This window comes from Actinomadura sp. 7K534, assembly GCF_004348575.1.
Lineage (GTDB): Bacteria > Actinomycetota > Actinomycetes > Streptosporangiales > Streptosporangiaceae > Spirillospora > Spirillospora livida.
The window spans coordinates 1-44,563 of sequence record NZ_SMKB01000035.1; the positions used below are offsets into that span (position 1 = coordinate 1).

Below are 44,563 nucleotides of genomic sequence, written 5' to 3' on the forward strand. Positions count from 1 at the left end.
GTTCCACCCGACCCCGAACCCCGCCACCACGAGCCCGCCGAGCGCGGGCGAGACCATCGACCCGAGCCGCACGGTCAGCGCGTTGAGCGCCCCCGCCGCGACGAGCTTGTCCGGCGCGACCAGCGCCGGCGTCGCGGCCAGCAGCGCGGTGACGCTGACCCCGGTGGCGAGCCCGTCCCACGCCGCGAGCACGTAGACGGCGGCGACGGACGGGGCCGGCAGGAACGCGTTGAGCGCCAGCAGCGCGAAGCCGATCCCCGCGGCGGTCCGCGCCCGCAGCATCAGGCGCCGCCGGTCGTGCCGGTCGGCCAGCACCCCGCCCCACAGGAACCCGGCGAGCAGCGCGAACCCCTCGGCCCCGGCGACGGCGCCGACGTGCACCGTCGACCCGGTCAGCGCGTAGACCTGGAGGGGGACCGCCACCGCCAGCATGCCGATCCCGAAGACCGAAACCGTGCGCGCCACGAACACGTCCCGGAACGCCTTGCTGTCCCGCAGGGGGCTGACGTCCATGGCCACACGCCGCAGCATTGCCGGGGTTCTCCTCTGCCGATGATCGATCGAGGGGAGCCTAGCCCCGGCTGATCTGCGGTGAGAGGGCGGCCCGGCGCGGCGGACGGGGCCGGGGCCCGTGAGCCGGGTCATACGATCAGGATCTTGATGATTTAGGTGAGGCTAACCTAAGATCACGCCGACCATAATCATGATTCTGGAAGGCCCGGTCCTCTTATGCGCACCATGATGCGGCGTGCCGCCATTGCCGCGGCGCTCGTCCTCAGCCTGGGCACGGCCGCCGCGTGCGGCGACGACGAACCGGCGGGGGAGGGCGCCGGCGGGGCGGGCGGCGGCGCCTTCCCCGTGACGGTCGCGCACAAGCTCGGCACCGCCACGATCGAGTCCGAGCCGAAGCGGATCGTCGCGCTCGGGGAGATCGACCAGGACGTGCTGCTCGCGCTCGGCGTCACGCCCGTCGGCATGGCGGAGCTGACCGGGGTGCAGGACGACGGGCTCGCCCCCTGGAACGCTCCGAAGATCACCGGTGCGCGGCCCAAGCTGCTGAAGGCGGGCGAGGCCGGGCACAATCTGGAGGAGGTCGCGGCGCTGCGGCCCGACCTGATCCTGGCCGCCGGCGACTTCTACATCGACAAGGAGTACGAGAAGCTCTCCAAGCTCGCGCCGACCGTCGCGTACGAGACCGGGCCCGCCGAGGACGCCTGGCAGCAGATCACCCTCCAGGTCGCCAAGGCCATCGGCCGGCCCGACGACGGCAGGGAGCTGGTCGGCGAGGTGGACGGCCGGATCGCCCAGGTCAAGGAGGAGCACCCCGAGCTGAAGGGCCGGACGTTCGCGTTCACCAGCGTCTTCCCGAACGGGAACATCGCCGTGATGAAGTCCCGCGAGGACACCAGCGTCAAGCTGCTCGGCCAGTTCGGGATGGAGCTGCCCGAGTCGCTGGAGAAGCTCCCCGGTGCCGGTTTCGCCGCCGAGCTCAGCATGGAGAAGATCTCGGTGCTCGACGTGGACGTGCTGATCAGCCACCACAACGACGACCCGGCCACGAAGAAGCGGATCGAGGAGAGCAAGCTTTTCGCCGACCTCGCGGTCGTCGAGCGCGGTTCCTACGTGCCGGTCAGCCTGCAGGAGTTCTGGCCGCTGCGCACGCCGACCCCGCTGTCGGTTCCCTACCTGATCGAGCAGGTCGTGCCGAAGATCGCCGCGGCCGCGGCCAAGGCCGAGTCCGCCTGAACCCGGTTGAGCGCGCCTGAGCACGGCGGGGTCCGGCCGGGCCCCGCCGTGCTCCGCTCAGGCGGCCTTCGGGAGCGACGGGCGGGCGGTGAAGAAGTCGAGCATCAGGCCGCTGGCGTAACCGGGCCATTCGTGGCCGCCCTGCTGCTCCGTGCAGAGCGCGACGACGAGCGGTCCGGGGCCGGTGCCGACGCAGCCGTCCGGGCCGCCGGGCACCGGCCACGACAGCGCGGGCAGCCGGTTCAGCCACCGCCAGTACTCCATGGTGACCTGGACGGAGAAGAACGGGAACTCCACGCCCGCGTCCATGTTCCCGCCGCCGTGGTAGGGGACGGACGGATCCCAGGTCCCGTGGAACGCCAGCACCGACGTGGGGTGGGCGGGCGTGCAGCCGATGGCGAGGGCGCCCGACACCACCGCGATCCCGGCGACCCTCGCCGAGCGCTCGCACGCGTAGCGGTAGGCCATGCCGCCGCCGTTGGAGAACCCGGTCACGAAGACCCGGCGCGGGTCGGCCACGCCCTGCTCCACCAGGGTGTCGATCAGCTTGTCGAGGAAGGCGACGTCGTCGACCCCGGCCCAGCGGGCGAACCAGCAGCACGCCCCCGCGTTCCAGGTGCCGAGGAGGCCCTCGGGGTAGGCGACGGCGTAGCCGGCCGCGTCGGCGGCCTCGTCCAGGCCGCTCTGCCTGCGGACGTACTCCGGATCGTTCAGGCCGCCGTGGAGCGCCACGACGAGCGGCACCGGCTCGCGCGGCCTCCGTTCCGGCGGGAGGTGCAGGAGGTAGGGGCGGTTCCAGTCGCCCATGGCGATCGTGTGCTCGGACGTTCCTGGAGCGTCGTCGGACGCCCCGGCGGGCAGGGGGTGGGCGCCGAGCGTCGCGAGTAGGGTCGCGACGATCGTCGCCGCCCGCGCGGCGATCTTCATAGCGCAGATCTAACGCGCGCGGCGCCGCCGTCGCTACGTACGCGCGCGTACAAAAGTCGAACTCGTTTTGTGGCCTGATGTACAGCTTGCCCACGTTCCGGCACGTCGCTGCGATTTCGCCGTCCGTGGCCCGTATCGCCCCCGTCCGAGGGGCGCGGCTGGGACACTGGTCCCCGGAACCGGTGCCGGGACGCGCGCCCTTGCGGGCCATGCGCGGCACCGGCCGAACGGCGGCGTGCGTGACACCTCACGGCACGCGGGCGCTGTGCATGGTGAGCCGGAGGCGTGGCGGTGCCGGCGGGCCGTGTGCAGGAGGGGGGTCCGCGCGTCAGCCGCACGCGCCGGCGACCTGCCGGCGGGCCGGAGGGCCTCGCGGCGCCGGGGCGGACGCCGCGGGGCCGTCCCGCCCGCCGGCCGGGGGCGGTCCGCGCGCTGCGGGCCGTCCATCCCGGACGTTGCATACCAACCGGTCGGTATGTTGAGATCTGAGGAGTCACGGCAGGTGTCTTTCACGGAGGTCGCGGGATGCGGACGTTCAGCGGAGTGGACGAGCTGGAGAAGGCCGTCGGCGGTCACCTGGGCCGCAGCGAGTGGCACACGATCACGCAGGAGCGGGTCGACCTGTTCGCCGACGCGACCGGCGACCACCAGTGGATCCACGTCGACGCCGAGCGGGCGGCGCGGGGCCCCTTCGGCGGGACGATCGCGCACGGCTACCTGACGCTGTCGCTGCTCCCCATGCTGGCGTCCGAGATCTACCGGGTCGAGGGCCTGTCGATGGGCGTCAACTACGGCTCGGACAAGGTCCGCTTCCCCGCGCCGGTGCCGGTCGGCTCGCGCGTCCGCGCGGGCGCCGAGCTGCTGTCGCTGGAGCGGGGGCCGTCCGGGGCGCGGGCCAAGGTCCGCGTGACGATCGAGCGCGAGGGGGGCGACAAGCCCGTCTGCGTCGCCGAGATCCTCTCCCTGCTGGTCGAGTGACCCGCCCGGTCAGCTCCTGAGGCCGTTCAGGAAGAGGTCGACGTAGTGCTCGCTGATGGCGGCCGTGTCGAGGGGGCCGTCCTGGCGGTACCAGCTGCCGATCTGGTGGACGGTGCCGAAGAAGAAGTGCACCGCGATGTCGGCGGGCGTGCGGTCGCGGAACGCGCCCTCGCGCTGGCCCTCCTGGACGAGGGCGCGGAAGCGCTCGTGGTAGCGGCGGCGCTCGGCGCGGACGGCCTCGCGGTGGTCGCGGGACAGCAGGTGGGTGGAGCGGAAGAAGACGGTGAAGTCGTCCAGGTGCCGGAACGAGGTGTCGAGGACGTCGACGGCCGCCGCGCGGAGCCGCTCACCCGCGCTGCCGGGGCCGTCCGCGATGCGCTCCAGGCGTGACATCTGCAGCCGCAGGAGCCGGTGGTAGATCTCGTAGAGGAGGTCGTCCTTCGAGCCGAAGTAGTGGTACATCGCGCCCTTGGTGACGCCCGCCGCGTCCACGATCTCCTGGACCGAGGTGTTCTCGAAGCCCTTCTCGGCGAACATGCGCGTCGCGACGGCGAGCAGCCTGCCGGGGAGGGGCAGGTCGCCGGTGGCCTCGTGCGCGGGCGCCCGCGTCATGCTTCCCCTCCGTCCGGGATCGGCCGGAGTGTCCCTCCGACCCCGGCGCGGCGCCGACAGCCTACCGGCAGGCGGGACGGCCCGCCGCCGCGGCCGGCCCGGCGGCCCGCCCGGTCGCGGGTCACGCCCGGATGATCTCCGGGCCCGCGGCGGCGAGGTCGGCGGCCAGGTCGGTGTCCAGCCCGGTGTCGGTGATCAGCACGTCGATGTCGGCCAGCCCGGCGAACCGCACCAGGTGGTCGTGGCCGATCTTGGTGCGGTCCGCCAGCAGCACCCGGCGCCGCGACGAGGCGATCATCGCCCGCTTCACCGCGGCCTCGGCCTGGTCGGAGGTGGTCAGCCCGCGCTCGGCCGAGCAGCCGTTGGTCGCCATGAACGCGACGTCCACCCACAGGTCGGCCAGCGGGCGCAGCACCCAGTCGTCCACGGTGGCGAGCGTCCGGGCGCGCACCCGCCCGCCGAGGATGATCACGGTGAGGTTGGGGCGGGCGGCCAGCACCGAGGCGTGCGGCGGCGAGTTCACGATCACGGTCAGCTCGCGGTCGGCCGGCAGCAGCTGGACGAACCGCGCGGTGGTCGTGCCGGCGTCCACGATGATCGAGCCCTCGTCGGGCAGTTCCGCCAGCGCGGCCTTGGCGATGCGCTGCTTCTCCTCGGTCATCACGGCGTCCCGCGCCGCGAGCTCGGGCTCGAAGCCGAGCCGCTCGACCGGCATCGCGCCGCCGTGCACGCGCCGGACCGTCCCGGCCCGCTCCAGGACGGTCAGGTCGCGGCGGATCGTCTCGGTGGTGACCGAGAACTCCTCGGCCAGCGCGACCACGTCCACCCGGCCTTTGGAGCGCGCCAGCGCGAGGATCGCCTGCTGTCGTTCTTCGGCGTACATGACCGTCGTCCCACCCGTCCCGTCGCGCTCCTAACCGCCTCCATTGTGGTGGGCCAGGGCCAGTCCGCGCGCCTCGGCCGGGCCGTCGGCGGCCAGCGCCCGCTCGGCCAGGTCCGCGCACTCGCCGAACGTGCGCCGCAGCAGCGCGGCGCGCACCGTGGGCAGCGCGCGCGGCGCCATCGACAGCCGGGTCACGCCGAGCCCGGCCAGCACGGGGGCGAGGAGCGGGTCGGCGGCCGCCTCGCCGCAGACCCCGACGGACTTGCCCGCGGCGCCGCCCGCCTCCGCGCAGCGGGCGACCAGGTCGAGGACGGCGGGCTGCCACGGGTCGAGCAGCTCCGGGACGTCGCTGCTCTGCCGGTCGGCCGCGAGGGTGTACTGGCTGAGGTCGTTCGTGCCGATGCTGAGGAAGTCCGCCTCGCGCAGGATCCGCGCGGCCCGCAGCGCGGCGGACGGCACCTCGATCATGACGCCGGCCACGGGCAGTCCGCGGTCGCGGGCGAGTGCGACGAACTCGTCCGCCTCGGCCGGTGTGGACACCATCGGCGCCATGACGGCGACCCGGGCGCGGGTCCCGGCGGCGGCGCGGGCGATGGCCTCCAGCTGGGTGGTGAGGACGTCCGGGCGCCGCCGGGCGACGCGGAGGCCGCGGACGCCGAGCGCCGGGTTCGGCTCCTCCGGCATGCGCAGGAACGGCAGCGGCTTGTCGGCGCCCGCGTCCAGCGTCCGGACGACGACCGTCCGGTCGCCGGCGGCCGCGAACACCTCCGCGTACGCGGCGGCCTGCTCGTCCGGCCCGGGCTCCTCCCGGCGGCCGAGGAAGAGGAACTCGGTGCGGAACAGCCCGACGCCTGCGACGCCGGTGAGGTCGACGCCGCCGAGGTCGGCGGCGGAGCCGATGTTGACCATCAGGTCGACCGGGCGGCCGTCGGCGGTGCGGCCCGGCCCGGCGGGGACCGCGGCCTCCCGGGCGGCCGCCGCCCCCCGCGCGTTGATCCCGGCCGCCTCCCGCTCGGTGACGCCCGTCCGGACGGTGCCGGTCGTCCCGTCCACCGAGACCGGCTCGCCGGGGACGGCCGCGCCGAGGATCCCGGCGCAGCCGACGACGGCGGGCAGGCCGAGCGAGCGGGCCAGGATCGCGGTGTGCCCGGTGGGCCCGCCGCGCTCGGTGACCAGCGCGAGGACGGCGCCGGTGTCGAGCGCGGCGGTGTCGGCCGGCGACAGGTCGTCGGCGACGAGGACGAACGGGTGCCCGGGGGACGGGACGCCCGGCACCGGGCGGCCGAGCACCGCGGCGACGGCGCGGCCGGACAGGTCGGCGAGGTCCGCGGCCCGCTCCGCGAAGTGGCCGCCCGCCGCCAGCAGCGCCTGCGCCGCCTCGGCGAACGCGCCGTGCAGGGCGTGGGCCGCGTCCGCGCCCCGCTCGACGCGGCTCCGGACACCGGCGGCCAGCATCGGGTCCGCGGCCATCGCCGACTGCGCCGCGAGGATCTCCCGGGCCTCCGGCGTCGGCGCGGCCGCGGCCCGCCGGTCCAGCTCGGCCTCGACCGCCGCCAGCGCGCGCACGGCCCGGCCGGTCTCCGCCTCCGGGTCGGTGACGGCCCGGGGCGGCGGAAGCTCGGGGGCGGGCCCCATCACCTCCGCCGGCCCCGCCGCCGTGCCCGGGCTGACGCCGAGGCCGCGCAGCTCCGCCGCGGGCCGCCGCGGCGCCGCAGCCGCGGACGGTGCCGCTTCAGACGGTGCCGCTTCAGACATGGTCCGGCTCCTCGGCGTCCAGGTCGCCGGCGAGCAGCTCGGCCAGCTCGTCCAGGACGGCGTCCGCGCCGTCGCCGTCGGCGGACAGGACCACCTCCGTCCCCTGGGCGGCGCCGAGCGACAGCACGCCGAGGATGCTGCTCGCCGGGACCGGCGCGCGGTCCCCGGCGCGGATGGACACCGGGACGGGCTGCTGCGCGGCCCGGTGCACGAAGATCTTCGCGGGGCGGGCGTGCAGGCCCTGCGCCGAGCCGATGATGACGGTGCGTTCGGGCACGGCTGCCTCCTTCGGGTCAGGGTTCGATCGTCACCTTGATCGCGGCGCCCCGCGTGACGAGGTCGAGGGCGTCGTGCAGGGCGTCCAGGGGAAGGCGGTGGGTGATGAGGTCCTCGACCGGGACCCGCCCGGAGCCGATCAGGTCCAGCGCGCGGGCGTTGTGCGCGGGGCTCGACCCGTTCGCGCCGACCAGGGACAGCTCCCGGTAGTGGACGCGGTTGGCGTCGACGGAGATGACCGGGGCGTCCTTGGGCAGCCCGCCGAACAGGCTGACCCGGCCGCCGGGCGCGACGAGCCGCTGCGCCTGCTCCTGCGCCGCGCCCGATGCCGCCGCGGTGATCGCGACGTCCGCGCCGCGGCCGCCGGTGAGCCCGCGGACCTCCGCGACGACGTCGGCGGCGCTCCCGTCGATCGCGGCGTCGGGCTTCACGATCGCCGCGGCCTGGGCGAGCCGCTCGGCGTTGACCTCGACGAGGAACACGCGGGCGGCGCCGCGCGCGCGGGCGACCCGCACGTGCAGGCAGCCGACGGGCCCGGACCCGAACACCACGACGTCGTCGCCCTCGCCGACGCCCGCCAGCTCCTGGCCGTTGAGGACGCAGGCGAGCGGCTCGGCCACCGACGCCTCGGCGAACGAGACGCCGTCCGGGATGCGGTTCACCCCGTCCACCGCCAGCACCTTCGCCGGGACGATCATGTACTCGGCAAACCCGCCGTCGTAGTGGTACCCCATCGACTCCTGCGCGTCGCAGACGGTCATCCGGCCGCGGCGGCACTCCGGGCACGCGCCGTCGGGGATGGCGGCGATGACCTGGACGCGGTCGCCCGCCGCCCAGCCGGCGACGCCCGGGCCGGCCTCGGCGACCTCGCCGGCGATCTCGTGCCCCATCACCCGCGGCGGGTCGATGTGGTGGTGCCCGAACCGGGAGATCTTGACGTCGGTGCCGCACGTCGAGCAGTTGCGGACGCGGATCTTCAGCTCACCCGGGCCCGGCGTCGGCTCCGGCGCGTCCTCCAGGCGGATGTCGCCGGGTGCGTAGAAACGGGCGACCTTCATACGGCGTGTCCCTGTCCAGTCTGTAGCGGGTCTGTCGTCTGCTCTTCTTCGGCGCGCGGGTCGAGGAGGGCGAGGATCCGGCCGGGATCGTCCGCCTCGCGCAGTTCGCGCGCCTTGTCGGGGTCCATTAGCACCTGTGCCAGCTCGGTGAGGATCTCCATGTGGCCGTCGCCGCGCGCCGCGATCGCGATGCACACGGTGACGGGCTCGCCGTTCCAGTCCGCCCCCTCGGGGAACCGGACGAAGGCCAGCGCGTCCCGGCGGATGAGGTCGCGGCCCTCGTTCGTGCCGTGCGGGATGGCCACGCCCTCGCCGAGGTAGGTGGAGATCGACCGCTCCCGGTCGAGCATCGCGTCGATGTAGCCGGGCTCGGCCGCGCCGACGTCCACCAGGACCTGCCCGCACACGCGGACCGCGTCGTCGCGGCCGGCGGCGCGGGCGTCCAGCCGGATCGCCTCGGGGGCGAGGAGGCCGGCCGCCCGGTCAGCCACCGACCTCACCGCCGTCCTTGATCGCCTTGACCAGCCGGTCGACGGCGGGGTCGCCGAGGTAGACCTCGAACGTGACCACGGGCGCGCCGCCCGCGCCGCGCCGGGCGCGGTCGGCGAGCCCGGTGTGCGTGACGACCACGTCGGCGTCGGCCGGGATGGAGTCGACGGGGGTGTGCTCGACCGTCACGTCGCTCTTCTTCAGCGCCTTGCGGAGCTGGCCGGCGAGCATGACGCTGCTGCCCATGCCGGCGTCGCAGGCGATGACGAGCTTGCGGACGTCCTTGCCGTTCATCGTGATGTGCCTTTCGGGAAGGGGCCCGGGTGCCCGGGTCAGCGGGTGCTGGTCTCCTTGGCGGTGTCGCCGGCGCCCTCGGCGGCGGCGTTCTCATCCTCGGCCGGGGCGTCCGTGCCCTCGGCGGCGGCGTTCCCGTCCGTGTCCTCGCCCTCGCCGCGGGCCTCGGCGAGCTTGCCGAAGCCGAGCAGGGCGGCGCCGACGACGAAGGAGACCGCGGTGGAGGCGAGCATGCCGGTGTAGACGCCGATCCAGTTGCCCGCGCCGCGCGGCGTCTGCGCGAGGTAGGCGAAGATGCTGCCCGGCGACGGGGTGGCGACCAGGCCGGTGTCGCTGATCATGAAGATCGCCACGCCGGTCATGCCGCCCGCGATCGCGGCGAGGATCATCCGCGGCTTCATGAGGATGTACGGGAAGTAGATCTCGTGGATGCCGCCGAAGAAGTGGATGATCGCGGCGGCCGGGACGGTCGGGCGCAGCCGCCGCGGCCCGAAGAACCAGTACGCGAGCAGGACGCCGAGGCCGGGCCCGGGGTTGGACTCCAGCATGAACAGGATCGACTTGCCGGTCTCGGCGGCCTGGTCCACGCCGATCGGGCCGAGGACGCCGTGGTTGATGGCGTTGTTGAGGAACAGCACCTTCGCGGGCTCGATGAGCACGGACGTGAGCGGCAGGACGTCGTGGTCGACCAGCCAGCTGACGCCGTCCCCGGCCCAGTTGGTGAAGGTGTTCATCACCGGGCCGATCGTCAGGTTGCCGACGACCGCCATGGCGCCGCCGATGATCCCGGCGGAGAAGTTGTCGACGAGCATCTCGAACCCGGTCCGGACGCGCTCCTGGACGAGGCCGTCGAAGAGCTTCAGCAGGTACGCGGTGAGCGGGCCCATGACCATCGCGCCGAGGAACATCGGCACGTCGGCGCCGACGATGATGCCGACGGTGGCGACCGCGCCGACGACCGCGCCGCGCTGGCCGTGCACCATCCGGCCGCCGGTGTAGCCGATGAGCAGCGGCAGCAGGAACTTGATCATCGGGTCGACCATCTCGGCGAGGCCCTCGTTGGGCAGCCAGCCGGTGGGGATGAACAGCGCGGTGATCAGACCCCACGCGATGAACGCGCCGATGTTCGGCATGACCATCCCGGCCAGCTTGCCGCCGAACCGCTGGACCTGAGCGCGGAGCCCCGTACCCGTGGGCTCTGGGGTGTAGTCGGTGGCCATTTCGGGCCTCCTGTCGATCGGGGGTGGGTTCTCTCGGATGTCGGTGACCGGAGCTCGTACGGCGGGGGGCTCTCGCGGGCGGTCAGGTGACGAGGGGCCGGGCGAGGTCCGGCCGCGGATGGATGCGGACGATGTCGCGCCGGATGTCGTCCCCGGCCGGCATCCGGCTGGCGGGCAGCCGGACGGCGGCCGCGCCCCAGGCGAGCGCTTCGGCGAGGGCGGCGGGCCCCCGCGCACCGCCGGCGAGGAACCCGGCGAGCAGCGCGTCGCCGGCGCCGACCGTGCTGCTGGGCCTGGAGACCGGCGCGTCGCCGGTGAGGACGCCGTCGTCGTCGACGAGCACCGCCCCCTCGGCGCCGAGGCTGACCAGCACCGCGCGGGCCCCGCGCGCCCGGAGCTCCCCGGCGGCCTCGACGACGTCGGCGATCGTGCCGACGGGCCGGCCGACGGCCTCGGCGAGCTCCTCCCGGTTCGGCTTGATGAGGTCGGGTCCGGCGGGGACGGCTTCGCGCAGCGCCGCGCCGCTGGAGTCGACCGCGACCCGGATGCCGTCCGGCGCGAACCTGCGGCACAGCGCGGCGTAGGTGCCGTCCGGGACGCCGGGCGGCAGGCTTCCGCAGCCGACCACCCAGCTCGCGGCGGCGGCCTCGGCCTCGACCGCGGCGGCCAGCTCCTCCAGCTCCCCGGCCGCGACCGGGCCGCCGGGCTCGTTCAGCTTCGTCGTGACGCCGCCCGGCTCGACGATCGTCACGTTGGACCGTGTCCGGCCCGCGACGCGCACGGCGCGGACCCGCATGCCCTCGGCCTCCAGCAGCCCGCGCAGCCGGTCGCCGTCGGCGCCGCCGACCGCGACCACGGCGACGGAGCCGACGCCGTTGGCCAGCAGGGCGCGGGAGACGTTGACGCCCTTCCCGCCCGGGTCGACCCGCGCCGACCGCGCCCGGATGACCTCGCCGCGCGTCAGCACGTCCACCTCGATCGTGCGGTCGAGGCTCGGATTGAGCGTGACCGTGACGATCATGCGGGTGCCGTTCCCCGAGGCATGTGGTTTCCTTCCCGTTTGATTTTGTTTCCCTTGTATTTATGCCCGTTTGCGGCCGGGGTCAAGAGCTACCCGGGAGTTTTCCCAGGAAAAAGCTGTGCCCGGGTCCGGGCGGCGCTGGGAAGCGTGTGGGAACGCAGGCCCGCAGCGGTCCGCCGAGGCCGTGCCGGCGGGCACGGGCTGCCGGGCCGGGCGGCCGTCTTGCGGGCTACCGGCCGATCATGGGAAGGATGTCCGGAGGGCGGCGGGCGGACGAGGACGGGGGAGAGGCGTGGGGAGCCGGTCCGGAGCGGACGCGGCCGGGGTCGAGCGGCCCCGGACGCCCTGATGGCGTGGTCGGTCTGCCTCAGCCTCGCCGCCGCGTTCCTGTTCGCCGCGGCCGCCACGCTCCAGTACCGCGCCGCGAGGCGCGCGGTGGGCGGCGGCATGGACGCGGCGGCCGCGCACGGGCTGATCCGCAGGCTGGTGCGGGACCCGGTGTGGCTCACCGGCTGGGTCGTGAACCTGGGCGGGTTCTTCGCCCAGGCGGCCGCGCTGCACTTCGGGTCGACCGCCGTCGTCCAGCCCCTGCTGGTCACCCAGCTGGTCTTCACCATCCTGCTCGGCGCGGCCGGTGCGGAGCGCGGCCTCCTCCGCACGGACCTGCTCGGCGCCGTCGCCGTGTCGGCGGGCCTCGCCGTCCTGTTCACGGTCCCGGGCGCGGTCCCGCCCGCGGGCGAGCCGTCGCGGCCCCGGCTGTACGTCGCGGCGCTGATCGCCGTGCCGCTCGTCGCCGTGCTGTCCCGGGCGGCGTGGCTGCGGAAGGGGCCGGTGCGCGCCGCGCTGCTCGGCGTCTGCGCGGGGCTGTGCTTCGCGGCGAGCGCGGTGCTGATCAAGCTCACCACCGCGAGCCTCCTCGACGACGGCGTCGCCGCCACCGCCGCCGACTGGCCGGGCTACGCGCTGGCGGGCAGCACGCTCTGCGGGCTCCTGATCGAGCAGCGGGCCTTCGCGGCGGGGTCGCTGCCGGCCGCGATGACCGCGATGACGATGACCAACCCCATCGCCTCCTACCTGGTGGCCGTCCTCGCCTTCGACACGATGCCGCCGCGGACCGCGGCGGCGTTCGCCGCCCTCACCGGCAGCGTCGTGCTCCTCACCGCCGGGGTCTCGCTGCTGTCGCGCTCCGCGGCCGCCGCCCGGCACGGCGGCGGCCCGCCCGGCCGCTGACCCGCCCGGGGCCGGCGACCCGGCGGCACGGGACGCGCGTTCGGCGCGCCGGAGGTCAGATGACGCCTGCCTCGGTGAGCCAGCGCCACAGCCGGTCCTGCTCCACGACCGCGACCCCGAGCTTCTCGGCCTTGCCGGTCTTGGCGGCGCCGACGTTGTCGCCGGTGAGCAGGTAGTCGGTGCCGGCCGAGACCGAGGAGGCGGTCGTCGCCGCGGCCTGCTCCACCAGGCGGGTGACGTCCGGCCGGCTGATCTTCGCGCCCGAGCGCGGGTCGGTGAACGCGCCGGTGATCACCACCGACGCGCCCTTGAGCGGCGAGTCGCCCGCGGCCGCGGCGTCGACCGGCCGGTCCTCGGGCAGCACGTCGAGGTGGACGCCGCGCTCGCGCAGCGCCACGAGCTCCCGCCGCACCTCCGGGCGGGCGAAGAAGGCCACGATGCTCTCGGCGGCCTTGGGCCCGATGTCGCGGATGGCCACGAGGTCCTCGGCCGTGGCCGCCGCGACGTCCTCGATGCGCTCGTAGCCGGCCAGGCACAGCCGCTTGGCGGTGCCCTCGGAGGCCATCGGGATCGCCAGCCCGATCAGCGCGCGCCGCAGCCCCAGCCCCTTGGAGGCCGCGATCGAGTCGACCATGTTCCGCGCGCTGACCTCGCCCATCCGCTCGTAGCCGAGCAGCTGCTCGGCGGTCAGGTCGTAGAAGTCGCTGCGGTCGCGGAGCACGCCGTCCTCGGCGAGCTTCTCGATCCACGTGTCGCCGACGCCCTCCATGTCGGCCGCCTGGCGCGAGGCCCAGTGCATGAGCCGGCGCGTCGCCTGCGCCGGGCACTGCGGGTTCAGGCACCACCGCTCCTCGCCGGTGCCGCGGACCTCCAGCTCGGAGCCGCACGACGGGCAGTGCGCGGGCGGGACGATCTCGGTCTCGGTCCCGTCGCGCCGCTCGGGCAGCGAGCGCCCCGCGAACGGGATCACGTCGCCGCGCCGCACGACCGCGACCGTGTCGCCGATCCGCAGGTCCCGCTCGCGGATCAGGCGCGGGTTGTGCAGGGTGATGTTCTCCACCGTCACGCCGCCGACGAACACCGGCGCGACCTTCGCGCGCGGCGGGACGCGGCCGATCTTGCCGACCGGCCACTCGACCGACAGCAGCGTCGTCAGCTTCTCCTCCGGCGGGTACTTGAACGCGATCGCTCCGCGCGGCTCGGCGCTGTTGAACCCCGCCGCGTCGAACGCGGCCGGCTCGTGCAGCCGCACGACCGCGCCGTCGATGTCGTAGTCCAGCCCGTCGCGGCGGGCGCCGATGGCGTGGACGGCGTCCATCACCCCGGCGGCGTCGGCGCACACGTACTGGGCGACCGTCTCGAAACCCGCCGGGACCTCGACCGCGGCGCCGTCGCGGTCGGCGCCGAAGGCGAAGAACCGCAGCAGCCGCTTCGCCTTCGCGGCCGCCTCCGGGTCCTTGAGCACCAGCGTCCCCGCGGCGCCGGACCGCGGGTTGGTCAGCGTCCGCTCGGGATGCGCCTCGTTGTAGGCGGACCACACCGACCGCAGCATCACCGCTTCGCCGCGGACCTCGACGCGCCCGGGCGCATCGATCTCGGCCGGCAGCCCCGGGATCACGTGGCGCACCTTCGCGGTGACCAGCTCGCCGACCGCGCCGGTGCCGCGCGTGGCGACGTAGTCGAGCCGCCCGTCGGTGTAGACGACGCTGAGCGAGAGCCCGTCGAGCTTCTCCGACACCCGGAAGACCTGGCCCCCGAACCGCTCGCAGAACGTGCGGATCTGCTCCTCGCTGGTCGCCTTGGCCAGCGAGAGCATCGGGCGCGCGTGCCGGACGGTCGGGCCGGTCAGTTCCGCCGGCGCGTTGACCCTGCCGAGCGGGCTGCCGGCCGGCTCGAGCTCCGGATGCTCGGCGACCAGCGCCGCCAGCTCGTCCTTCAGGGCGTCGTAGTCGGCGTCGGGCAGGGGGCTGTCGCCGGCGCCGTAGTACAGGTCGTTCAGCCGCGTGACCTCGGCGGTCAGCTCGTTGATGCGCTTCGCAACGTCCACACCCCGATTAAACGGCACCGCACCGACAACCGGGCCGGGCGGACGACCGGCCTGGCGGACGACGGGGCTAGGCGGACTTCTCGGCGCGGGCGGTGCGGACCAGCCAGCTCAGCATGAGCATCAGGTCGAGCCTGCCCTCCGGCTCGGTGAACCGGCCGTCGGTCAGCTCGGTGATGCGGCGCAGGCGGTAGCGGACGGTCTGCTCGTGGATGTGCAGCCGCTCCGCCGCGACGACCGCGTTGTCCCCGCACTGCAGGTAGGTCAGCAGAGTCTCGGCCAGCGGCAGCCGGCGGGCCGGCGCCAGGTCGAGCAGCGGTCCGAGGACGGCGCCCGCGGTCGCGCCGACCAGCTCCTCCGCGGCGAGCGTCGCCAGCGGCGCGATGTGGTCGACGCACCGGACCGGGGCGCCGCCGGGCAGCAGCCCCCGCTCCGCGAGCGAGAGCGCGTGCCGGGCCCAGCGCAGCGACACCGCGCCCTGCCCGACCGGGACGGTCGGCCCGAGCGCCGCCGTGCCGAGCCTGCGCAGCGCGGGCCACAGCCGGTCCTGGCCGGGGCCCTCCGGATCGGGCACCACGAGGTACGGGACCGGGGCCTCCCAGTCGGCCAGCACGGCGGGCGGCAGGATCCGCGCCCCGGCGGGCGCCCCCTGCGGCAGCGCGACCAGGCCGATGCTCTTCGGCAGGTCCCAGCGGGCCGCCACCGCCACCTCGGCGATGGTCTCCGGGCCGGGCGACGGCTCGGCGACCAGCAGGTCCCGCAGCCGGTCCCGGCGCCGCTCGCGCTCGGTCGCGAGCTGCCCCTGCTCCCGCGCGTACCCCTGCGCGGCGGCGTCGGCGACCCGCGCCAGCAGCATGAACAGCGAGTCGGTCAGCCGGCCCAGCGTCTCCCGCGACCAGCCGAGGCGGTAGGCGTCCATGATGAAGCGGCGGCACGCGACCTGGCTGCTCACCCGCATCGCGTTCTGCAGGGCGTCCAGGCTGCGGCCCTGCCTGGCCTCCTGCTCCCCGAGCTGCATGTACAGCTCGGTCAGCTTCCGCGCGTCGGCGTTCGGGTGGTCGACGGAGTCGACGAAGAACGCGACGGTGTCGCTGACCGTCCGCTCGACCCGCTTGGCGTACTCGCCGCCGTCGTCGCCCGCGTACTCGGGCACCTGGTCGCGGATCTCCCGCTCCATCTCCGCGACGGCGGACTGGAGGTGCTGGCGCAGCAGGTCGGGCAGCTCGGCGGGCATGGGCCCCTGTGTCATCGGCTATCCGTTTCCGCCGGGGGTGGGGGTGGAACGGCCTCACCCTAGGCAATAAAGGGAAAAGCTGTCACCACACCCGTCCGTCCCCCGGGACCGGGCCCTGGTCACGACCGGGCGGGCCGCGGCGCGCCGCGCGGCGGGGCGGCCCGCCGCCCGGTCAGCCGGCGGCCGAGGCGCTGAGCGGGGAGTTCGACGTAGCGGTACGCCATCGCGGCGGCGAGCAGGACGACCGTGGCCAGCACGACCCCCCAGCCGAGCCGGACGACGCCGGGCAGCTTCTGCGGATCGCCGCCCGCGGCGTACCAGACGCCCTGGATCACGAGCGGGTGCAGCAGGTAGACCGAGTAGCTGACCGTCCCGGACCACACCAGGAACCGGGGCATGGGCTTGGCGCGCAGGGCGAGCCCGGCCAGGAACGTCAGCCAGGCGGCGCCCACGGCGATCGACCAGTCGGCGCCGAGGGGGTTCGGGTTGGCGTGCAGCGCCCAGCTCGTCGGGGCGCGCAGGCCCGCCGCGAGCGTGAAGACGGGGACGACCGCGACCATCGCGACGGCGGGCCAGGTGCGCAGCCGCCCGTCCTGGATGCCGCGGACGGCGGTCCCCGCGAACATCGTGGCGATGATGCACAGGCTCTCGATGGCGCCGATCCGGCTGTTGAGGACGAGCAGCGTGAGCGCGAGCGTCGCCACGACCGCGACCCCGGCCCGGCGCAGCGGCCGCGGCCCGCCGAACATCGCGGCAAGCCCGCCGGCCATGAGCAGCACGGTCACGAGGATCGTCCCGTCCGGCCACCGGGAGGCCAGCAGCCCGGACGGCAGCGCCACGCCCATGATCGCCGCGCCGACGCCGAACCCCAGCGCCACCCGGGCGCTGGACCGGTGGACGCCCGCCACGAACATCGCCGTCACCAGCAGGTAGAAGACCATCTCGTAGGACAGCGTCCAGAAGACGTTGAGGACGTTCGGCACGCCCAGCAGGTCCTGGAGCATCGTCAGGTGCGCGACGGCGGACGCCCACGGCCGCTCGCCGAGCCCGCCGGGCAGCCCGTAGGAGACGCCGGCCGCGCCGAGCGCCAGCGCCAGCAGCACCGCCACGCCCCAGAGGGGGTACAGCCGGAAGAACCGCCCGGCCCAGAAGTGCCGGACGCTTCCGCGCCGCTCCAGGGAGAACGGCACGACGTAGCCGCTGACGAGGAAGAACACGAACACGCCGTACCGGCCGAAGTCGAACCAGGGGCTGGCCGTCCGGCGGACCTCGGGCAGCAGCACGTCGAGGGAGTGCTCGAAGACCACCACCATGGCGGCCAGGCCGCGCAGGGCGTCGAGCCAGTCCATCCGGGGCGCTGTCTCCGTGCGGGAGCCGGTCTTTCCTTGCGGTGGAGTCAGGGTGTTCGCCGCCATCCGGGCCACCCTAGGGGCCGACCGTTCCGGGTTTCGAACGGGCGGAGGTGGCCGGCCCTGACGCGGGCGCACCGGCGGCTGACTCAGCGTGACCGGCGCGGGGCGGCCGAAGGGCGCCGGGAGCAGGGCTCCCGGGAGCTCGGCGCCGGCGCGTCCCGGCGGCCGCGGCGGCGACGGACTGTGATCAAGCCCACACTCGCCGGGCGCCGGGCGGGGACGGTCAGCGGACGCCCACCGCGCCGTACATGACCGCCTCGGGGGCCGCCGTCCGGACCGCGCCGCCCGGATGCCCGCCGCCGAGCGGGACGAGGCCGGGCGACAGCGGGCGGAATGGTCCGAGCAGCCGCGCGATCTCCCCGGCGCCGCGGGGGAACAGCGGGGCGGCGCCCGCCTCCCGGTGGAGCCGCGCCGCCGCGGCGACCGCGGCCGGCGCGAAGTCCGCGGTGGCGTGCGAGACGACCACGGCGCTGCCCGGCGCGGCCGTGCCCGCCAGCGCGGCGACGAGGCCCCCGGCCGCGGGCAGGTGGTGCAGGACGGAGGAGAAGACGAACGCGACCGGCTCGGCCGGGTCGAGGAGGCGGCGCACCTCCGGGCTGCCGAGGATCGCGGCGGCGTCGCGGACGTCGGCCCGCAGCGCGGCGATGTTGCCGCCGTCGATCAGCAGCGCGCGGGCGTGCGCGATGACGAGCGGGTCGTCGTCGACGTAGACCACGCGGCTGCCCCCGGTGTGCCGGGCGGCCATCTGGTGCAGGTTGTCGTCCCTGGGCAGCCCGCAGCCGAGGTCGAGGAACTGGCGGACGCCGCGGCCGGCCAGCAGCCGCACGGCGCGGCCGAGGAAGCCGCGGGCGGCGCGCGCCGCGTCCGCGGCCTGCGGCAGGGCGGCCAGGATCCGCTGGGCGAGCTCGCGGTCGGCGGCGTAGTGGTCCTTGCCGCCGAGGAGGTAGTCCTGGACGCGGGCCGACGCGGGTCTGTGCAGGGCGAGGACCGTCTCCGGTGCCCGCGCGGCGGCCGTCGTCATGTCGCTTTCACCTGATGCCTTCACAGAGGGGAGCGGTGTGCCGGCTCCTTCGACGGTAAGCGGCCGGGGCGGGGCCGGGGTCGCCGCCTGCGGCCGTCCGTCCGCACCGCCCCCGCGGCGTGGCCGCATGGGGTCAGGCGCGTTTGGCGGTCTCGTACCTGTCCAGAGGCGGACGGCGGCGGGCATCAGGCACGGGGCCCGGACGCGGCGCGGGCGGGCCGCCGTGCGGCGTCCGCCGCCCGTGGCCGCATTCGGCCGCCCGGCCGTGCCGGAGCGCGCGGCCGTGCTCAGTCGCGGCCCCGGCGCTTGGCGCGGGCCCGGCCGAGTTCCTCCAGCAGGAGCGCCGTGCCGATGCCGATGAGCCAGGTGTCCTTGGCGAGCCCGATGCCCTGCGTGGTGGGTCGCAGCCCGCCGGGCTCCCGCATGCCGGGTATCCGCAGGTACAGGCCCGTCAGCCCGCCCGCGAACGCGGTGAGCGCGGCGCCGGCGACCGCCGACGGCACCACCGGCAGGATCAGGGCGGTCCCGAGTGCGACCTCGGCCCTGGCGAGGTTGCGCGTGAACTCCTGCGGGCTCTGCGACTTCAGGACCGGGTAGGCGGTCTGGGCCATGCCGTGGGTCTGCTCGGCCGCCTCTTCGTCGCCCTTGAGCTTCGACAGTCCGGAGTTCAGGACGAACGCGCCGACGATCAAGCGGACGGGCATCTGGTGAGCGCGAGCGAGAAAACGCATCGTTCCCCATAAGGATCGGGTGGTTCAGGCAGCCCGGATGATTCCCGTGGTGCGTCCGCTACACCCGGAAACGGGTCAATTCTCGACATTCCGCCGTCTACGCCGCGGGGCGCAGGCGGCGGGCACCGGACTGCGCCGCGGGGAGCAGCGCGAGTGCATCCGGACGTCCGACGACCGCCCCGGTGACGCCCCTGGACGATCGGGACGTCGGCACAGAGAACCAGGGAGCGTTGAGATGTCCGCTGTCCAGACCCGGCCGCCCGCCACCGCCGCCGCCCCGGCGGCGCAGCGGTGGCGGCCCCGCCCGGCCACCCGCAAGCTGCTCATGGTCGTGCACGTCGTCTCGTCCGTCGCGCTGCTGGGGGAGGTGTGGGGCCTGGTGCTCCTCAACCTCACCGCGACGCTGACCGCCGACGGGACGCTCGCGAACTCCGCCTACCGGCTCATGTCCGTGCTGGTGTTCGGCGGTGGCATCCCGCTCAGCCTCACCGCGCTGGCCAGCGGCATCGCGCTCGCGCTCGGCTCCAAGTGGGGCCTCGCGCGCCACTACTGGGTGTTCGCGAAGCTGCTGCTGCTGATCGGGGTGGTACTCGCCGGGATGCTGCTGTTCACTCCGGAGGCCATGGCCGACGCCACCGCCGGCGGCGTTGCGCCACCCGCCGGGCGGGGCGGGCAGCAGGTCGCGGTCGTGTCCGCCCAGCTCGCGATGCTCCTCACCGCCACGGTCCTGTCGGTGTTCAAGCCGCGGCGCCGCATCGCCTGGCGGCGCCCCCGGGCCGCGGCGGACCGGCCCTGACGCGGTGCCGTCACCTGCGCATGTAGACGCGGATCGCGGTGCCGGCCGGGCCCGTGTGGACGCGGACGAGGTCGGCCAGGTGGTGGACCATCAGGATCCCCCGGCCGCCGTTGGGGCTCATGTCGGCGGGACGGCGGCCGGCGAGCGGGTCGGTGATCGTCCCGGCGTCGCGGACCTCGCAGAGGACGTGGCCGTTCTCCGCCCACAGCCGCGCCGTGCCCGAGCCGCCGCCGTGCAGGCACGAGTTGGCGGCCAGTTCGTTCACGGCGAGCTCCAGGTCGCCCACCGTGTCCGGGCGGAGGCCGAAGCGGGCGCCCCAGTGGCAGGCGAACTCGCGGACGAGGGGCAGCGCGTCCAGGTCGAACCTCATCGAGACCGCGTCCCGCGGTTCCGGGAACGGCCGGTTGTAGGCGCGGACGACGCGCTCGGGCGCGTAGTCGCCGCTCGCCCGCTCGCCGCCGCGGTCGATCACGACGGGGTGGGTGGCGCGGGCGTCCGCGATCACGGCCGGATCCAGGCCGGCGACGTCGTAGGGGCAGAGGATCGACACCCGGCGTCCCTCGAACGCCATGTTGATCAGCGCCTCGTGCTGGGCGCAGGCCGGGTACTCGTCGGCCGTCCGGCCGGGCCAGATCGGCTCGCCGATGATCCGGACGCGCCCGGCGGTGTGCCGGTCGGCGAACTGGCGCAGCACGCCCGGGATGATACGGCCCGGGTTGCGCCCCGCCCGGGTCATGTCCAGCCAGGTCACCCCGGCGGCCGCCGGGCCGAGCGCGTCGCGCAGCAGCGCGAGGCGGGCCGGCGGCACCGCGACCGCGACGGGCTCCCCGGCTTCGCGGCCCGCGCGCACGAACGGCACGGTGCCGGCGAGGTACTCGTCGTCGCCGCGGTAGAAGAGGGCGGGGTGGACGAAGGCGCTACGGTTCATGCCCGGCCCCCGGGCGCGGGACTCATAGCGCGGTCACTCCGATCGGGACCTGTTCTCTGACCATGTCTTCCAAGCGAGCGTACGCGGAGGACACCATCGCGCGAGACCGGCCCACACGCGCATCCCCCGAGGCCAAGCTGATCTGTCGAGCTGATCTTTCCGTGGACGACGAACACCTCACGACTACCCGGAGATGACCGTCGAAAAACGGACGATACCCGGGAAATCACGTTCGGCGATCATCGAATCGCTTCCGCGGGCCGTCGAATCGCTTCCGGGCGCCGGCGGGCCGCCTCAAGATCATCGGTGTGGACCGCCGGTCCGGTTCACCGGTCGCGCAGGATCGCGGCGTCGACCACGTCGGTCAGCCGGCCGCGCCTGCGGTAGGCGCCGCGCTGCCGCTCGGCGCCGGTGCCGCCCGTCAGCAGCCGGCGGACGCCGCCGGCGACGGTGCCGAGGTCGCCGCTGTCGCGCAGCGCGGGCAGCACGTGCGCCAGCAGGTCGCCGGCCAGTTCCCGGTGGCCGGCGGGCCGGCCGGTGCGCACGTCCATGCCCGTCCCGGCGAGGCCGTCCCGGGCGGCCAGCCAGTACGCCGCGCGCAGCATCTCCTGGGACGGGTCGGGCGCCCGCTCGCCGGCGTCCACCGCGGCGGCCGAGACCTGCACCAGCGCCCGGATCAGCGCGGCGAACGCGGCGGCGTCCCCGGCGGTCGGGGCGACGTCGGCGAGCCGGATCTCCACGGTGGGCAGCCGCGCCGACGGCCGCACGTCCCAGAAGATCGTGCCGGTGTCCATCAGGGCGCCGCAGCCGAGCAGCGTCCCGACGAGGTCGTCGTAGTGCGCCGCCGACTCGAAGTACGGCGGCGGGCCCGCGACCGGCCACCGCGCCCACGCCATCACCCGCCAGCAGGCGTGGCCGGTGTCGCGGCCGGACCAGTACGGCGAGTTCGCCGTCAGGGCCAGCAGGGTCGGCAGCCAGGGGCGCAGGTGGTTGCTCACCTGGACCGCGCGCTCGCGGTCGGGCATCTCGACGTGGACGTGGCACGAGCAGATGCTCTGCTCGTCGTCCAGGCCGCGGTAGACCGCGCGGCTCTCGGCGTAGCGCGCACCGGCGGCGATCGGCGCGGGGATCACCTCGCCCAGGACGGGCGTTCCGGTCGCGGCGAGCCGGACGCCCTCGGCCGCGGCGGCGGCCGCCATCGCCGACCGCATCGACCGGATCTGCTCGTCGAGCTTGCCGAGGTCGTCGCACGGCGGCGTCTTGGCCTCGGCGAGGAAGTCGACCAGCTCGGTGGAGGCGCGCTCGCCGAGCGCCGCGGACGCCCGCCGCACGACGGCGGCGGCCCGGGGGACGACCTCCCGGGAGACGGGATCGACGACGAAGTACTCTTCCTCGATACCGAGTCGCAGGGGCATCCCACCACCTCGGGCTCGGGGCGACGCAGGCGGCCACTTCCCTTCGACCGTACGTCGCCGCCGCCCCGTTCGCACCCGCCGACCGGCCGCCGGGAAGGTCCCGGGGATCCTCTTTACCCCCTTTTGATCCGCCGTTCAGCGGGCATGATCCGGGGAGGCGCCGTGCTAGGCAAGGAAGGTGATTCCCGTGTCCGGGTCGGCTCTGTTCGGCGTGCTGGCCATCCTGGCCGCCGTCGCGATCTTCGTCCTGGTGGGGCTGTTCTACCTGGGCGACCGGAGGGAGGGCCCGCCGAACGGCTCGGACCGCGGCCGCTGAGCCGGGTCAGGGGCCGGAGTCGACGAAGAGCAGCCCGAGCGCGATCAGGTGGGTGACCACCACGACCCCCATGCTGACGAAGAACAGCATCTTGGCGGGGGCGTGCGGGAACACCCGGCCCGCCTTGAGCGGCCCGCGCTCGCGCTGCCGCGCGGCGATGCGCTCTTCGATGGGAGGGCGGCCGAACAACGCTACTGCCGGGGCTCGTCGACGACGACGTCCGTCATGATGTCGACGGCCATGGCGATGATGCCGCCGATGACGGCCACCGCGGTGCCGATCCCGAAGACGATCCAGTCGGGGCCCATGACGATGCCGACGCCGCCGATGACGAACCCGATGAAGATGATGCTCACGGCGACCCAGGACTTGGGGCGCCCGGCGTGGCTGCCAGTCGACATGCGTCTCGTCTTCCTCACACGGTTCCGTTGGGGCCTACGGCGCCGAACTCTAGCAACGCCCCTTGCCAGAGGGCCCTCCGGGGTGGGCCGTAGGCCCCCTCGGGCGTGCGGCGCGCCGGGGGGCGGGCGCGTCAGACGAAGGCGCCCATCCCGGTGGCGGCGCGCCCGACGATCAGCGTGTTGATCTCCCTGGTGCCCTCGTAGGAGTAGAGCGCCTCGGCGTCGGCGACGAACCGGCCGATGCCGTAGTCGAGGACGATGCCGTTGCCGGCCATCAGCTCGCGGGCCCACCCGACCGCCTCCCGCATGCGGGTGGTGCAGTGGGCCTTCGCGAGCGCCGAGTGCTCGTCGCGGTAGAGGCCCTCGTCCTGCAGCTGGGCGAGGCGCACCACCATCCCGAGCGAGGACGTGACGTTCCCGAGGATGTTGACCAGCAGGTCCTGGACGAGCTGGAACTTGGCGATCGGCCGGCCGAACTGCTCGCGCTCCACCGCGTAGTCGCGGGCGATCTCGTAGGCGGCGAGCATGACCCCGACGGCCTGCCACGCGACGCCGCTGCGCGTGCGGCGCAGGATCGCGGCGGTGTCCTTGAAACCGTTCGCGCCCGCGAGCCGGTCGGCCTCCGGCACCCGGCAGTCGGTCAGGACGATGTCGGCGTTCTGCACCGTCCGCAGCGCGATCTTGTGCTCGATCCGGGTGGCGGTGAACCCGGGCGCGTCCTTGCCGACGACGAAGCCCTTCACCTGGTCGTCCGACTCGTCCCGGGCCCAGACGACGGTGTAGTCCGCGAAGGTTCCGTTGCCGATCCAGCGCTTGGCCCCGTTCAGCACCCACGTGTCGCCCTCGCGGCGCGCGGTCGTGCGGAGCCCGAGCGCCACGTCGGACCCGCCTTCCGGCTCGGTGAGCGCGAACGCGCCGATCTTCTCCATCCGCCCCATCGCCGGCAGCCACCGCTCGCGCTGCTCGGGCGAGCCGCACCGGCCGATGCTGCCCATGGCCAGGCCGGTGTGGACGCCGAAGAACGTGGACATGGACGGGTCCACGCGGGCCATGTCCATCGCCAGGAACCCGGTGAGCAGGCTGCTCGGCTTCTCGCCCGGGCACTCGTCGTGGGCGAGCCCGGCGACGCCGAGCTCCCCGAACTGGGGGATCAGGTCGAACGGGAACTCCGCCCGCGCCCAGCAGTCGTTCGCGATCGGCGCGACCTTCGACTCCAGGAAGGCGCGCACCCGCCCGACGATCTCCTTCTCTCGGTCGTCGAGGAGTTCCTGCATGTGGTAGAGGTCACCGGGGAGGGAATCCAAGGTCATGCCACCCCCCTTCCCGGACGCCGCACCGCTAACCTGCGGCTCCGGGCCCCCTCACCGGGACCCGCGTTAGAGCGGCATTCGGTCGCTCGCCTACGATCCAGGGCATGACGGTGCCGCCTGAGGAACTGGAACTGGCCGCCGCCTTCCCCCCGGCCGAACGGGACCGGTGGCGGGAGATGGTGAAGGGTGTGCTGCGCAGGTCGGGCGCGGCGACCGAGGACACCCCCCTCGACGAGATCGAGGGCCTGCTGGCCCGCGAGTCGTACGACGGGGTGCCGATCGCCGCCCTGTACACCCGCGACGACGCCCCGCCCGGACGCCCCGGCCTGGCCCCGTACGTCCGCGAGGTGCGGCCGGACGGCGAGGGCATCGCCGGATGGGACGTGCGGCAGCCGCACGCGCACCCCGACCCGGCGGTCACCCGCGCCGCGGTCCTCGCCGACCTGGAGAACGGCGCCACGTCCGTCTGGCTGCGGCTGGGCGGCGGGGGCATGCCGGCCGCCGGGCTCGCCGAGGCGCTGCGGGACGTCCTGCTCGACCTCGCGCCGGTCGTCCTGGACGCGGGGGAGGGCACCGGCGAGGCCGCCGAGGCGTTCCTGTCCCTGGCCACCGAGCGGGGGAACGCGGCGGAGGTGTCGGGCAACCTCGGCGCCGACCCGCTCGGCCTGGCCGCGCGCACCGGCGCGCCCGGGTCGCTCGACGAGGCCGCCGCGCTGGCCGTCCGCTGCGCCCGCGGGTTCCCGCGGCTGCGCGCCGTCGTCGCCGACGGCACCCCTTACCACGACGCCGGCGGGAGCGACGCCGAGGAGCTCGGCGCGGCCGCCGCCGCCGGCGTCGCCTACCTGCGCGCGCTGACCGCGGCGGGGCTGAGCGTGGACGAGGCGTTCGGGCAGATCGAGTTCCGCCTCGCCGTCAACGCCGACCAGTTCTCCTCCATCGCCAAGCTCCGCGCCGTCCGGCGCCTGTGGGCCCGGATCGCCGAGGTCAGCGGGGCGTCCGACGGGACGGCGGCCCGCGTCCACGCGGTCACGTCCTCGGCGATGATGACGCGGCGCGACCCCTGGGTGAACATGCTCCGCACCACGATCGCGGCGTTCGCCGCCGGGGCCGGCGGCGCCGACGCGGTCACCGTCCAGCCGTTCGACGCCCGGCTCGGGCTGCCGGACGACTTCGCCCGGCGCATCGCCCGCAACACCCAGACGCTGCTGCTGGAGGAGTCGAGCCTCGCCCGCGTCGTCGACCCGGCCGGCGGCTCCTGGTACGCCGAGAGCCTCACCGAGGACCTCGCCCAGGCCGCCTGGAGCTGGTTCACCGAGATCGAGAAGGCCGGGGGCCTCGCCGCCGCGCTCGACTCGGGCCTCGTCGCCGGCCGGCTCGCGGCGACGTGGGAGAAGCGCCGCAAGGACATCGCCAGGCGCAAGGCCCCGCTGACCGGCGTCAGCGAGTACCCCAACCTCGCCGAGGCCCTCCCGGAGCGGGAACCGGCGCCGTCCTCACCCGGCGGGGAATCGCGCGGCGGCCTGCCCGTCGTGACCTACGCGCAGGACTTCGAGGCCCTGCGCGACCGCTCCGACGCCCACGCCGAGGCGGCCGGCGCCCGCCCCAGGGTCTTCCTCGCCACGCTCGGCCCGATCGCCGTCCACACCGCCCGCGCCTCGTTCGCCGCCAACCTCTTCCAGGCGGGCGGGATCGAGACGGTCACCGGCGCGCCCGAGGAGTTCGGGGCGTCCGGGACGACCGTCGCGTGCCTCTGCTCCAGCGACAAGGTGTACGCGGAGCAGGCGGCGGACGCCGTGCGGATCCTGCGGGACGCGGGCGCGGTGAAGGTCTGGCTGGCGGGTAGGGGAACCTACGAGGGAGTCCCCGGGGACGTCGCCGGCGTGTACGCGGGATGCGACGCGATCGAGGTGCTGGAGACCACCCTCGACGATCTGGGAGTGAGCGAATGATCCCCGACTTCACCGAGATCGAGCTCGGGACGGCGCCCCCCGCCGACGAGACGGCCAAGCGCTGGCGCGCCGCGGTGGCCGAGGCGGGCACGGACCCCGGCGCCCAGACCTGGGAGACCCCGGAGGGCATCGGCGTCAAACCCCTCTACACCGGGGACGACCTCGCCGGGCTCGACTTCCTGGACACCTACCCCGGCATCGCGCCGTACCTGCGCGGCCCCTACCCGGCGATGTACGCGACCCAGCCGTGGACGATCCGCCAGTACGCGGGGTTCTCCACCGCCGAGGAGTCCAACGCCTTCTACCGCCGCAACCTCGCCGCCGGGCAGAAGGGGTTGTCGGTCGCGTTCGACCTGGCCACCCACCGCGGCTACGACTCCGACCATCCGCGCGTCTCCGGCGACGTCGGCATGGCCGGGGTGGCGATCGACTCGATCTACGACATGCGGCAGCTCTTCGACGGCATCCCGCTGGACAGGATGAGCGTGTCGATGACCATGAACGGCGCCGTGCTGCCCGTCCTCGCGCTCTACATCGCGACCGCGCAGGAGCAGGGGGTGGAGCCGGAGGCGCTCGCGGGGACCATCCAGAACGACATCCTCAAGGAGTTCATGGTCCGCAACACCTACATCTACCCGCCGCAGCCGTCGATGCGGATCATCTCCGACATCTTCGCGTTCACCTCGCAGCGGATGCCGAAGTACAACTCCATCTCGATCTCCGGCTACCACATCCAGGAGGCTGGCGCCACCGCCGACCTGGAGCTGGCCTACACCCTCGCCGACGGCGTCGAGTACATCCGCGCCGGCCGCGACGCCGGCCTGGACATCGACGCGTTCGCGCCCCGCCTGTCGTTCTTCTGGGCGATCGGGATGAACTTCTTCATGGAGGTCGCCAAGCTCCGCGCCGCCCGCCTGCTGTGGGCGAAGCTCGTGAAGGAGTTCGGCCCGGAGAACCCCAAGTCGCTGTCGCTGCGGACCCACTGCCAGACGTCCGGCTGGTCGCTCACGGCGCAGGACGTCTACAACAACGTCGCGCGCACCTGTATCGAGGCCATGGCGGCCACGCAGGGGCACACCCAGTCGCTGCACACCAACGCGCTGGACGAGGCCCTCGCCCTCCCGACCGACTTCTCGGCCCGGATCGCCCGCAACACCCAGATCGTCCTGCAGCAGGAGTCGGGGACGACCCGCACCATCGACCCGTGGGGCGGCAGCGCCTACGTCGAGCGCCTCACCTACGACCTCGCGCGCCGCGCCTGGGGCCACATCACCGAGGTCGAGCGGGCCGGCGGGATGGCCAAGGCGATCGACGAGGGCCTGCCCAAGATGCGCATCGAGGAGGCCGCCGCCCGCACCCAGGCCCGCATCGACTCCGGGCGGCAGCCCGTCATCGGCGTCAACAAGTACCGCCCCGACACCGAGCAGGAGATCGAGGTCCTCAAGGTCGACAACGCGGCCGTCCGCGCGCAGCAGATCGACAAGCTGCGCCAGCTGCGCGAGGAGCGCGACGAGGCCGCGACCGGGGCCGCGCTGGAGGCGCTGACCCGCGCCGCCGAGGCCGCGGAGAACGGGACCCGCGCGCCGGGACTGGAGCAGAACCTGCTCGCCCTCGCGATCGGGGCCGCCCGCGCCAAGGCGACCGTCGGCGAGATCTCGGACGCGCTGGAGAAGGCCTACGGGCGGCACGCCGCGCAGATCCGTACGATCTCCGGGGTGTACCGGGAGGAGGCGGGACGGGTGTCCTCGATCGAGAAGGCCCGCGCGGCGACCGCCGCGTTCGAGGAGGCCGAGGGGCGCCGCCCCCGGATCCTCGTCGCCAAGATGGGGCAGGACGGCCACGACCGCGGCCAGAAGGTCATCGCGACCGGGTTCGCCGACCTCGGCTTCGACGTCGACGTGGGCCCGCTGTTCCAGACCCCGGCCGAGGTCGCCCGGCAGGCCGTCGAGGCGGACGTGCACATCGTCGGCGTGAACTCCCTCGCCGCCGGCCACCTCACGCTGGTGCCCGCGCTGCGCGAGGAGCTGGCCGCGCTCGGCCGCGACGACATCATGATCGTCGTCGGCGGGGTCATCCCGCCCGGCGACTTCGACGAACTGCGCGCCGCCGGCGCCGCGGCGATCTTCCCGCCCGGCACCGTCCTGGCCGACGCGGCGACCGGCCTCCTGGAGAAGCTCACCGCCGCCCTCGGGCACCCCGCGCAGTGACCAGGGATGTCGGCGAGTACGCGGCCGGGGTGCTGGACGGGTCGCGGGCGTGGATCGCGCGGGCGATCACGCTGGTCGAGTCGACCCGTCCGGACCACCGGGAGCTGGCGCAGCGGCTGCTGGTCGAGCTGACCCCGCACGCCGGCGGCGCCCGGCGCGTCGGGATCACCGGGGTGCCGGGCGTCGGCAAGTCCACGTTCATCGACGCGCTCGGCACCCGGCTGACGGACGCGGGGCACCGGGTCGCGGTGCTCGCCGTCGACCCGTCCTCGACCCGGACGGGCGGCAGCATCCTCGGCGACAAGACCCGCATGCAGCGCCTCGCGACCGACCCGAACGCGTTCATCCGGCCCTCGCCCACGGCGGGGACGCTCGGCGGCGTCGCCAAGGCGACCCGCGAGGCGATGGTCGTCATGGAGGCCGCGGGGTACGACGTCGTCCTGGTCGAGACGGTCGGCGTCGGCCAGTCCGAGACCACCGTCGCCGAGATGGTCGACTCGTTCCTGTTCCTCACCCTCGCCCGCACCGGCGACCAGCTCCAGGGCATCAAGAAGGGGGTGCTGGAGCTGGCCGACGTCATCGCCGTCAACAAGGCCGACGGCGAGCACAAGATGGAGGCCAAGCGCGCCGCGCGGGAGCTGTCGGGGGCGCTGCGGCTGCTGCGCAGCGACGAGCGGGTCCGCGACATCCCCGTCCTGACCTGCAGCGCCAGGGAGGGGAGAGGGCTGCGGGAGGTCTGGGACAGGATCGTCGAGCACCAGGAGGAGCTGCGCGAGTCGGGCGAGCTGGAGGCCCGGCGCAGGCGGCAGCAGGTGGGCTGGACGTGGGCGATGGTGCGCGAGCGGCTGCTCGCCGAGCTGCACGCGCACCCCGGCGTCCGCGAGCTGGCGCCCGGCCTGGAGAAGGAGGTCGCCGACGGCTCGCTCACGCCCGCCCTGGCCGCCGAGCGCATCCTGGAGGCGTTCTCGCGCGGCTGCTGAGTTCGGTTCCCGCAGACCGAAACCACCGGTTGCCGGGGGACGCGGCCACGCCGGGTGACGATCAGGTACAACAGTCGGATGGACGTCATCGCGCTCGATGATCCGACGGACGCGCAGCTCCGGCAGTGGCACGACGTGCTCGCCGCCGTGCACGCCGCCGACCCGGCCGCGGGGCCCGAGCCCGATCCGGAGCGCCCGGCGCGGCGGCTGCTCGGCGCCGAGCCGGGGGCGCGGCGGCGGCTGTGGGCGGCCGCCGACGACGCGCGGCTGGCCGCGGTCGCGGCGCTGCGGCTGCCCGGTGAGCCGGGCGCCGGCCGTCCCGGCGAGATCGACATCCAGGTGCGTCCCGGCGACCGGCGCCGCGGGCTCGGCGGCCGGCTGCTCGCCGCCGCGGCCGGCGGGCTGCGCGCCGACGGGCGCACCAGCGTGATCGCGCAGGTGCTCGCGGGCACCCCGGCCGTCCCGTTCCTGGAGTCGCACGGGTTCGAGTGCGTGCTGACGCTGCGCGGCCTGCTGCTGCGGCTGGACGACGTCCCGGCGCAGCGCGTGGCCCGGCTGCTGGCCGAGGCCCCCGCCGGGTACCGGCTCGTCCGGTGGCGGGGCGTGGTCCCGGCCGAGCACGCCGCCGCGTTCGCCCGCGCCAAGTACGCCATGGCCGACTTCGCCGAGTACGAGGGCACGCCGTGGGACGCGCACCGCGTCCGGGAGATGGCCGAGGTCGTCGCCAAGCGCGGCGACGACCTCTACACCGTCGCGGCCCTGTCCGGCGGCGCCGTCGCGGGGTTCACCGAAGTCGTCGTCCCGGACGGCTGCACCGGACGCGCCGCGCAGTACGACACCGCCGTCGTCCCCGAGCACCGCGGCCGGCGCATCGGCATCTGGGTGAAGGCAGCCATGCTCGAATGGCTCGCCGCGACGCGCCCCGGCGTCCGCGAGATCGAGACCGACAACGCCGGCGACAACGCCCACATGCTCGCCGTCAACGAGGAACTCGGCTTCCGCGTGGAACGCGAGTCGATGGAATACCAGGCCGCGGTCGCGTCGCTGCCCGCTTCCCCCTGACCGCCTGAGCCGCGGCCCCGGGAGACCGCCGGGGGCGAAAACACGTTGCCTCCCCACCGCCGTATCGGCACTCTTAAGGAGGCTTCCGGGAATGCCCGGAATCCTGCAGAATTGCCGAAGTATTCCCCTGTAGTTCAACGGCGGAACGCCGCGCCGTTAATGCGGAATATCCAGGTTCGAATCCTGGCGGGGGAGCGGCGGGAAGGTGGGGAGGTGACCCGGTGAACGTGCTCGTCCTGAACGCGTCGTACGAACCCTTACAACGGGTGGACCTGCGGCACGCCATCCGCATGCTGGTGCGCGAGGTGGCGGTCGTCGAGGAGGCGGTCGAGGGCCGGACCTTCGGCAGTTTCCCGGTGCCGCGGGTCCTGCGGCTCGTCCGGTACGTCGCGATGCGCTGGCGGCACGGGAGGCGCCCGCCGTGGAGCAAGCGGGGCGTGTACCTGCGCGACCGCGGCCGCTGCTGCTACTGCGGCAGGCGGGGCGACACGATCGACCACGTGCACCCGCGCTCCCGCGGCGGCGGTGACACCTGGGAGAACACCGTCCTCGCGTGCGGCAGGTGCAACAACCGCAAGGGCGACCGGACGGTCGCCGAGGCGGGCCTGCGGCTGCTGTCCCGGCCGCGGGTCCCGCGCTGGGAGGAGCTCGTCGCAACGTGACGGGGGGCGTGTGACGGGGAGTGTGGCAGGGGCGTCGCGGACGGGGGGCCGCGGCGCCGCCGGCGAAGGGGCCGGGCCGTTGAACCGCGGCCCGGCCCCGGCCGTATGGTTCATCGGTAGCCGGCGGTCACGGTATGTGGTTCTTTGGCGCTTGTGAGGCTAAAGGGGCTGTTGTGGTAATGTGCCGCCAATCTTGAGCTTTGTTATCTAGGAGAGATCTGTGGCGGCCCTCGACCCCCTCGGCAGGACGGCCCGCGCATCGGGCGGGCGCGGCACCGCGCGGCGCCTGGCGGCGCTCGCCCTCGCGGCGGGCGTCGCGGTGGCGCTGCCCCCGGCGTCCGGGAGCGCCGCGGCCCTCCCGCAGGCGCCCGAGGACATCAAGAAGAAGTACGCCAAGCTCAAGGCGCAGTCGGAGAAGCTGTCCAAGGAGTACCGCGGCGAGCTCGTCACCCTGGAGGAGGCGAAGAAGGCCGCCGAGCGGGCGGGGGCGGACGCCGCCCGCGCCGACCGCGAGTACGACGCCGCCCGCGCCGACGTCGCCCGCCTCGCCTCCACCTCCTACATGACCGGCCGCCTCGACGTGGTCCCGATCATCTCCTCGGCCGAGCCGGGCGCCGCCGTCCGCGACGCCGCCGTCATCGAGCACATCAGCCGCAACAACGGCCGCCGCCTGGAGAACCTGAAGACGCTCACCGCCCAGGCGGAGAAGTCGGACGAGACCGCCCGCAAGAAGCTGGACGCGGTCGAGAAGGAGATCAAGGACCTCACCAGCCAGCGCACCCGCGTGAAGAAGCTGCTGGCCAAGTACGAGCCCCAGGTGGCCCGGACGCAGGCCCCCTCCGGCGGGGGCGGCGCGGGACGGCCCGACGGCGCGAGCGGCACCAAGTCCCCGATCGTCGGGAACTCCATGACCGCGCGGATGCGGACCGTCCTGGTGGAGGTCGACGGCAGGTTCGGCCCGTTCCCCTCGATCGGCTGCGCGCGGCCCGGCGACCCGCAGGACCACGGGTCCGGCACCGCCTGCGACTTCATGGAGAGCACCGGCGGCGCGATGCCGAGCGCCTCCGCCCTGGCGCACGGCGACAACGTCTCCCAGTACCTGATCAACAACGCGTCGCGGCTCGGCCTGAAGTACATCATCTGGAAGCAGCGCATCTACGACTTCCGCAGCAGCGGCGGCTGGCGCCAGATGGAGGACCGCGGCAGCATCACGCAGAACCACTTCGACCATGTCCACGTCTCGGTCCTCTGATCCCCGGCCCGCCGCCTGGCGGTCCGCGGCGCGCGCTGGAACGCTCGCGCCATGGCCTATGACATCGAGCAGCCGTACGGCCCGCTGATCGAGACGACGGTCCGGGTCGCCACCTGGAACGTCTGGCACCGCTACGGCCCCTGGCGCGCCCGCGAGCAGGCGATCACCGCGACCCTCCGGGACGCCGAGCCCGACTTCGTCGTCCTGGTCGAGGCGTGGGAGGACGACGACGAGGCCCAGGCCGCCCGGCTCGCGGAGGCGCTCGGCCTGCCGCACACCGTGTTCCGCGGATTCCCGTCCGCCGGGGGCCGGGACAGGTCGGGGATCGCCCTGCTGTCCCGCTGGCCGCTCGGCCAGGTGGGGCGGCAGTGGCTCGCCCACGAGGAGCACCCCGCCACGGCCACCGACCCCGGCCTCGCCGTGCACGCCAGGGTGGACGGGCCGCGCGGCCCCCTGCACGTGTTCGGCGCCGCGCTCGGGTGGCGGCTCGGCCACAGCGCGCAGCGCCAGGAGCAGGTCCGCACCCTCGGCGCGTTCGTCCGCCAGGTCGCGGGCGACGACGCGCCGGTCGCGGTGTGCGGCGACTTCAACGCGGCGCCCGACTCCGACGAGATCCGCATGCTGACCGGCCGCGCCGCCGTCACCGCGCCGGGCGTGGTCTTCTACGACGCCTGGGAGACGGCCGGTGACGGGACCGCCGGGTACACCTGGAGCAGGGCCAACCACTGGACCAGGCCCGTGCTGTGGCCCGACCGCCGCATCGACTACGTCTTCTCGGCCTGGCCGCGGGCCGGCGGGGCCGGCCACCCCGTCCGCTGCGAGCTGCTCGGCGAGCGGCCGGTGGACGGCGTCGTCCCGTCCGACCACTACGGGGTGCTGGCCGACCTGCGCTACTGACCGGCCTGCGCTACTGACCGTCCAGGGCCGCGACGGTGCCCTCCCGGGCGGAGCGGCCGGCGGCCTCGATGACCTCCAGGCCGGTGATCGCGTCGGCGAGCGTCACCGGCGGCGGCGCGCCGTCGCGGAGGGTGCGGACGACGCCCGCGTAGAAGTCCTGGTACGCGCCGGGGGCCGTGGGTTCGGGGGCCTGCTCACCCGGCGTGCCGAGCAGCCCGTACGACTCCGGCGGCGCGATGCCGTAGCCGGGGTCCTTGGGCGTGAGGCCCCCGCGGAGCTGCTCCTCCTGCTCGTCCATGCCGGAGACCGTGTAGGACGCGCGGCTGCCGAGGATGCGGAACCGCGGGCCGAGGTGCGCGGCGGTGGCGCTCATCCACAGGTGGGAGCGCTGCCCGCCGGGGTGCGACAGGGCCACGAACACGTCGTCGGCGGCCGCCGCTCCGGGCCGGCGCGTGTCGGCCTCGGCGTAGACCCGGTCCGGCCGGCCGAACAGCGTGACCGCCTGGTCGATGAGGTGGGAGCCCAGGTCGAACAGGATGCCGCCCGCGTCGAGGGGGTCGGTGCTCTCCTTCCAGCTCCGCCGCACCTCGGGGCGCCAGCGCTCGAACCGCGACTCGAACCGCTGGACGTCGCCCAGCGCGCCGGAGCCGACCAGCCGCCGCGCGGTCCGGTAGTCGCCGTCCCACCGCCGGTTGTGGAACGGGAACACCGGCAGCCCCCGGACGACGCTCAGCGCGGCCAGGGACCGGGCGTCCGCCGCGGAGGCCGCGACCGGCTTGTCCACCACGGCGGGGACGCCCGAGGTCAGCGCCGCCCTGGCCAGCGGCACGTGCTGCCGGTTCGGCGCGGCGACCACGACCAGGTCGTAGCCCTCGGGCGCCCTCCACAGCCGGTCGGCGGTGTCGAACACCTCCGCCTCGGGGTACCGCTCCAGGACGGCCTTCCGCCGCCCGGGATTCCCCGTCACGACCGCGGCGAGCCGCATGCCGGGCACCGACGCGATCAGCGGGGCGTGGAAGACCGAGCCGCCGGTGCCGTATCCGATCAGCGCAACACGCAGGTCCATGCCCCGATCATGGCCGATGCCGGGGGGCCGCCGGGTGCCCGGGGCCGCCGAAGGAAACGTAGGCTTTTTCCGAGGGGTACGCGGGAACGAGGGAGACACCTTGTCCAAGCCAGTCTTGCTGACGGTCGACGACGATCCGGGCGTGTCCCGCGCCGTGGCGCGCGACCTGCGCCGCAGGTACGCCGGGTCGTACCGGATCGTGCGCGCCGAGTCCGGCCCGCAGGCCCTGGAGGCGCTGACCGGGCTGCGGCTGCGCGGCGACGACACCGCCGTCCTGCTCGCCGACCACCGGATGCCCGGGATGACCGGCGTGGAGTTCCTCGAACGCGCCATGGACCTGTACCCGTACGCCCGCCGGGTCCTGCTCACCGCCTACGCCGACACCGACGCCGCGATCCGCGCGATCAACGTCGTCGACCTCGACCACTACCTGCTCAAGCCGTGGAACCCGCCGGAGGAGAAGCTCTACCCGGTGATCGACGCGCAGCTCGACGCGTGGGCGCGCACCGACCGGCGCCCGCCGGGGGAGCTGCGCGTCGTCGGGCACCGCTGGTCGGCCCGCTGCTACGAGGTCCGCGACTTCCTCTCCCGCCACCAGGTGCCCTACACCTGGCTGCTGGACGGCGACCCGGAGGGCGCCCGGCTGGCCGCCGCGGCCGGCGACCCGGAGCTGCCGCTGATCGTCACGCCGGACGGGTCGGCGCTGTCGGCGCCGTCGGACGCCGAGCTGGCGTCGGCGATCGGGCTGGCCAGCAGCCCGTCCACCGGGTTCTACGACCTGATCGTCGTGGGCGGCGGGCCGTCCGGGCTCGGCGCCGCCGTGTACGGGGCGTCCGAGGGCCTGCGGACGGTCGTGGTGGAGCGGCACGCCCTCGGCGGCCAGGCCGGGCAGAGCTCGCGCATCGAGAACTACCTCGGCTTCCCCGACGGGGTCAGCGGGACGCAGCTCGCCGAGCGGGCCCGGCGGCAGGCCGCGCGGTTCGGCGCCGAGCTGCTCCAGGCCGGCGAGGTCACCGCGCTGGAGTCGCGCGGCACCGCCCGGGTGGCCCGGCTGGCGGACGGCTCGGAGATCGCCGCGCACGCCGTCATCCTCGCCACCGGCGTCTCCTACCGGCGGCTCGACGCCGACGGCGTGGACGACTTCGTCGGCCGCGGCGTGTTCTACGGCTCCGCGCTCACCGAGGCACCGGCCTGCGAGAACGAGGAGGTCGCCATCGTCGGCGGCGCCAACTCCGCCGGGCAGGCCGCCGTCCACCTGGCCCGGTACGCCAAGAAGGTGCACATCGTCGTCCGGGCGGACGACCTCGCCGCGTCGATGTCCCACTACCTGATCCAGGAGATAGCGGAGACGCCGAACATCGAGGTCCACACCGGCAAGACGGTGTGCGCGGCGGAGGGCGCGGGCCGGTTGGAGCGGCTGACGTTCGCCTCGGCGGCCGGCAAGCGGACCATCGACGCGCACTGGCTGTTCGTCTTCATCGGAGCCGAGCCCCGCACGGGGTGGCTGGACGGGTTCGTCGAGCGCGACGCGCGCGGCTTCGTGCTCACCGGGCCCGACCTCGTCGCCGGGGGGCGCCGCCCCGCCGGGTGGCCCCTCGCCCGCCAGCCCTACCACCTGGAGAGCAGCGTCCCCGGCGTGTTCGCCGCGGGCGACGTCCGCGCGGAGTCGATGAAGCGGGTCGCCTCCGCGGTCGGCGACGGCGCCATGGCCGTCGCCCTCGTCCACCGCTACCTGGAGCAGGCATGAGCGCAACGGTGTCACCGGAGGAGCTGCGCGGGCTGTTCCTCTTCGAGGACCTCGACGAGGACAAGCTCGGCTGGCTGTCGCGGTGCGGCAGGATCGAGGAGTATCCGGCCGACGGGGTGATCTGCCCGCAGGGCGAGGCCGCGGAGTTCTTCTACGTGCTGCTGGACGGCGAGATCGTCATGACCCAGAACGTCCGGGGGCACGTCATGGAGGTCAGCCGGACCTCCCGCCCCGGCACCTACGGCGGCGCCGTCCAGGCGTACCTGGGCGACAAGATCGAGCAGCGGTACCAGCACTCGCTGCTGGCGTCGCGGCCCAGCCGGATGTTCGCGCTGCCGGCCCGCAAGTTCGCCCACGCGGTCCGCGAGTGGTTCCCGATGGCCACCCACCTGCTGGAAGGGGTGTTCTTCGGGATGACCACCGGGCGGCGCGTCGTCGACCAGGTGGAGCGCCTCACCGCGCTCGGCAGGATCACCGCCGGGCTCACCCACGAGCTGAACAACCCGGCCGCCGCGGCGGCGCGGGCCAGCGACGAGCTCGGCGAGCGGCTGCTCGGCGCGCAGGCCGGCCTGGCGGACCTCGCGGCGGAGGGCGTCGACTGCACGCGGCTGAGCGCGCTCGCCCGGCTGGGGCCCGCGCTCCCGCGCCCGGGCGCCCGCCGCAGCCCGCTGGAGGTCGGCGACGCCGAGGACGAGCTGGGCGACTGGCTGGAGGAGCACGGCGTCCCGGACGCCTGGGAGCTCGCGCCGCGCCTCGTCGCCGCGGGGGCCGACGTCGAGCGGGCCGAGGAGGTCGCGCGGGCGGCGGGCGAGCACCTGCCGGCGGCGGTGCGCTGGCTCGCCGAGGTGCTGGAGGTCGCCCAGCTGCAGCTGGAGATCTCCGAGGCGATGGGGCGCATCACGAACCTGCTGGACTCGGCGCGCCAGTACTCCCAGCTCGACCGCGCCGGCTACCAGCGGACCGACCTGCGCGAGCTGCTGGACAGCACGCTCACCATGCTCAAACGCAAGATCGGCCCGGACGTCGCGGTCAAGACCGACTACGACCCGTCGCTGCCGCCCGTCCCGGTATTCGCGGCCGAGCTGAACCAGGTCTGGACGAACATGATCGTGAACGCGCTGCAGGCGATGCGGGGCTCGGGGACCCTCACGATCAGGACGGGCGCGGAGAACGACCACGCGGTCGTGGAGATCGGCGACACCGGGCCGGGCATCCCCGAGGAGAACCTCGACCGGATCTTCACACCGTTCTTCACCACCAAGTCGGTCGGGGAGGGCACCGGCCTCGGCCTCGACATCTCCTGGCGCGTCGTCGTGGGCCGGCACGGCGGCGACATCCGCGTCGAGTCGCTCCCGGGCGACACCCGGTTCCGGGTGCTGCTGCCGCTCACCGAGCGCTGAGGGCGCCGGCCGGGCGGGCCGGCCGGCGCCCTCACCCGGCCGTCACTCGAACAGGTCGGGCTGCTCGCGGGTGATCTGGTCGTAGAGGGGCTGGTAGTTGATCCAGCCGACCAGGTCGTTGCCGATCTGCCCGTGCGTCAGGACGGCGTTCTCGTGCTCGATCGGGACGACCGGCCCGGCGGCCTTGGCGAGGAGCTGCACCTGGCACGAGCGCTCCATGGTGATGAACCACCAGGCGGCGGCGTCCACGGTGTCGCCGACCGTGAGCAGGCCGTGGTTGCGCAGGATGACGGCCTTCGTGTCGCCGAGGGCGGCGGCGATGCGCTTGCCCTCCTCCAGGTCCGTGACGACGCCGGTGTAGTCGTCGAACAGCCCGTGGTCCTGGTAGAACGCGCACACGTCCTGCGTGATCGGCTCCAGCTTCTGGCCGAGCGCGGACATCGCCCGCCCGTAGGTGGAGTGGCTGTGCGCGGCGGCCACGACGTCCGGCCTGGCCTGGTGCACCTGCGAGTGGATCGCGAACGCCGCCTCGTTGACGGGGTAGCGGCCCTCGACGACCTGGCCCTGGTGGTTCACCAGGATGAGGTCGCTGACCTTGATGTGCTTGAACGACATGCCGAACGGGTTGACCCAGAAGTGGTCGGTGCGCTCGGGGTCGCGGGCCGTGATGTGCCCGGCCACCCCCTCCTCGAAGCCGAACTTGCCGAAGATGCGCAGCGCGGCCGTGAGGCGCTCCTTGCGGTGCCGGCGCTCGTCGGCCACGTCGTCGAACGCGGGCGGCAGCCGGAAGATCAGGTCGGTCGGCAGCTTCTCCAGGAACTCGTCTTCATCCGACATCGGCGCACTCCTTGGGTGTTTTGGGACCACCGAACACCATCGTCCGGCGTCCCGGCTAGACCGGGGCCGTCCAACCCCCGCGCGGCCGATTGTCCGTCCGGGACAACGACGGCGCAGAATGGGGCGATGGACGCCAGCGCGAGCGACCGGTTCCTGCGGTTGCTGATCGAGCACAGCGACGACCCGGCGGTGCTGGAGGAGACCGTCCGCGCCGCCCGGAGCAAGTCCGAACTGGTCGCCGCCCTGCCGGCGGAGGAGACCCGCAGGCACACACGCGCGCTGGTGCGGGGGGTCGCCGCCGCGCTGCGCAGCGGCGGCCCCGGGGAGGACGTGCTGGCCGCGGCCGAGCGGCTCGGCTCGGACCGGGCGCGGCAGGGCGTGCCGGTCGCGGCGTTCCTGGACGGGTTCCAGGCCGGGCGCGCCCACCTCGTCCGGACGCTCATCGCCGAGGGCCGCCGGCTGGGCGTCCCCGACGCCGTCCTCCTCGACGGCGTCACCCGCATCGACGAGATCACCACCGCGCTCGTCCACCGGATGGTGCACGCCCACCGGGTCGCGGAGCTGGAGATGGCCCGCACCGTGCGGGAGGGCCGCGTGCAGATGCTGCGGCAGCTGCTGCACGGCGAGGCGGTCCCGGTGCTCGCGCCGCTCGACCCGTCCGGCGCCTACCACTGCGTGGTCTCCGACGTCAGCGACCCCGCGGTGGCGGCCCGGCTGGAGTCGCGGCTGGCCGCCGCGGGGACGGCGCTGTGCGGGCTGGTCGACGGCCGGCTCGCCGCCCTGGTCGCGCGGCTGCCCGACCCGGGGACGATCGCCGGCCGGCCGGCCGGCCCGCTGCTGGTGGCCGCGCCGCCCGCGCCGCCCGCCGGGATCGCGCCGATGTACGCGCTGGGGCGGCGGGCGCTGCACGCGGGCGCCGCCGCGGGGATGACGGGCCTGCGGGGGCTCACCGAGCTCGCGCTGCTCACCGCGATGGAGGCGGAGCCGGAGCTGGGCGGGCTGCTCGCCGCCGAGCTGCCGGCCGGCCTCGACCCCGACGACCCGTTCCACGTCGAGCTCGCCGAGACGGGGCTCGCCTACCTCGACCACGGCGGGCGGATCGAGCCGACGGCCGCCGCGCTGCACGTCCACGGCAACACCGTGAAGTACCGGATCCGGCGCCTGCAGGAGCTGACCGGGCGCCCGCTGCTGGACCCGTCGTCCGGGGCGGCGGTGTCCCGCGCCGCGAACTGGTGGTGGGCGCTGCACCACTGGCTCGCGCGCACCCGCCCGTCGTCTAGTTTGGTGCGGCGATCCGCCCGGGACCTCCCGGGCGCCGGACAGGGGAGCGGAGGAGACCGGTGACCACACCGAGGATCAGCACCGTGATGTGGCCGATGCGGTCATGGCCGGAGGCGGGGGAGCTGTGGCGGCGCGCCGAGGACCTCGGGTTCCGGCACGCGTGGGTGTACGACCACATCGCCTGGCGCGGCGCGACGCCCTGGTACGACGCGTACACGACGCTCGCCGCGGCCGCCGCGGTCACCTCCCGGGTGCGGATCGGCACGATGGTCACCTCGCCGAACTTCCGGCACCCCGTCCCGACCGCGCACGCCGTCCGGACGGTCGACCACGTGAGCGGCGGGCGGCTCACGGTCGGCATCGGCGCGGGCGGCCTGCGCCGCACCTCCGACGCCGGCGTCCTCGGCGGCGCGGACTGGACGCCCCGCGAGCGCGCGTCCCGCTTCGCCGAGTGGGTCGAGCTGCTCGACCTGCTGCTGCGCGGGCCGGAGACGACGTTCGAGGGGACGTACTACTCGGCCCGCGAGGTCGTCCAGGACCCCGGCTGCGTGCAGCGTCCGCGCGTGCCGTTCGTGATCGCCGCGAACGGGCCGCGCGGCATGCGGGTCGCCGCGCGGCACGGCGACGCGTGGGTCACCACCGGCGCGGCCGAGGGCACGGGGCCGCAGGACGCGGTGCGCTCCCGCCTGGCGGCGCTCGACGCGGCCTGCCAGGCGGAGGGCCGCGAGATCCCCGAACGGATCCTGCTGACGGGCTTCTCCGACGAGCCGTGGCTGGCGTCGCCCGGCTCGTTCGCCGACCTCGCGGGCCGCTACGCCGAACTCGGCGTCACCGAGATCGTGCTGCACTGGCCGCGGCCCGGCACGCCCTTCGAGGCGGACACGGCGGTGTTCGAGGCGATCGCCGCCGAGCACGGCGGAGGTCGCTGATGCCGTTCGTCCTGCTCGCGTTCGCGATCGCCTTCGAGGTCACGGCGACGCTGGCGATGCGCGCCTCCGAGGGCTTCACCCGGCTCTGGCCGTCCGTCATCGTGGTGGCCGGCTACCTCGTCTCCTTCGTGCTGATGGCGCGGGCGCTGCTGTCGCTGAACGTCGGGCCGGTCTACGCGATCTGGTCCGCGCTCGGCACGGTCGGGGCCTTCGCCGGCGGCGTGCTGCTGTTCAAGGAGCAGGTCAAGCCGGTGACGATCGCCGGCGCGGTGATCATCGTGGTGGGCGTGGTCGTGATGAACCTCGGCGGGGGAGTGCGCCAGGGTTAGCGGGCCGCGCCGGCCGGCCGTTCCCCGGCGATCAGCTCGGTGGGGGTGCAGCCCGACAGCGCGCGGAACTCGCGGTTGAGGTGCGCCTGGTCGTAGTAGCCGGCGGCGGACGCGGCGTCCGCCAAGCCGGTGCCGCCGGACAGCAGCTCCACGGCGCGCTGGAACCGCAGGACCCGGGCCATCACCTTCGGCGGCAGGCCGGCCTGCTCGCGGAACCGGTTCGTGAGGTGCTTGCGGCTCCAGCCGACCTCGGCGGCGAGGTCGGCGACGGTGACGGCGAGGTCGCGGTTCAGCAGCCGCCACGCCCGGGCGACCTCCGGGTCGGGGGCGGGGCCGTCCGCCAGGCGGCGCAGCAGGAAGTCGTCGAGGAGGTCGAACCGCTCGCCCCACGAGGGGGCGGCGGCCAGCCGCTCCACGAGCATCTGCGCGCCGCGGCCCAGCAGGTCGGCGAGGTCGACGGCGTCGTTGGTGAACCGGGCGAGCGGGACGCCGAACAGCGTGTAGGAGCCGAGCGGGGTCATGTCGAGCTGGATGCCCCGCTGCCCGCCGGGGCTGCGGTACATGCCGTGCCCGTCGTGCATACCGGCGACGAACGAGCCGTGGACGCGGCCGCCGGAACCGGGGACCTCCAGGTAGAGCGGCGGACCCAGATTGATGATCGTCACGGTGGTCCGGGTGGGCACGGTGCGCCGCCGGGACGGTGCCGCCAGCGTCTCCCAGTACCCGTCGTACGAGCGCAGGAACGCGCGAAGCGCGGGATGCGGCCGCGCCTGCGCCAGCCACCAGCCGCCCCGGTCGCTGAACTGGACCGGCCTCTCGCTCATGCGTCCAGTCCTACCACGCGGGCCGGACAGAACGGGCTACTCGTACACCTGCCCGCACACCGCGATCCTGGCGAGATCGCCCCAGGTCATGGTGGTGATCGTGCGGACGTAGGAGCGGGCCGGGGGATCTCCGGGGCGCGCGGGCAGCGGCACCCGGGCGCCGTCGGCGGCGTCCCAGCCGCCGAGGCTGCCCGCGACGGCGCACTCGAGGTAGGTGGCCGGGTCGAAGTTGTACCAGCGCGGCGGGGTGGCGCGGGCGCCGGAGCCGGGCGGGCGGGGCGCGTCCACGCCGAACCGGGCGCGCGGGCCCGGGGGAGCGGTGAGGAAGTCCTCCAGGTCGGCGATCTGGGAGAGCAGGACCCGCTCCCAGTCGGCGTACCCCTCGGGCTCGTCGCCGGGCAGGGAAAGGTCCTTGCCGCTCCAGGCGGGGTCGAAGTCGGCGGGCGGGGTGGTGGCGGCCGCGGCGAACATCGCCGCGACGTCGTCGGGCTCCAGGTCCGGCCGGTCGGCGAGCGGCAGGCCGACCTTCCACAGCGAGCGCAGGAACGCCGACAGCGACCACGACGCCGCCCTGGCCTCCTGGCCGAGCTGCAGGAACACCAGGTACAGGTCCCGGTTGGTGCGGACGGCGGGGCCGGGCGGGCCCTCGACCCAGTACGTCTGCCGGTGCCGGACGCCGCTCTCGAAGACGAGGACCTGCGCGAGCGCCGAGATACGCGAGTCGTGCGCGGCCACATGGAACGTGTTGCCGATGTCGTCCCGGCGCATGACGTCCCAGGTCTGCATCCGTGCCTCCACGGTCGGCGGTGCGGTGACACGAGCCCGCCCCAGAAAGTGTCCCATTCCGTCGGCCGACCACCAGTAGTGGCCCTATCACTTTCCGGACTCGAAGTCGTGACCTCACGCACAGGAAGTACGCGCCGGAATGGTGTAGGGGCCCGGCCGGAGGCCGGGCCCCTACGTCCTCACCCGCTCAGTGCTTGGAGCGGTGGACGACCTGCATCTCGGTGAACCCGTACAGGCCCCACGGGCCGTTCTCGACGCCGACGCCGCTCCACTTGAACCCGCCGAACGGCTGGTGCGGGGCGAGCGCCAGGTGCGTGTTGACCCAGGCGGTGCCGCACTCCAGCCGCCCGGCGATCTCGGCGGCCCGGTCGGCGTCGGCGCTCCACACCGAGCCGGACAGCCCGAAGTGGGTGCCGTTGGCGCGGGCGAGGGCCTCCTCGACGTCGGTGTACTTGATGATCGGCAGGGCGGGGCCGAACTGCTCCTCGTCCACGATGCGGGAGCCGTCCGCGACGTCGGCGAGGATCGTGGGCTCGAAGAAGTAGCCGGGCCCGTCGACGGGCTTGCCGCCCGCCGCCGCCCGCGCGCCGCCCGCGAGCGCGTCGGCGACCAGTTCGCCGACCCGCTCGAACTGCGGCTTGTTGTTGATGGGCCCGAACTGGACGCCCTCCTGCAGGCCGTCGCCGACCTTGGCGGCCTTCGCGCGCTCGGCGAGGGCGTCCACCACGTCGCCGTAGAGCGCCTCCGGGACGTACACGCGCTTGATGGCCGAGCAGACCTGGCCGTTGTTCTGGAACGCGCCCCCGAACAGCTTGTCGGCGATGGCGGCGGGGTCGGCGTCGTCCAGCAGGATCGCCGGGTCGTTGCCGCCGAGCTCCAGCGTCACGCGCTTGAGGTCGGGCGCCGCCGCCGCGGCGACCCGCTTGCCGGTGGCGACGCTGCCGGTGAAGCTGATCTTGCGCGGGACGTCGTGCGAGGTCATCCAGGCGCCGAGCTCGTCGCCGCCGGTGACGACGTTCAGCACGCCGGGCGGCAGGACGTCGCGCAGCACCTCGCCGAGCTTGAGGCTGGACAGCGGGGTGAACGGGGACGGCTTGAGCACCATCGTGTTGCCGGCGAGCAGCGCCGGGGCGAGCTTCCAGATCGCGAGGAGCAGCGGGTAGTTCCACGGGGTGATCGCCGCGACGACGCCCATCGGGCGGCGGACGACCTCGACGAGCGCGTTGTCGTCGTCCTGGATGACCTCGCGGGGCAGTTCCAGGTCGGCGAAGTACTTCAGCCACACGCCCGCGCCGACGACCTCCATCGTCGCGTCGCCCAGCGGCTTGCCCTGCTCCAGGGTCAGGATGCGTCCGATCTCCTCGGACTTGGCGAACATGATGTCCGCCGCGGCGAGCAGCGCCTTGCGCCGCGCGGACTCGTCGCGGCGCCACTCCGTGTAGGCGGCCTGGGCCGAGGCCATCGCCGCGTCGAGCTGCTCCCGGGAGGCGTCGGGCGCCTGCTCGGCCACCTCCCCGGTCGCCGGATTGATCACGCCGAAGGTCGCGGGGGCGTCCGCGGCCTGGCCGTCGATGGTCATCGAGTACGTCTCCGACACCGTTGGTCCTCCGCTCAGGGGGCTTACCGAATGAGATTCAGTATTCACCCCCGCGCCGCTCCTGACGAGTCCGGGCGGAGGTGAAGCCGTCGATGATCTCCCAGGACGGGGCGCACGCGAGCCGGGCGCCCCGCGGCGACGCGGGGCGCCCGGCTCGTCGTGGTCAGGGCCGCTCAGGCGGCGAAGATGCGGTCCAGGAGGTCGCGGTAGCCGCGCAGCGCCTGCCGGAGCCGCTCGGTGTCGGCGTCGTCCCGGTCCGCCAGCCCCTCGGAGAGCCTGCGCCGCTGCTCGGCGATCGCGCGGCCGAGGGCGTCGACGGCCTCGGAGGCGAGGTCGTCCGCCTTGCGCACGGAGTCGCCGGGGTCGTCGATGAACGCGGACTGCACGTCCCGCCAGCGCTCCTTGAACCGGTCGGACTCGGCGGGGTCGAACAGCTTCGCCGGGGTTCCGCCGGGCGAGGACGCCCTGCCGGGGGCCCGGTTCCCGGAGCCGGCCGGCCTCTCGCCGGGAGACGGCGCCTCGCCGGGAGCCGGGATCCCGGTGGGGGACGGCGTCCCGCCCGAGGACGGTGACGGGGTCGGGGACGGGGCCGTGCCGCCGGGCGCGGGCCGCCGGTCGGGAGCCGTGTCGGGGACGGTCTCTGGCGCGTCCAGGACGGGGG

General features: G+C 74.5%; 44 protein-coding genes and 1 tRNA gene. 18 read left to right on the forward strand and 27 right to left on the reverse strand.

Going from position 1 to position 44,563, the window contains the following annotated elements:
* The coding region (locus E1266_RS10255) for an MFS transporter (protein WP_165966016.1) at nucleotides 1–531 on the reverse strand (531 nt) is incomplete at its 3' end.
* 207 nt (nucleotides 532–738) lie between these two features.
* Here E1266_RS10255 and E1266_RS10260 point away from each other — a divergent pair.
* Entirely contained in the window at nucleotides 739–1,746 is a 1,008-nt protein-coding gene (locus tag E1266_RS10260) for an iron-siderophore ABC transporter substrate-binding protein (protein ID WP_132046081.1), read from the forward strand.
* Between the two features lie 57 nt (nucleotides 1,747–1,803).
* Here E1266_RS10260 and E1266_RS10265 read toward each other — a convergent pair whose 3' ends face one another.
* Nucleotides 1,804–2,673 (reverse strand): PHB depolymerase family esterase, encoded by an 870-nt coding sequence (locus tag E1266_RS10265; protein ID WP_132046082.1) that lies wholly within the window; start codon nucleotides 2,671–2,673, stop codon nucleotides 1,804–1,806.
* A gap of 525 nt (nucleotides 2,674–3,198) precedes the next feature.
* Here E1266_RS10265 and E1266_RS10270 point away from each other — a divergent pair.
* On the forward strand, nucleotides 3,199–3,651 hold the full coding sequence (locus E1266_RS10270) for a MaoC family dehydratase (RefSeq protein ID WP_132046083.1): 453 nt from the start codon (nucleotides 3,199–3,201) through the stop codon (nucleotides 3,649–3,651).
* Between the two features lie 9 nt (nucleotides 3,652–3,660).
* On the opposite strand, the gene E1266_RS10275 is transcribed toward E1266_RS10270, so the two are convergent.
* From E1266_RS10275 to pfkB, 9 genes are all read right to left on the reverse strand, one after another.
* Nucleotides 3,661–4,263 carry a TetR/AcrR family transcriptional regulator gene (locus tag E1266_RS10275; RefSeq protein ID WP_132046084.1) on the reverse strand — a complete coding sequence of 201 codons (603 nt, stop codon included), beginning with the start codon at nucleotides 4,261–4,263 and terminating at the stop codon, nucleotides 3,661–3,663.
* Between the two features lie 121 nt (nucleotides 4,264–4,384).
* Complete coding sequence (locus E1266_RS10280) at nucleotides 4,385–5,146, reverse strand: DeoR/GlpR family DNA-binding transcription regulator (RefSeq protein WP_132046085.1); 762 nt, start codon at nucleotides 5,144–5,146, stop codon at nucleotides 4,385–4,387.
* A gap of 30 nt (nucleotides 5,147–5,176) precedes the next feature.
* Entirely contained in the window at nucleotides 5,177–6,901 is a 1,725-nt protein-coding gene (gene ptsP, locus E1266_RS10285; protein ID WP_132046086.1) for a phosphoenolpyruvate--protein phosphotransferase, read from the reverse strand.
* Nucleotides 6,894–7,178 carry an HPr family phosphocarrier protein gene (locus tag E1266_RS10290; RefSeq protein ID WP_131979043.1) on the reverse strand — a complete coding sequence of 95 codons (285 nt, stop codon included), beginning with the start codon at nucleotides 7,176–7,178 and terminating at the stop codon, nucleotides 6,894–6,896. Before E1266_RS10290 ends, ptsP begins: the two co-directional genes overlap by 8 nt.
* Nucleotides 7,179–7,194: 16 nt before the next feature.
* Nucleotides 7,195–8,235, reverse strand: a complete 1,041-nt coding sequence (locus E1266_RS10295) for a zinc-dependent dehydrogenase (RefSeq protein ID WP_132046087.1) — start codon at nucleotides 8,233–8,235, stop codon at nucleotides 7,195–7,197.
* Nucleotides 8,232–8,726: a PTS sugar transporter subunit IIA gene (locus E1266_RS10300; protein WP_132046088.1), complete on the reverse strand. Its 495-nt coding sequence runs from the start codon at nucleotides 8,724–8,726 to the stop codon at nucleotides 8,232–8,234. The genes E1266_RS10295 and E1266_RS10300 overlap by 4 nt, the downstream gene beginning before the upstream one ends.
* Nucleotides 8,719–9,018 carry a PTS lactose transporter subunit IIB gene (locus tag E1266_RS10305; protein ID WP_132046089.1) on the reverse strand — a complete coding sequence of 100 codons (300 nt, stop codon included), beginning with the start codon at nucleotides 9,016–9,018 and terminating at the stop codon, nucleotides 8,719–8,721. The genes E1266_RS10300 and E1266_RS10305 overlap by 8 nt, the downstream gene beginning before the upstream one ends.
* Before the next feature lie 38 nt (nucleotides 9,019–9,056).
* On the reverse strand, nucleotides 9,057–10,238 hold the full coding sequence (locus E1266_RS10310; RefSeq protein ID WP_132046090.1) for a PTS mannitol transporter subunit IICB: 1,182 nt from the start codon (nucleotides 10,236–10,238) through the stop codon (nucleotides 9,057–9,059).
* An 82-nt stretch (nucleotides 10,239–10,320) separates the two neighbouring features.
* Nucleotides 10,321–11,259, reverse strand: coding sequence for a 1-phosphofructokinase (pfkB, locus tag E1266_RS10315; protein ID WP_132046091.1), 939 nt, complete (start codon nucleotides 11,257–11,259; stop codon nucleotides 10,321–10,323).
* Nucleotides 11,260–11,607: 348 nt separating this feature from the next.
* On the opposite strand from pfkB, the gene E1266_RS10320 reads away from it, so the two are divergent.
* Nucleotides 11,608–12,489 carry a DMT family transporter gene (locus tag E1266_RS10320; protein ID WP_132046092.1) on the forward strand — a complete coding sequence of 294 codons (882 nt, stop codon included), beginning with the start codon at nucleotides 11,608–11,610 and terminating at the stop codon, nucleotides 12,487–12,489.
* A 55-nt stretch (nucleotides 12,490–12,544) separates the two neighbouring features.
* Here the strand turns inward: E1266_RS10320 and ligA are convergent, their stop codons facing one another.
* The 5 genes from ligA to E1266_RS10345 form a co-directional block, all read right to left on the reverse strand.
* Nucleotides 12,545–14,536 (reverse strand): NAD-dependent DNA ligase LigA, encoded by a 1,992-nt coding sequence (gene ligA, locus E1266_RS10325; RefSeq protein ID WP_132046093.1) that lies wholly within the window; start codon nucleotides 14,534–14,536, stop codon nucleotides 12,545–12,547.
* Between the two features lie 67 nt (nucleotides 14,537–14,603).
* On the reverse strand, nucleotides 14,604–15,782 hold the full coding sequence (locus E1266_RS10330; RefSeq protein WP_132046094.1) for a PucR family transcriptional regulator: 1,179 nt from the start codon (nucleotides 15,780–15,782) through the stop codon (nucleotides 14,604–14,606).
* A gap of 104 nt (nucleotides 15,783–15,886) precedes the next feature.
* Nucleotides 15,887–17,116 carry an acyltransferase gene (locus E1266_RS10335; protein WP_165966017.1) on the reverse strand — a complete coding sequence of 410 codons (1,230 nt, stop codon included), beginning with the start codon at nucleotides 17,114–17,116 and terminating at the stop codon, nucleotides 15,887–15,889.
* Between the two features lie 286 nt (nucleotides 17,117–17,402).
* Complete coding sequence (locus E1266_RS10340; RefSeq protein WP_165966018.1) at nucleotides 17,403–18,200, reverse strand: SAM-dependent methyltransferase; 798 nt, start codon at nucleotides 18,198–18,200, stop codon at nucleotides 17,403–17,405.
* A 287-nt stretch (nucleotides 18,201–18,487) separates the two neighbouring features.
* The gene (locus E1266_RS10345; protein ID WP_132046097.1) at nucleotides 18,488–18,931 is read right to left on the reverse strand and encodes a hypothetical protein; all 444 of its coding nucleotides are present in this window, start codon (nucleotides 18,929–18,931) and stop codon (nucleotides 18,488–18,490) included.
* 235 nt (nucleotides 18,932–19,166) lie between these two features.
* On the opposite strand from E1266_RS10345, the gene E1266_RS10350 reads away from it, so the two are divergent.
* Nucleotides 19,167–19,727, forward strand: a complete 561-nt coding sequence (locus E1266_RS10350; RefSeq protein WP_132046098.1) for a hypothetical protein — start codon at nucleotides 19,167–19,169, stop codon at nucleotides 19,725–19,727.
* 10 nt (nucleotides 19,728–19,737) lie between these two features.
* On the opposite strand, the gene E1266_RS10355 is transcribed toward E1266_RS10350, so the two are convergent.
* Together E1266_RS10355 and E1266_RS10360 are read right to left on the reverse strand one after the other, a co-directional pair.
* Nucleotides 19,738–20,655 (reverse strand): sensor histidine kinase, encoded by a 918-nt coding sequence (locus E1266_RS10355; RefSeq protein WP_132046099.1) that lies wholly within the window; start codon nucleotides 20,653–20,655, stop codon nucleotides 19,738–19,740.
* Nucleotides 20,656–20,981: 326 nt separating this feature from the next.
* Nucleotides 20,982–22,070 carry a glutamate--cysteine ligase gene (locus tag E1266_RS10360; protein ID WP_132046100.1) on the reverse strand — a complete coding sequence of 363 codons (1,089 nt, stop codon included), beginning with the start codon at nucleotides 22,068–22,070 and terminating at the stop codon, nucleotides 20,982–20,984.
* 187 nt (nucleotides 22,071–22,257) lie between these two features.
* Between E1266_RS10360 and E1266_RS39840 the strand changes: the two genes are divergently transcribed.
* Nucleotides 22,258–22,386, forward strand: a complete 129-nt coding sequence (locus E1266_RS39840; RefSeq protein WP_268248517.1) for a hypothetical protein — start codon at nucleotides 22,258–22,260, stop codon at nucleotides 22,384–22,386.
* Between the two features lie 6 nt (nucleotides 22,387–22,392).
* Here E1266_RS39840 and E1266_RS10365 read toward each other — a convergent pair whose 3' ends face one another.
* The 3 genes from E1266_RS10365 to E1266_RS10375 form a co-directional block, all read right to left on the reverse strand.
* On the reverse strand, nucleotides 22,393–22,575 hold the full coding sequence (locus E1266_RS10365) for a hypothetical protein (protein WP_132046101.1): 183 nt from the start codon (nucleotides 22,573–22,575) through the stop codon (nucleotides 22,393–22,395).
* A gap of 2 nt (nucleotides 22,576–22,577) precedes the next feature.
* Nucleotides 22,578–22,787 carry an HGxxPAAW family protein gene (locus E1266_RS10370; RefSeq protein ID WP_132046102.1) on the reverse strand — a complete coding sequence of 70 codons (210 nt, stop codon included), beginning with the start codon at nucleotides 22,785–22,787 and terminating at the stop codon, nucleotides 22,578–22,580.
* A gap of 131 nt (nucleotides 22,788–22,918) precedes the next feature.
* On the reverse strand, nucleotides 22,919–24,097 hold the full coding sequence (locus tag E1266_RS10375) for an acyl-CoA dehydrogenase family protein (protein WP_132046103.1): 1,179 nt from the start codon (nucleotides 24,095–24,097) through the stop codon (nucleotides 22,919–22,921).
* 104 nt (nucleotides 24,098–24,201) lie between these two features.
* Between E1266_RS10375 and E1266_RS10380 the strand changes: the two genes are divergently transcribed.
* The 8 genes from E1266_RS10380 (at nucleotide 24,202) to E1266_RS10415 (ending at nucleotide 33,106) form a co-directional block, all read left to right on the forward strand.
* Nucleotides 24,202–26,046, forward strand: coding sequence for a methylmalonyl-CoA mutase subunit beta (locus E1266_RS10380; protein ID WP_132046104.1), 1,845 nt, complete (start codon nucleotides 24,202–24,204; stop codon nucleotides 26,044–26,046).
* Complete coding sequence (gene scpA / locus E1266_RS10385) at nucleotides 26,043–28,253, forward strand: methylmalonyl-CoA mutase (protein WP_132046105.1); 2,211 nt, start codon at nucleotides 26,043–26,045, stop codon at nucleotides 28,251–28,253. Before E1266_RS10380 ends, scpA begins: the two co-directional genes overlap by 4 nt.
* Nucleotides 28,250–29,233, forward strand: a complete 984-nt coding sequence (gene meaB / locus E1266_RS10390; RefSeq protein WP_132046106.1) for a methylmalonyl Co-A mutase-associated GTPase MeaB — start codon at nucleotides 28,250–28,252, stop codon at nucleotides 29,231–29,233. Before scpA ends, meaB begins: the two co-directional genes overlap by 4 nt.
* Nucleotides 29,234–29,311: 78 nt before the next feature.
* Entirely contained in the window at nucleotides 29,312–30,295 is a 984-nt protein-coding gene (locus tag E1266_RS10395; protein ID WP_132046107.1) for a GNAT family N-acetyltransferase, read from the forward strand.
* A gap of 123 nt (nucleotides 30,296–30,418) precedes the next feature.
* Nucleotides 30,419–30,490 (forward strand) — tRNA-Asn (locus E1266_RS10400).
* A gap of 26 nt (nucleotides 30,491–30,516) precedes the next feature.
* Complete coding sequence (locus E1266_RS10405; protein ID WP_132046108.1) at nucleotides 30,517–30,957, forward strand: HNH endonuclease; 441 nt, start codon at nucleotides 30,517–30,519, stop codon at nucleotides 30,955–30,957.
* 220 nt (nucleotides 30,958–31,177) lie between these two features.
* Nucleotides 31,178–32,209: a hypothetical protein gene (locus E1266_RS10410; RefSeq protein ID WP_243718343.1), complete on the forward strand. Its 1,032-nt coding sequence runs from the start codon at nucleotides 31,178–31,180 to the stop codon at nucleotides 32,207–32,209.
* A 51-nt stretch (nucleotides 32,210–32,260) separates the two neighbouring features.
* On the forward strand, nucleotides 32,261–33,106 hold the full coding sequence (locus E1266_RS10415; RefSeq protein ID WP_132046109.1) for an endonuclease/exonuclease/phosphatase family protein: 846 nt from the start codon (nucleotides 32,261–32,263) through the stop codon (nucleotides 33,104–33,106).
* Nucleotides 33,107–33,116: 10 nt separating this feature from the next.
* Here E1266_RS10415 and E1266_RS10420 read toward each other — a convergent pair whose 3' ends face one another.
* Nucleotides 33,117–34,172 (reverse strand): Gfo/Idh/MocA family oxidoreductase, encoded by a 1,056-nt coding sequence (locus E1266_RS10420; RefSeq protein ID WP_132046110.1) that lies wholly within the window; start codon nucleotides 34,170–34,172, stop codon nucleotides 33,117–33,119.
* Nucleotides 34,173–34,272: 100 nt separating this feature from the next.
* On the opposite strand from E1266_RS10420, the gene E1266_RS10425 reads away from it, so the two are divergent.
* Together E1266_RS10425 and E1266_RS10430 are read left to right on the forward strand one after the other, a co-directional pair.
* On the forward strand, nucleotides 34,273–35,919 hold the full coding sequence (locus E1266_RS10425) for an FAD-dependent oxidoreductase (RefSeq protein WP_243718344.1): 1,647 nt from the start codon (nucleotides 34,273–34,275) through the stop codon (nucleotides 35,917–35,919).
* Nucleotides 35,916–37,319 carry an ATP-binding protein gene (locus E1266_RS10430; protein ID WP_132046112.1) on the forward strand — a complete coding sequence of 468 codons (1,404 nt, stop codon included), beginning with the start codon at nucleotides 35,916–35,918 and terminating at the stop codon, nucleotides 37,317–37,319. The genes E1266_RS10425 and E1266_RS10430 overlap by 4 nt, the downstream gene beginning before the upstream one ends.
* Nucleotides 37,320–37,361: 42 nt before the next feature.
* Here E1266_RS10430 and E1266_RS10435 read toward each other — a convergent pair whose 3' ends face one another.
* Entirely contained in the window at nucleotides 37,362–38,156 is a 795-nt protein-coding gene (locus E1266_RS10435) for a class II aldolase/adducin family protein (RefSeq protein ID WP_184884134.1), read from the reverse strand.
* Nucleotides 38,157–38,282: 126 nt separating this feature from the next.
* Here E1266_RS10435 and E1266_RS10440 point away from each other — a divergent pair, with 126 nt between their 5' ends.
* From E1266_RS10440 to E1266_RS10450, 3 genes are read left to right on the forward strand one after another with little or no spacing between them, the layout of a single operon-like run.
* Entirely contained in the window at nucleotides 38,283–39,500 is a 1,218-nt protein-coding gene (locus E1266_RS10440) for a helix-turn-helix domain-containing protein (RefSeq protein ID WP_132046113.1), read from the forward strand.
* On the forward strand, nucleotides 39,497–40,366 hold the full coding sequence (locus tag E1266_RS10445) for an LLM class flavin-dependent oxidoreductase (RefSeq protein ID WP_207945532.1): 870 nt from the start codon (nucleotides 39,497–39,499) through the stop codon (nucleotides 40,364–40,366). Before E1266_RS10440 ends, E1266_RS10445 begins: the two co-directional genes overlap by 4 nt.
* Complete coding sequence (locus E1266_RS10450; RefSeq protein ID WP_132046114.1) at nucleotides 40,366–40,695, forward strand: multidrug efflux SMR transporter; 330 nt, start codon at nucleotides 40,366–40,368, stop codon at nucleotides 40,693–40,695. Before E1266_RS10445 ends, E1266_RS10450 begins: the two co-directional genes overlap by 1 nt.
* Here E1266_RS10450 and E1266_RS10455 read toward each other — a convergent pair.
* The 4 genes from E1266_RS10455 to E1266_RS37855 all read right to left on the reverse strand — a co-directional run.
* Complete coding sequence (locus E1266_RS10455) at nucleotides 40,692–41,519, reverse strand: AraC family transcriptional regulator (protein WP_132046115.1); 828 nt, start codon at nucleotides 41,517–41,519, stop codon at nucleotides 40,692–40,694. The two genes, E1266_RS10450 and E1266_RS10455, sit on opposite strands and share 4 nt — an antisense overlap.
* A gap of 36 nt (nucleotides 41,520–41,555) precedes the next feature.
* Nucleotides 41,556–42,305 carry a hypothetical protein gene (locus E1266_RS10460; protein WP_132046116.1) on the reverse strand — a complete coding sequence of 250 codons (750 nt, stop codon included), beginning with the start codon at nucleotides 42,303–42,305 and terminating at the stop codon, nucleotides 41,556–41,558.
* A 187-nt stretch (nucleotides 42,306–42,492) separates the two neighbouring features.
* Nucleotides 42,493–43,902 (reverse strand): aldehyde dehydrogenase family protein, encoded by a 1,410-nt coding sequence (locus E1266_RS10465; RefSeq protein WP_243718345.1) that lies wholly within the window; start codon nucleotides 43,900–43,902, stop codon nucleotides 42,493–42,495.
* Between the two features lie 173 nt (nucleotides 43,903–44,075).
* Nucleotides 44,076–44,563: hypothetical protein (locus E1266_RS37855; protein ID WP_165966019.1), on the reverse strand; the 488-nt coding region annotated here is incomplete at its 5' end.

Excerpts from the sequence above, each read along its gene's own strand:
- E1266_RS10275 (WP_132046084.1), bottom strand. The coding sequence starts at position 4,263 with ATGACGCGGGCGCCCGCGCACGAGGCCACCGGCGACCTGCCCCTCCCC.
- E1266_RS10310 (WP_132046090.1), bottom strand. The coding sequence starts at position 10,238 with ATGGCCACCGACTACACCCCAGAGCCCACGGGTACGGGGCTCCGCGCT.
- E1266_RS10265 (WP_132046082.1), bottom strand. The coding sequence starts at position 2,673 with ATGAAGATCGCCGCGCGGGCGGCGACGATCGTCGCGACCCTACTCGCG.
- E1266_RS10295 (WP_132046087.1), bottom strand. The coding sequence starts at position 8,235 with ATGAAGGTCGCCCGTTTCTACGCACCCGGCGACATCCGCCTGGAGGAC.
- E1266_RS10380 (WP_132046104.1), top strand. The coding sequence starts at position 24,202 with ATGACGGTGCCGCCTGAGGAACTGGAACTGGCCGCCGCCTTCCCCCCG.
- E1266_RS10370 (WP_132046102.1), bottom strand. The coding sequence starts at position 22,787 with ATGTCGACTGGCAGCCACGCCGGGCGCCCCAAGTCCTGGGTCGCCGTG.
- E1266_RS10305 (WP_132046089.1), bottom strand. The coding sequence starts at position 9,018 with ATGAACGGCAAGGACGTCCGCAAGCTCGTCATCGCCTGCGACGCCGGC.
- E1266_RS10280 (WP_132046085.1), bottom strand. The coding sequence starts at position 5,146 with ATGTACGCCGAAGAACGACAGCAGGCGATCCTCGCGCTGGCGCGCTCC.
- E1266_RS10345 (WP_132046097.1), bottom strand. The coding sequence starts at position 18,931 with ATGCGTTTTCTCGCTCGCGCTCACCAGATGCCCGTCCGCTTGATCGTC.
- E1266_RS10340 (WP_165966018.1), bottom strand. The coding sequence starts at position 18,200 with ATGACGACGGCCGCCGCGCGGGCACCGGAGACGGTCCTCGCCCTGCAC.
- E1266_RS10335 (WP_165966017.1), bottom strand. The coding sequence starts at position 17,116 with ATGGACTGGCTCGACGCCCTGCGCGGCCTGGCCGCCATGGTGGTGGTC.
- pfkB (WP_132046091.1), bottom strand. The coding sequence starts at position 11,259 with ATGATCGTCACGGTCACGCTCAATCCGAGCCTCGACCGCACGATCGAG.
- E1266_RS10360 (WP_132046100.1), bottom strand. The coding sequence starts at position 22,070 with ATGCCCCTGCGACTCGGTATCGAGGAAGAGTACTTCGTCGTCGATCCC.
- E1266_RS10435 (WP_184884134.1), bottom strand. The coding sequence starts at position 38,156 with ATGTCGGATGAAGACGAGTTCCTGGAGAAGCTGCCGACCGACCTGATC.
- ptsP (WP_132046086.1), bottom strand. The coding sequence starts at position 6,901 with ATGTCTGAAGCGGCACCGTCTGAAGCGGCACCGTCCGCGGCTGCGGCG.
- E1266_RS10270 (WP_132046083.1), top strand. The coding sequence starts at position 3,199 with ATGCGGACGTTCAGCGGAGTGGACGAGCTGGAGAAGGCCGTCGGCGGT.
- E1266_RS10395 (WP_132046107.1), top strand. The coding sequence starts at position 29,312 with ATGGACGTCATCGCGCTCGATGATCCGACGGACGCGCAGCTCCGGCAG.
- E1266_RS10375 (WP_132046103.1), bottom strand. The coding sequence starts at position 24,097 with ATGACCTTGGATTCCCTCCCCGGTGACCTCTACCACATGCAGGAACTC.
- E1266_RS10450 (WP_132046114.1), top strand. The coding sequence starts at position 40,366 with ATGCCGTTCGTCCTGCTCGCGTTCGCGATCGCCTTCGAGGTCACGGCG.
- E1266_RS10420 (WP_132046110.1), bottom strand. The coding sequence starts at position 34,172 with ATGGACCTGCGTGTTGCGCTGATCGGATACGGCACCGGCGGCTCGGTC.
- E1266_RS10330 (WP_132046094.1), bottom strand. The coding sequence starts at position 15,782 with ATGACACAGGGGCCCATGCCCGCCGAGCTGCCCGACCTGCTGCGCCAG.
- E1266_RS10460 (WP_132046116.1), bottom strand. The coding sequence starts at position 42,305 with ATGCAGACCTGGGACGTCATGCGCCGGGACGACATCGGCAACACGTTC.
- E1266_RS10350 (WP_132046098.1), top strand. The coding sequence starts at position 19,167 with ATGTCCGCTGTCCAGACCCGGCCGCCCGCCACCGCCGCCGCCCCGGCG.
- E1266_RS10355 (WP_132046099.1), bottom strand. The coding sequence starts at position 20,655 with ATGAACCGTAGCGCCTTCGTCCACCCCGCCCTCTTCTACCGCGGCGAC.
- E1266_RS10430 (WP_132046112.1), top strand. The coding sequence starts at position 35,916 with ATGAGCGCAACGGTGTCACCGGAGGAGCTGCGCGGGCTGTTCCTCTTC.
- E1266_RS10260 (WP_132046081.1), top strand. The coding sequence starts at position 739 with ATGATGCGGCGTGCCGCCATTGCCGCGGCGCTCGTCCTCAGCCTGGGC.
- E1266_RS10440 (WP_132046113.1), top strand. The coding sequence starts at position 38,283 with ATGGACGCCAGCGCGAGCGACCGGTTCCTGCGGTTGCTGATCGAGCAC.
- E1266_RS10415 (WP_132046109.1), top strand. The coding sequence starts at position 32,261 with ATGGCCTATGACATCGAGCAGCCGTACGGCCCGCTGATCGAGACGACG.
- E1266_RS10320 (WP_132046092.1), top strand. The coding sequence starts at position 11,608 with ATGGCGTGGTCGGTCTGCCTCAGCCTCGCCGCCGCGTTCCTGTTCGCC.
- scpA (WP_132046105.1), top strand. The coding sequence starts at position 26,043 with ATGATCCCCGACTTCACCGAGATCGAGCTCGGGACGGCGCCCCCCGCC.
- E1266_RS10455 (WP_132046115.1), bottom strand. The coding sequence starts at position 41,519 with ATGAGCGAGAGGCCGGTCCAGTTCAGCGACCGGGGCGGCTGGTGGCTG.